Genomic DNA, 44,039 nt, shown 5'->3' with positions numbered 1-44,039 from the left:
ATTGGTGATCCGGGGGCGTTGGGAGTACGGAGCTCGTCCGGTTGCCTGGAAACACCGCCAGACCAACCCGGCGTGGCCATCGATGGGACGGCGGCACAAAGCTCGACCGTTTGTTCCCATCGGTTTCGAGACGGGGCCGGTAACGGCCCTGACCAAATCTCCGTGTGCGAGGTGCCCCCGGCGCCACCCACAAAACTTACATAGCAAGGCACCGGCAAGGCACCTCGCACCCCTCAACGACCCAAACCGCCAGGCGTTCGCGCCGTGGCGATGTCGGTGCGTGCCGGGAAGGCTCAATCGAGCTGGAAGGCCATAAGCAGCGTCCGCTGGGACCGGTTGTAATTATCGTCGGACATCACGAGTAGGACAGTCTGGCCGCCGCGCTCGGTGATGGCGAGGCCCTCGAAATTATCGACTGTCTTTCCGGCCTCCAGCGTGCCGAGCAATTCCGCCTCTATGCGCTCGCCCGTGCCCAGCGCGGCGGCCGGAAAACGCAGGATGCGGATCCGGTTTCCGATCCCCGATTGCCAGAAGCGTTCGAGCGCATAGACATGGCCGTCATGATAGTCCAGCGAGGTCAGGCCATAATCCGGCTCGGCGGCCAGCTCGGACCGGGTCCAGCTTCCATCGCGATGCAGCCAGAGCGGATGGACCCCGTCACGGCCATCCTCGATACCCGCAAGCAGGGCGCCATCCGGCAGGGCGGTTAGTCCTTCCATGCCGCCATTATCGGTGAATTCGGCTGCGTCCGGAGGCGCCGGAAAGGCTTCGCCGGCACTGTCCAGCCGGCTCCAGTCCTCACCCAGCGCATAGGTATTGATCCGGTGCTCGCGTTCGAAACTGACGGCGTAGGCGCCGCCACCGAGATCGGCGATGGCCTCGCTGTCGGCGGCCCGTCCGCCCAGCGGCGCGCCGGTGCGGGAGAGGATGGGGGCGATTGAGAACGCGCCGACATGGAGGCTCCCATCGGTCTCGCTCCAGCCGATATTGGCCGTCATCCAATAGGCGCTGTCGGACACGGCGAGGAGGCGGGAGCCATCGGCCGAGAGGGTAAGGGCAGAGAAGCCGCCGAACCGGTCATCCGGGTCGGTCAGCGCGACCCCGCCCAGATAGCTCAGCCGGTCCAGATCCGTGCGGTCGGGCGATTGCTCATAGAGCGGCACGGCCTGGCTGCCGGCTTGGGTCAGCTCGGTATCGACCGAGCAGGCCGCCAGGCACAGCGGGAGGAGGGGAAGAAGCAAAGAGCGCATCGGGCAGACCCTGTTCGCAGCCGCGGGGAGACGATCTGTCTAGACCGGTGGGGCGGGAGGGGCCAGCCCCGTTTCGGCGGGCATAGAGCGATCTCGGCAGCGGCCGGTGTGCGACCCTAAACACGCCCCGCAATCGACGAGAAATCGGTCCGGTTCATCGCTTGCGGGCCGCTGGAGAAGCCGGCACCCTTGCCGCCATCTTCCTCGAACAAGGCCGCAAGCTGGTCGGTCATGGCGCCGCCGAGTTGTTCGACATCATTGATGGTCACGGCGCGGCGATACCAGCGGGTGACGTCGTGGCCGATGCCGATGGCCAGGAGTTCGACTTCCGAACGGGTCTCGATCATGGCGATGGTCTCGCGCAGATGGCGTTCCAGATAGCCGGCAGAATTGGCCGACTGGGTGCCGTCATCGACCGGGGCGCCGTCGGAAATCACCATCATGATGCGGCGCTGTTCGGGACGGGCGGCCATGCGCTTCCAGGCCCACATCAGGGCCTCGCCATCAATATTTTCCTTCAACAGGCCTTCGCGCATCATCAGGCCGAGATTGACGCGGGCCCGCCGCCAGGGCGTGTCGGCGGCCTTGTAGATGATGTGACGCAGATCATTGAGACGGCCGGGATGCGGCGGCTTGCCGTCGGCCAGCCATTTCTCCTTCGAGCGCCCGCCCTTCCACGCCTTGGTGGTGAAGCCCAGTATCTCGGTCTTTACGCCGCAGCGCTCCAGCGTGCGGGCCAGGATGTCGGCACAGGCGGCCGCGACCATGATCGGCCGGCCGCGCATCGAGCCGGAATTGTCCAGCACCAGGGTGACGATGGTGTCGCGAAACTCGGTATCGCTTTCCTGCTTGTAGGACAGCGGCAGGGTCGGGTCGGCGATGACGCGGGCGAGGCGGGAGCCGTCCAGCACGCCTTCTTCAAGGTCGAACTTCCAGGCCCGTTCCTGCTGCGCCATCAAGCGGCGTTGCAGCCGGTTGGCGAGACGGCCAACGACCTGGTCGAGGCCTTTGAGCGTATTGTCGAGATATTTGCGCAAGCGCTCCAGCTCTTCCGCGTCGCACAGGTCGGAGGCCTGGATGATCTCGTCAAATTCGCGGGTGAAGACCTTGTAGGACTTGGCGTCGGGATCATTGGCCGGCTGCCAGTTCGGGCGCATGGCGGTCTGGGCGGCGCCTTCATCATCCATGGCGTCGACGCGGGTGTCGGCGTCGTCTGTGTCGGCATTGATTTCTTCTTCGTCACCCGCCGTGCCGGCGGCATCGGGGGTGTCGGGCTGGTCGCCCTGCTGGTCGTCGCCCTCGGCGTCATCGCCGGTGCGTTCCTCGCGATCGACGCCTTCATCCTCGTCTTCGGGATTTTCCGATTGTTCCGGATCGCCGCCGAGCTCGTCCGACAGGTCGAGATCCTGGATCACCGTGCGCAGCAGGTCGGCGAAGGCTTTCTGGTCGTCGGCATTTTCCGCGAGGGCGTCGAGTGACAGGCTGGCGACGCTTTCCATCTGGTCGCGCCAGAGCGACATCAGCCCGGCGGCCTCGGCGGGGGCCGGACGCCCGCTGATACGTTCGCGGACCAGAAGGGCGAGCGCCTCTTCCATCGGTGCGGCCTGACGGTCCTCGACCCGCATCCAGCCCTTCTGCTTGCAGCGCATGGCGAGGGCGGCATCAAGATTGCCGGCCATGCCGTGCATGTCGCGAGCGCCGAGGCCCTCGACCCGCGCCTGTTCGGCGGCGTGGAAAATCGCCCGCGCCGTGGCGCCGGGTGGCAGGGTGCGGACATGGGCCGCCTCGTCATGATGGGCCAGTCGCAGAGCCAGGGCATCGGCCCGGCCGCGCACCGCTGCCGCCGCTTCCGGCGAGGGCTCACTGCCGGGATTGGGCAGGACCATGCGTCCACCCGACAGGCCGGCAATCTCGCCGCCGAAACGCACGTCGAGATCCCGGTCGCCGGCAATGGCGCGGGTGGTGATGGACAGGGCGCGCTTGAAGGCGTCGGGATCGGCAGGCGGCTGACTCATGGCGGCAAGGGTAATTCATTCGCGCCGAATTGCGAGCACCCCCGGCCGCAAAAACCACAGCTCGGAACGGCTGGCCCGCTCGGGCGTTTCATATCAATTACAGGCGAGGCAGTGCCAGCCTGGTGAAGGATGCCGACCCGTTGTCGGCTGGCAGATGACAGGAGTAAGGCTGATGCTGAAAACCGACTATCAAAACGCATTGCTCGACCCGGCTGATGCCTTCGCGACGCCTGACGGTGTCCTGGCGTGCCGCGATCTGAGCCGCGCCCAGAAAATCGAGATCCTGCGCCGTTGGGAACATGACGCAAATGAAGAGGCGGTTGCGGTCGAGGAAGGGATGCCTGGCGGCACGCCGGCCATTGTCCGCCAGGTCTCACTGGCCCTTGAAACACTGGAGCGTGACGGGGAGGCCGCTCCGGCTTCGCCGACCAAGCATGGCGGCTGATGCCCGGACGGGTCGGCCCGTTGAAAGACGGCCTTGATCGGGGCGTGGCCGTCAACTTCTCGCTAACCCAATCGTGGAAAACTGGTCGACGGACCCGTATAGGCAAAAATGCCAAGGCGGGTCGGCAAGATGGTGGCGAGTGTCGGCAGGATGACCTTTTCGGTCCATTCCATGGCCGCCGTGAACTCCGCGCTGCAGCATATGAGCATGCTGCAATCGGAAAGTGCCAAAGTGCACGACCGGATCGCGACGGGGCTCAAGGTAGGCAGTGCCAGTGATAATGGCACGGTCTGGGCGATGGCCCAGGTCATGCGCACGGACAATGAGTCCCGTGGCAGCGCCCTCACATCCATCGATCTGGGAACCGGCGTGGTCGAGACCGCGCTGGCAGCCGCTGAGGGCATTTCCGATCTGATGGTGGAAATGCAGTCCAAGCTCGTCGCGGCCACCGACACGACGCTGGACGAGCAGAGCTGGCGCAGTCTGATGACTGACTTTATCGAACTGGGCAATCAGGCGACGCGCTTGGCCGACAATGCCAGTTTCAACGATCTCAACCTGCTGGGCAGCGGCGGCGAGGACCTGTCCGTCCTGATCGGTGCCAATCCCGGCGACACGCTGACAATCGCGGCGGAAGATCTGACCGATGGCGGCGGGATTTTTGACGCCGGCCTGGCGGCCAACCTGCCGCAAAGCGACAACTCGATTGTCGCGACCCAGCCAACCAGTGCTGATGTGGCGGCGTTCGAAACCTCAATGTCCGATGTCACGTCTGCCGTGTCGCGACTGGGTGTCGGGCTGCGCTCGCTGGAAATCCAGAAGACCCTGCTGGTCAAGCAGATCGATGTGACCAGCGCCGGTATCGGCAATCTCATCGACGCCGATCTCGGTCGCGAAAGTGCCAAGCTGCAGGCACTTCAGGTGCGCGAACAACTCGGCATCCAGGCGCTTGAGATCGCCAACCGCTCGCCGCGGGTGATTTTGAGCTTCTTCCAATAGGCGACCATCGAGGCCGCGATGCCGGATTATAACCGGTAATGCTTGGCCAGAAGGCCGATCAGCTCGTCCAGCTTGGCTTTCTGGTCGCCGGCATCGCCGCTTTCGATCGCGTAGGCGACGCAGTGGCTGGCATGGTCCTTGAGGATTTCACCCTCCACCGCCGCCAATGCCGACTTCACCGCTGACAATTGTGTGAGCACGTCAATGCAATAGCGGTCGTCCTCGATCATCCGCGCGATCCCGCGCACCTGTCCTTCCACGCGTTTGAGGCGGTTGAGGCTTTTCTCCCGTGCCGGGGTGAGGGGTGTCTGGACATCTGTCATCCCGCTTGTATACCCCTAGGGGGTATGTTACCGCAAGCGGCATGATGCTTCCACGCCTGCAAATCCTTCCCCTGCTCGCCTCCATCCTCGCTGTGACGGCTTGTGTGAGTGTCGATCCGGCCCGTGAACAGGCGGGTGTCATGGACGAGGTCGCGGCGCGCCTCGGAGTGCTGCCGGCGGCCGTCCGTCCGGAGGCCGGTGAAGTCCTCGACGAGGCCGCCGCAGTCGGTCTGGCCCTGGGCAATAATCACACATTGATGGCCCGGCTCGCCGAGGCGGGGATTGCGCGGGCCGATTGGGCCGAGCGTTCGCGTCCGCTCAATCCGGTGGTCGAGGCTGTCAGCTTGCCCGGACACGGTGACGGCCGGGTCTGGGACGTTGATTTGCGGACCTCGCTTCTGGGCCTGGCGGCAACACCCTGGCGGGCCGAGGCTGCGCGGCAGCGCTATGAGGGGCAGCGGGCTGACACCGTCCTGGCGACAATCGACTTCATCGCCGATACCCGCCGGGCCTGGGTCGCCGCCATTGCAGCACGCCAACGTCTCGACCTGCAGGAACGCATTCGGGATGCCGCCACGGCCAGCCTGGTCGTTGCCGAGGAGATGCGGGCGGCCGGCAATACGCCGGTGATTGAGCTGGAACGCGAGCGGGTCTTTGCGCGACAGGCAGAGCTGGACCTTCTTGATTCTCGCCACGCCGCCGTCCAGGCCCGTCTGGCCCTCGTCCGGCAATTGGGCGTCGACCTGCCCGAGGACAGCCTGCCTACGCGCTTGCCGACTTTCGATCCGGCCCGCGATTTGGCGCTCGACGCGGCCGAGGCGATGGTCGCCAGCCTGCCCTTGCAGGCGGCCGCTTCGCGCGTGGAGGCCAGTGCCGGCGAGGCAGGTCTGGAGAATTGGGCCAGCCTGCTTGAGCACGCTGAAATCGGCGCGGTCTGGGAACGTGAGGAGGCCGAGTGGTCGCGCGGCTGGACAGTGGAATTCGCGCTGCCGGTGTTTGACACGGGCGATGCCCGCCGCACGGCCGCGCGTCTGCGGGCCGGTCAGGCGGTCGACCGGCATGCAGCCCTGGTGCACGAGATCCGCACCGCGATCCGTGCCGCACAGGCGGCCACCGATCTCGCGGCAAGCCGGATCGACCAGCTCGAAACCGACGCCCTTCCGGCGACCGAACGTTTGATGGATGCGACAATGCGCCAGTACAATGCGATGCAGGTCTCGGTGTTTGATCTGATGGCTGCGGTACAGATGCGCACACGCACCGGCCAAGCCTATGTCGATGCCCTGAAGGACTTGCACGAGGCTCGCATATCCCTGCAGCAAATCCGCGCCGGCGGCTCGCCGGTCATGATCGATGCGGCCGATCCGGGCGGTGCAGCAACAGGCCGGACCGGGGGAGGTCACTGATGCCGATTTCCAGACGCGACGCCCTGCTGGTCGGCAGTGCCGGGGTTGCCGCGGCCGGCCTGGCTGGCGGGTCCGCAACGGCGCAACCCGTCCGTGCCGCCGCCCACAGCGCGTCGGTGGCGCATGACCGCGATTATGCACCGGGGCGGCCGGACCGGGATTATACGCCGGTTGTCACACCGGATGGCGCCACTCTGCCCTACCGGATTGTCGACGGGGTCAAGGTCTTCCACCTCATCTCCGAAGAGGTCGAGCACAGTTTTGCGCCGGGCCTCAACGCGAAAACCTGGGGCTATAATGGCCGCACCCACGGGCCGACCATCGAGGCCGTCGAGGGCGACCGGGTGCGGGTCTATGTCACCAATCGCCTGCCGGCACCGACGACCGTGCACTGGCATGGCGTCATCCTGCCCTCGGGCATGGACGGGGTGGGCGGTCTCAACCAGCGCGCCATCCATCCCGGCGAGACCTTCGTCTATGAGTGGACCTTCCGCCAGCACGGTACCTTCATGTACCACTCGCATCATGACGAGATGACCCAGATGGCGCTGGGCATGATGGGCATGATCGTGGTCCATCCGCGCCAACGCTCCGGTCCGCGCCCGGATCGGGATTACGCCATCATGCTGTCGGAATGGGTGCTGCACCCGGGGGCTGAACGGCCCGATCCCAATGCGATGGGCGATTTCAACATCCTGACCATGAATGCGCGCTGCTATCCCGGCACCTCACCCCTGGTCGCCCAGCGCGGCGAGCGGGTTCGGATCCGCTTCGGCAATCTTTCGGCCATGGATCATCACCCGATCCATCTGCACGGCTATGCCTTCACCATCACGGAGACCGATGGCGGCGTGATCCCGGTCTCGGCGCGCCATCCCGACACCACCGTGCTGGTGCCGACCGGGTCGACACGCACGGTCGAATTCATCGCCGACAATCCCGGCGACTGGGCCATGCATTGCCACATGACCCATCACGTCATGAACCAGATGGGCCATGGCATTCCCAATCTCACGGGCGTCAATGCCCGCCGCATCGACCGCGCCGTCGGCGCCCTCCTGCCCACCTATATGACGATGGGTCAGGACGGGATGGGCGAGATGGGCCAGCACATCGAGATGGGCCATATGCCGGTGCCGGACAATTCCCTGCCCATGGTCGGCGCCCGAGGCCCGCGCGACTACATCACCATGGGCGGCATGTTCACCATATTGAAGGTTCGCGACCGCCTGACCGGCGATGGCGATCCGGGCTGGTATGACAATCCCGAGGGCGAGGCCCGCCCGGCCAGCGCCGATGAACTCAGCCGCGATGGCATCGACACGACTGCTTCGAACGCTCCGGCCTCCGCCAACCCGCATCAAGGACATCAGCCATGATCACACTTCTCGCCACCAGCCTCCTGCTTGCCACCGGCAGCGCCGATCACCACGGCCATCATGGCGGTCACGCCATGGCCGATGCCGAAACGACGGCACAATCGGTGGTCTCTGCCGATGTGCGCACGGTCGACACCGACGCCCGCACCACGCTCCTGCGCCATGAAGCCATGCCGGAACTGGGCATGGGCGCCATGGTCATGCCGTTTGCGGTTGATGAGGGCGTCGATATCGAGCTGTTCCAGCCCGGCGCAGCGCTGATGGTCACGGTGACGCGCCGTGACGGCGAATTGTTGGTGATCGCGGCTGAGGTGGATGAGAGCGCGGGTTAGGCCGCGCTCACACTTTTCACCGGCGCTTCCGGCAGGTTCACATCGAACACGCGCTGATACATCTCGGCAATCACCGGGCGTTCCAGTTCGTCGCACTTGTTCAGGAAGGTGAGGCGGAAAGCGGCGCCGAGATCGCCGAAAATCTGGTGGTTTTCGGCCCAGGTGAGAACGGTGCGCGGGCTCATCACGGTTGAGATATCGCCATTGATGAAGGCTTCGCGGGTGAGATCGGCGACCTTGACCATGTCGGCGACCTGTTTGCGGCCCTCTTCGGATCCGGCCAGCGATTTCATCTTGGCCAGCACGATGGCGTTTTCGGTTTCGCGCGGCAGATAGTTCAGCGTGGCGACGATGGACCAGCGGTCCATCTGGCCCTGATTGATCTGCTGGGTGCCGTGATAAAGGCCCGTCGTATCGCCCAGACCGATCGTGTTGGTGGTCGAGAACAGGCGGAAATAGGGGTGCGGCCGGATCACCTTGGTCTGGTCCAGCAGGGTCAGCGAGCCGGCGGCTTCCAGCACGCGCTGGATCACGAACATCACGTCCGGGCGGCCGGCGTCGTATTCATCAAACAGGAGGGCGACCGGGCGTTGCAGGGCCCAGGGCAGGATGCCTTCCTGGAATTCGGTGATCTGCTTGCCGTCCTTCAACACGATGGCGTCCTTGCCGACCATGTCGATACGGCTGACATGACTGTCCAGATTGACCCGGACCATCGGCCAGTTGAGGCGGGCCGCGACCTGCTCGACATGGGTCGACTTGCCGGTGCCGTGATAGCCCTGGATCATCACCCGGCGGTTATAGGCGAAGCCGGCGAGGATGGCGCGTGTGGTGGCCGGGTCGAACACATAGTCCGGATCGAGAATCGGGGTGTGCTCGTCCGGCGTCGAGAACATGGCGACGTCAAAGCCCGGATCGAAGCCGAACAGCTCCTTGCAATCGGCTTTGGCATCAGGCGCGGAAAGGGGGAAACTATCGCTCATCGAACCGGTCTTTATGGCTGGGCGCACGCGTCATTTGTTGCGGTGCGTATAAACGGACGCTACCGGGGTATCGCACGCCTGCCGACGCTTCAAGTCAATGGCGGTGACTGCATGTCACTCAGATCAGGCGACGACCGCGTGTGGTGAAGTGGGCCAGGGTGATGGCGAGCATTTCGATGAGGATCACAATCAGGCCGAACTGTCCGGAATAATACTGGCCGTCCGTGATTTTCAGCCAGACCACGAGGTGGATGAGGCAGGCAAGGCCGAGTGCCAGGATTGCGGCACGGCGATTGAGCACCAGACACACCAGGCCCGCCAGCCAGCAAACGCTCATTGAGGCAAAGCCGATGATTTCGATCGGGTCCGAACGCAGGATTGCGGTGCCGATATCGAGATCGCCGAGCCTGGGGTGCCAGAGGCCGGAAAAACTGCCGATGATCATCGCCGACCACAGGCCCATATACAGCATGGGAAGACATGCCAGCCCGAGCGTTGCAATCCTGACCGGAAGTGGAATGCCCGGATTGTCCGACATGAAATGCCCCAAAATTATTTGCCCGGCCACAGGATCGACCCGGAAGGCAAACAAAGCGTTAGCTCAGCCGCGTCATGCCATGCCGGCGCTTTTGAGGATCTGGTAGGAGGCGATGACGCGGCCCAGCTGTTCCTCGCTCGAGCGATCACCGCCATTGGCGTCCGGGTGGAATTGTTTGACCAGCTCGGCATAGCGCTTGCGCACGGTCGCCGGATCGACATCCGGATCGAGCGACATGGTCTCCAGCGCCTTGGTCTGCAGCCGGCCCATGGATTTTTCGCGCGGCGCTTCCTTGTGCGGGTCCTTGCGGTCGCCGAACATGCCATAGGGATCGTTGAAACCGTCGGCAAAATCGCGGCTGGCCTTGGCGGCCTTGGCCGAGGCGGAATGGGTGTTCTTCCATCCCCAGGTCGGACGGTGGCCATAGGCGGCACTTTCGCGGAAGGACTGGGCGGCATTCTCGCTCATGCCCTCGAAGAAATTCCACGACTTGTTGTATTCCGAGGCGTGGCTCTGGCAGAACCAGTAGAAGTCATTGAGCCGGTCATTCGCTTTCGGTGCGCGGCTGTCGCCATGCTTCTTGCAGCCCGGCCATTCGCAGACACGCTCTTCCGGCGCCGGCTGGTCCTTGGGCGGCTTGATGCGGATATCTTTGAACCGCGGTTTGTAATTGTAGGCTTCGGACATGATCCCCGATTATGGTCATGCGTCTGTAAAGCGGCAATGAAGCCGATGAACAAAGAGGTGTGAAAATGGAAAATCTTGCCGCCAGGATAGAGGCCAAGCTGCAAAAAGTCTTCACGCCGAGCGCATTGACGGTGACCGATGACAGTCATCTCCATGCCGGTCATGCCGGCGCCCGTCCGGGTGGCGAGAGTCATTTTACCGTCGACATCACCGCCAGCCGCTTTGACGGCCTGACACGCGTGGCCAGGCACCGACTGGTCAATGAGGCATTGGCTGACGAACTGGCCGGTCCGGTGCATGCCCTGGTGATCCGCGCGAAGGCGGCGATCGAATAAGTCGCAGGTATCGTGCCTCGCGCTTCACATGCAAGGTACGTCGCGGCCATCGGGGACAGCATCATGCTCAGATTCAACACAATCATGCGGCGCCTGCTGCCGCTGACGCTCGCGGCTGGTACCGCGGCCTGCTCGACAAGTTTCGAAACCCCCACGACTCTGTCGTCGAGCGCGCATCTTGTGGCCGGCGAACGGCGCCTGCTGGCTGTCGAGGAGTTTGCCGATCCGGCGGCCCTGGCGCAATTGGCCACGCTATATCTGCCGCCTGTCGTCATGGCGCCGGCGGCCGATATCGACCGGGATATTTCTCCGGCCCGGCTCGACGATGTCCGCCTGCAACTCTCCCGTGATCTCTGTCAACGCTTGGCCCGGGCCGGTTTTTCCGTCGAGCCGGTCCGGCACCAACCGGGGACCACACCGGTTCAGCGTGGTGATGTCATCGCCGCGGTCACCGGCATCCGCCGCAATAATGTCGCCACCACCGGCATGTCGCGACTGATCGGCGTTGCCGTTCCCGGGCCCTTCAACCCGCGTGTCCCGCTCGGGATTGGTGCGCTGGGTGTGGAGGCGGAGATACTCGATGCGGACGGACGCCAGATCGCCGCCATCCGCTGGGCATCGCAAAACCATCTCGCATCCGGCGGGGGTGTGACCACAATTCTCGACGGGGCGGATGCCTTCACCGATCTGGCGGATGTCATGGACTTGTCGAGCGTGTTCGCAGATGCGCTGGGCGATCTGGTGGAAGAGGCGCGGGCCGAAGAGGACACCGCGGAGCGGGGCGAAACGCCACGCGGAACCTGCAATGCTTATGAGACGCTGATCGCTGACGCCGTGTCGCCTGAACGCTAGGTCACGGAAGCCTAGCTGCTCGCCACCACATCGTCGGGACTGACCGAGACCCGCAATTTGGTGATCTGGTTGCGGCGACGCTCGACGACTTCGAAACGGGCGCCATGGAAGCCGAAGACCTGGCCGCGTTCGGGGATGGTCTGGGCTTCATGGATGACGAGACCGGCAATCGTGACGGCTTCCTCGTCGGGCAATTCCCAGTCCAGCGCCCGGTTGAGATCGCGGATCGGCAGGGTGCCGTCGACCAGCCAGATGCCGTCGCCATCGGGCTGGATGCCTTCCACGGTGACATCGTGCTCGTCCTCGATGGCGCCGACGATTTCTTCGAGAATGTCTTCCAGCGTTACCAGGCCCATCAGGGCGCCATACTCGTCGACGACGAGGGCGAAATGCTCACGCTTTTCGCGGAAGGCGTTGAGCTGATCGAGGACTTCGGTGGTCTCAGGCACGAACCAGGGTTCGCGGCGCAGCGCGTCGATATCGATAACAGAGGCATTGCCGTCGGCCTCGTGCAGGGCGCGGGCAATGTCGCGGACATGCAGGATGCCGACGATGTTCTCGGTGTCGCCCTTGTAGATCGGCAGGCGGGTGTGCGGTGAGTGCAGGGCCTCGGTGACGATGGCCTCGGACGGTTTGTCGGCATCAATCATCAGGATGGACTTGCGGTGCACCATGATGTCGTCGACCGTGAGATCGCGCAGGTCGAGCACGCCACCCAGCATGTCGCGGTCGTCCTTGACGACGCCGCCTTCTTCATGGTGCAGGGCGATCGCGCCGCGCAGTTCGTCATGCGAAGACAGGACCGGCCCGTCGACATTGGCGCCGAACATCCGCAGCACATTGCGCACCACGAATTGCACCGCGCCGACCACCGGGGCAAAGACGCGGACCACGATCAGGATCGGCCGGGAAACGACCAGCGCGAAGCGTTCCGGGTTCGACAGGGCATAGGTCTTCGGCATGACCTCGGCAAAGACGAGGACGAGAATGGTCATGACCAGCGTCGCCCAGACGACGCTGTTGCCGCCGAGCATGGTCTCGAACAACTGGCCAGCGATCATTGATGCCAGGATATTGACCAGATTGTTGCCGAGCAGGATGGCGCCCAGCAGGCTCTCACCGTCGGAGATCAGGATGTTGACGCGCGCGGCGGCCGGATTTTTCTCGCGCTCGAGCTGCAGCATTCGGGCCCGCGACGTCGCGGTGAGCGAGGTCTCCGATCCGGAGAAAAAGGCAGACAGCAACAAAAGACCCAAAATCGTCAGGGCCGGTCCGATTATTGTCCAGTCGAGGCTCATGAGAGCTGGGTCTCCATAAAGGCGAGAAGGTCGGCTTCATCGGCGGCGGCGTCAATGAAGGCGGCGCCGATGCCGCGCGTGAGAATGAGCGTGATCCGGCCATCCCTGTTCTTCTTGTCGTCCCGCATGCGGGCAACAAGGCTGGCGGCGTTCCAGTCGGTATGGGCCAGTTCATTGGGCGTCGCGGGCAGGCCGATGGCGCGCAGATGGGCCGCGACGCGGGCAGCGTCTATTGCGCTGCAATCGCCGCGATGGGCGGAATAGGCAAAGGCCAGGGCGATCCCGGCGGCAACGGCTTCGCCGTGGCGGATGACATCCTTTGGGGCATCCCCTTCGAAGGCATGGCCGAATGTGTGGCCAAGATTGAGCAGGGCCCGCACCCCGCCCTCGCGCTCATCCTCGGCGACGATGCGGGCCTTGAAGGCGATGGCCGCGGCCACGGCGGTGTCCAGTTCCCGACCATCGAGCACATCGGCGCCGGCGGCTTCGAGGCGATCAAACATCGCGGCGTCACCGATCAGGGCTGCTTTGACGATTTCGGCATAGCCGGCGCGGCGCTCACGATCGGGCAGGGTGGCGAGCAAGTCGCGGTCCGCGATCACCAGTCGTGGCTGATGGAAGGCGCCGGCGAAATTCTTGCCGTGGGTGGTGTTGATCCCGGTCTTGCCGCCGACCGAGCTGTCGACCTGGGCCAGCAAGGTGGTCGGGATCTGGATGAAGTCGACGCCGCGCTTGGTCACGGCGGCGGCAAAGCCTGTCAGATCGCCGATCACACCGCCACCCAAGGCAATGACCGCCTCGGAGCGCTCGACATTGCGATCCAGCAGCGCATCGACGACACCGGCCAGACCGGTCCAGCTTTTCGAGGTTTCGCCCGGCTCGACAATGACCGGGTCAACGCGCAGCCCCTGCGCGGCAAGGGTATCGCTGACGGCTTCCAGATGCAGGGCCGCGACATGCCGGTCGGTAACAAGAATGGCGCGGCCACGCGGGAAGTGCGGGACCAGCTCCGGACCCGCCGCTGCCAGCGCGCCGGCGCCGACCAGCACGTCATAGGCGCGCTCGCCGAGCCCGACATTGACCCGCAAAACCTCACTCAAGCCTCGGCCTCCCGCAGGTCCAATGCCCGCAAAATCGCGTCGAGCGTGATCTGGTGCGAGCCACCGGACGCATCGACATGGATATCAGCCTCTGCATACGCGGCCTCGCGCTTGTTGAGCAAGGCACGCAGCACGCTTTCCGGGTCTTCATCGCGCAGCAGCGGGCGGGTGTCGCGGCGAGTGACGCGTTTGACCAGGGTCTCGACATCGGCCTTCAACCAGATCGAGGTTGCCTTCGCCTTGACCCGGGCCCGGGTCTCCTCATCGACAAAGGCGCCGCCGCCCAGCGCCAGCACCATCGGCGGCTCATCAAGCAGGCGGGCGATAACCTTGCGCTCGCCTTCGCGAAAGGCGGCCTCGCCGAAATCCTCGAATATCTCAGCCACGCTGCGACCGGCGGCCTGTTCGACCGCCTCGTCGGCATCGTGGAAATCCAGTTTCAGCGCATGCGCGAGGCGACGGCCGACCGTAGTCTTGCCGACGCCCATCAGGCCGATCAGGACGAGTGTTTTGGGCGGTTTGTGAACGCGCGACATGCTAGCGGTATAAACGGTCTGGAAATCGCCGCAATCAGGGTTAGGCTCGTCACCTGTACGGCCCGCAGTGCGACGGCGGGTTTTCAAGGGGTCTGAGGAGTCGGTTTCATGCGTGGTTTTCTGGTGGGTGTGGTGGTTATCGCCGGTCTTGTCGCGATCGGATTTGGCACGCTGGTCCTGATTGCCAATGGCCTGGAGCCGACCCGGGAGAATGTGCGTGTCGAGCTGGAAGATGATTTCCCGCGCTAGCCTGCTGGCAGCGCTTCTGGGCGGTACAGCCGCAGCCCAAAATCCGATCGAGGTCGAGCGTCTTGATGCGCTCGATCCGCTTGAGGTGTCGCTGACCAATCGCGGTTTGGGCGATCGTTTGTGGGCCGGGACCAGCCGCGACATGGCCGAGGCCGTGCTGTCGCGCCTGCCGGCCTCGGACGGGCCTGGTTATGCGAGCGAGGCGTTGGCCGATACGGCGCGCCTGATCCTGCTCACCGGTGGACAGCCGCCGGCGGGTGGCCGCGGCGATGCCCGCCTGGCCGAGTTGCGGGTTGACCGCTTGCTGGCTGCCGGTGGCGTCCATGACGCGTTTGACCTGCTGGAACGTACCCCGACCGTCAATCGGCGTCCGGAGCTTGCCCGCTGGCATGCCGAGCTTGGTTTCGCCGTTGGCGAACCCGAGCGCGCCTGCCAGACCGCCAACGCCCTGATCGAAAACCGCGATGTGCCGGAATGGCTGCGTCGCCGCGCCTTCTGCCTGGCCATGGACGGGCAGGGCGCTGCAGCCGAGCTGACCGCCGAACTCGCGCGCTCGGGCTCGGACGATGATGATTTCGATGCGCGCCTGTTTTCAATCACGCTGGATACGCCGGTCGCTGACAGTGTTGCGCCGGCCGATAGCGGCCTGGACTTCGCGATGGCGCGCTATCTGGTAGACCCGGAAGCCGACACGCCGGCCATCGCCGCGACGGCGCCGGGCTGGCTGCGCTCGCTCGGCCACACGCCGGATTTTGAACCGGTGCCGGTCAGCGATGTCAAGGCAGCTCTTGAGGCCGCTTTGGCGCTGACCGGGCGCGAACGTCACCACGCGCTGGAAGAAATCCTGGCACAGGGGGGTGATCGCGAGGTCGCCGGTCTGGCGCTCGGACACATGCTGGCCGATACGTCCGATGCCGCGCGTTTCATCCATGTCGCCCGTCATCACGGCCGTGAAGTTGACACCCTGCCGCTGACCGAGGCGGCGCTTGCCCATGGCTATGACATCGCCCTGGCGGCGGTGATCGTCGGCGACCTGCGCGCGGCGGCGCGCTGGCGCGATGGTCTGGTCGACGGTCCGCCGCACCGGCCCAGCCCGGCCGCACTCGCCGGTCAGCCGATTGTCGAAACCGCAGACGGGCAGCTGATTTACGCCGACGGCACGCCGGTCGATGCCGAGATGCCGGACTGGGTGCCGCCGTCACCGCGCCGCATGGTGACTCTCGATCTCGCCCTGGCCGTGGCGCGCGACGCCCTGTCCGGCGGTAATATTGATGCCGTCCTGGCGGCCTGGATCGAGAGCCAGGGTGACAATACCTTGGGCGTGCAGCTGGCTCTCGCCGAGCTGGGTGCCCGCCTGCCCGGGGATATGCGCCTGACAGTGCTCGGCCAGGCCGGCATCGCGACGGTGACGGAATGGTCGTCCATGGAGATGGCGATGCGGGCCGGCGCCAAAGCCGAGACCGCCATGCTCGCCATCACCTTGCTCAACCGGCCCGAAACCGCCACCGACCCGGTCGTGTTCAGTCGTGCCATCGCGGCGCTTGATGCAGCAGGCCTGCGCCGACAGGCCCTGGCGCTGGTGCTGGAACGCATTGTCGCGAGGGTGCGGTGAGCCCAGCCGATCCGGGTGGCCGCAATGGCAATGGCGCCCTGATCGCGCTGTTTCTCGACATGATGGCCGCTGAGCGCGGGGCTTCGGTCAACACGCTCGACGCCTATCGCCGTGATCTGCTGGACGTCGCCAGCCGCCTCGGCACTGGTGGTCGCCGTCTGGAAAATGCCGCGACGCCGGATCTCGAATCCGTTCTGGCCGGTTTCGCCGCCGATGGTCTGGCCGCGTCGACCGCGGCGCGGCGCCTGTCCGCGATCAAGCGCTTCTACCGCTTCCTGCTGTCGGACGGGGTTCGCGACGACAATCCGGCAACGCCCTTGCGGGCGCCCAAACAGGGACGGTCCCTGCCGAAAATCCTGTCGGAAGCCGATGTCGACGCCCTGTTTGATGCCGCCGCTGGCCAGCCCGGTGCCAACGGGGTCCGCACGCGCGCGCTCATGGAGCTGCTCTATGCCGGCGGACTGCGCGTCACCGAACTTGTCTCCCTGCCGCTGGGGGCGTTTGTGCGTGCCGAGCGCTGTATCCAGATTACCGGCAAGGGCGGGCGCGAACGCCTGGTGCCCCTGACCGAGGCCGCGCTCGACGCGGTGGCCGCCTACAAAGCCGTCCGAGAGACCCACCTGCCGTCCGAGAAGGGTAAGGCCGGCAAGGCCTCTCGCTTCCTGTTTCCGTCGCGGACCGCCAAAGGCGGGCACCTGACACGGGAACGTTTCGCGCAGGTGCTCGGCGAGCTGACCCTGGCGGCGGGTCTGGATCCGGACAAGGTCTCGCCGCACGTCCTGCGGCACGCTTTTGCCACTCATCTTCTGGCGCGGGGCGCCGATCTGCGTAGCGTGCAGATGCTGCTGGGGCATGCCGATGTCTCGACCACGCAGATCTATACGCATGTACTTGACGAAAGACTGAAATCCCTCGTCCAGTCGGCGCACCCGCTGGCGCGGCGTGCCGATGACGGCGACGCCGGTTGACGTATGCGTAAGCACGGCTTTTGAGGCTTGTAGCGCCGGGACCGGGTGGTTAGGTTGCCCCCCACTTTGTGATCACAGGCGTTGGCAGGGCATGTCCGACCCCACACGTACCTATCTCGATTTCGAACGGCCGCTGGCCGAATTGGAAGCCAAGATCGAAGAGCTCGAATCCCTCGCGGGTGAAGACTCTCCGGACATGGCGGAAGAGACCGCGCGTCTGCGCCAGAAGGCGGCTGAACAGCTCGCTGCGCTCTATTCCAAGCTCGACCCCTGGCGCAAGACGCTGGTCGCCCGTCATCCGGAACGGCCGCATTTCCGCGATTACCGCAAGGCGTTGATCGAGGATTTCGAGGAATTGTGCGGCGATCGCCGTTTCTCCGAAGACGCGGCCATTGTGGGTGGTCTCGGCCGTTTCCGCGGGCGCTCCGTGGTCGTGATCGGCCATGAGAAGGGCCACGACACCGAAACCCGCATCAAGCATAATTTCGGCATGGCGCGTCCGGAAGGCTATCGCAAGGCGATCCGCCTGATGGACATGGCCGAGAAATTCGACCTGCCGGTTCTCACTTTCGTCGATACCGCCGGCGCCTATCCCGGCCTCGGCGCGGAAGAACGTGGCCAATCCGAAGCCATTGCCCGCTCGACCGAGCGCTGCCTGACCCTGGGCACCCCGCTGATTTCCACCATCACCGGTGAAGGCGGTTCCGGCGGCGCCGTGGCCCTGGCCAGCGCCAATGTCGTGATGATGCTGGAGCACTCGATCTATTCGGTGATCTCGCCGGAAGGCTGCGCCTCGATCCTGTGGAAGGATTCGGCGCGCGCCAAGGATGCGGCCGTCGCCATGAAAGTGACCGCGCCGGACCTGCTGGCGATGAAGATTGTTGACCAGGTCATCCCCGAGCCGATCGGCGGTGCGCACCGTCACGCGGCCGCGACCATGACGTCGGTCGGCAATGCGATCGAAAAACATCTCGGTCAGCTCGAACAGATGGACGCCAAAGCCCTGCGCCAGCAACGCCGTGAACGCTTCCTCGCCATTGGCCGGACCCTCCCGGGGGCTTAGGCCCGCCATCCCGTCCGTCGTGATGCTACAGCTCCGTCTCGGCGCTGCTAACCCGCGTGCCCGGCGGCGGGGATGTCTGACTCAGCCAGAGACTGGCCAGCACGACCAGCATGCCGCCAATCTGTGTGGCTGACAGGCTTTGGCCCAGCACCGCCCAGCCAAGACATGCCGCGGTCATCGGGCTGAGGAAGCCGAGCAGGGTGGCCCGGGCCGGGCCGATCAGGGCGAGGCCGCGAAACCAGACCCAATAGGTCAGGGCGGCGCCGGGAAGGGCGAGCCAGGCCAGTCCGCCCAGCGTCAGCGCATTGATCGGTGGAAGCCCGCCTTCGGCCAGCAGAGCAAGCGGAACCAGCAGGACACCACCCGCCGTCAACTGCCAGGCCGTCAGCGTCAGCGGCGAGACCGGGAATTGCCACCGCCGCGTGAGCACGCTGCCGGCCGCCATGGCCGCCGCGCCGCCCAGTCCGGCGAGCACGCCGACCGCGTCGATCCGGGCCTGACTGGTGAGGACCAGAAGGGCAACACCGGTGAGGCCCATCAGGCCGGCAATGACCTGGCGAGAGCGGATACGGTCGGATAATGCGAGGCGTGCAAGGGCGATGACGAACAGCGGCTGGATGGCGCCGACCGTCGCGGCGATGCCGCCGGGCAAGCGATAGGCCGCGATGTTGAGCAGGCTCCAGAAGACCGTGAAGTTGAGGGCGCCGAGAATGACGAGCTTGATCACCCATTCGGCACGCGGAAGCCGGCGCACGAACAGCAGGAGCAGCAGGCCGGCCGGCAGCGCGCGCAGCGCCGCAATGCCCAGCGCATGATCCGGCGGCAGGCTCAGCGTGATGGCCAGGTAGGAACATCCCCAGATCGCCGGGGCGAGCGCGGTCAGGGCGATATCCGGTAGACGCGGCATGACCATCACTCCACCGGCAGGGCGATCGGCCGCATGGGCGCCGCGTCGGCGCCCCGCAGGCGCAGCGAGGCCGCAATGAAGGCGAATTCATGCACGCCATCGCGGGCCAGGCCTTCAAGATTGACCACTTCCAGGATCGGGATGCCCGACTGGGCCAGCAGGAAGGTGTGGACGGGCACGTAATTGCCCTCGACCTCGGACGGGAAGGCCTCGAAGCTGAGATTGTCGGCGCCGACCACCATCGCGCCGGCATCGGCGAGGTAGCGAGCGGCGTCCATGCCGAGGCCGGGCGCGTTGGTCATGTAGGTCTCTGCATCCTCGAAATCCTGCATCCAGCCGGTGCGGATCAGGACGACATCGCCTGTGCGAATGGTCAAACCTGTGTCGTCCAGGGCCGCTGCGATATCAGTGGCGGTCACGCGATAGCCCGGTTCCAGCCTGTCGATGTCGAACAGGGCCGGGAGGTCGACCAGCAGGCCGCGCGCAATGATCGGCGGCAAGGCGCCGGCGTCGGCCCGTTGCCAGCCGCGATCGCCAAGATGCTCGTCGGCGGTGAAACCGTTCCAGATCCGACCATCAATTCCGAAATGGCTGAGTGCATCGATATGGGTGCCTGTATGCGTGTAGAGGCTGACCGCCGAGCCGGAATAGCTGACATGCGCGTTGACGCCGTCCCCGACGCCGAGCGGATCGTCGATCGCGGTGCCGCGCGGTGTGTGGGTCATCCAGAGCCGGTAATGCGGGTCGCCCGCCGCCTGCCAGCTGGGCATGCCGATGAAATATTCGACGGCCAGGTCATAGCTTGTGCCGCCCTTGATCCGGCCAAGGATGGCCGCACGGCTGGCATCGGTCATGTCATTGAGGCGGCCGATCTCGTCATCGGCGCCCCAGGGACTGTGGCCAACCTGCTGGGCTTGCCCGACAGATGTTGCCACAAGAGCAAGCAAGGCGGGGATGGCGACGCGATCGAGGTGCAGGAAGCGGGGCATGTCTCTCTCCAATGCGGGGCGGCAGGGCCGCGATAGGTGGAGAGGTACGGGTTTCGCTGGAATTCGATAATTGCCATAGTCTTCACCTCAATGTTTCGCTTGGGTGAATTATGGATCGCTTTCTCCTGCTCAATACCTTCCGCCGCGTCGTCGAGCTGGACGGGTTCGCAGCGGCTGCCCGCGACCTTGGCCTGTCCAATGCGTCGGTCTCGAAACATGTCGCGCAGCTGGAATCGCATCTCGGCGTCGCCCTGTTGGTCCGGACGACCCGGCGGTTGAGCCTGACCGATGCCGGCCGCGACTATTACCGCAATGCCGTCCACATACTCGACACGCTGACCGAAGCCGACGATCAGGCAGGTCTTGCGGGCGTGGCGCCGCGGGGACGAATCCGGATGACGGCGCCCATGTCGCTGGGACTGGCGGACCTGACCGACCGGCTGGTCGACTTCCGCGAGCAATATCCGGAGATCACGCTGGATGTCCTGCTTGATGATCGTCAGGTCGACCTTGTCGAGCACGGACTCGACCTGGCCATCCGCGGTGCCGGACCGTTGGCCGATTCCTCGCTGCGCGGACGCCGGCTGACGCCCATGGATCGCTGGCTTGTGGCATCACCGCGCTATCTGGAGAGCCGCGGGACGCCGACCTCGCCCGATCAGCTCACCGACCATGCCTGCCTCGCCTACAGCCATGCCGCCGTGCCTGATGTCTGGCGTTTTAGCCGGGACGGGGCCGAGGTCGAAGTGGGGTTTAACGGCCCGATGCGGATCAGCAATTCAATCGCCATCGTGACGGCTCTGGTCCGCGGCCAGGGGATTGCGCTCGTCCCGGCATTCCTGGCGGAACGGGAATTGGCGGCCGGGCAATTGGTGCGCGTGCTGGACAGGTGGGAGAGCGAGCCGCGATCACTGCACGTGCTCTATCCGGGGCATCGGGAGCATTCGGCCCGTGTCCGGGCCCTGATCGATTTTCTGGTCGCGACCTATCGTGAACGCCCGCTGGGACGCGACTAAAGCACCACTTCCAGCCAGGGCAGCTCGCGGCCCTTGAAGACATCGCTGGGGCGCATGGCGACGCGGCGGGCGCCCATGTGGATGTAGGCGGCTTCGGCATTGGGGTCGGCGAGGATGGTCATGACCGTTTCGCCGCGGGCCTTGAGCTTGGCCTTGGCGTCCTCGAACAGGTCGCGGCCAACGCCCTTGCCGATGGCAGCAGGGGTAATGAACAAGAGGTCGAGCGTGCCATGATGGCCGCCGGGATCGATCTGGCAGACACCCAGCGGGGTGCCGTCATCAAGCTCGGCGACGGTGGTGTGGCCGGCTTCGATGTCCTCGGCCGTCACTTTCAGATAGGGCGCGACCTCGGCCATGAAGACCTCGTCATAACCCCAATGCGCCTTTGATTGCAGGCACAGCTCGGAGAGCGCGTCTTCCTCACCGGGGCGAGCGGGGCGGAGGCGGACAGGGCTCACCGACCGCTCCGGTCACGCCGATGGCGGGTTGTCGATGGCACCGTGGCATTGCTTGTATTTCTTGCCGGAACCGCACGGGCAGGGCGCATTGCGGGCGACCCGGCCCCAGGTTTCCGGCTTGTTGGCGTTGACCGGCGTCGAGACCCGGCGCTGGGTCGGCGCAATACGCGGCGCGACCGGTCCATCGCCCGGATCCGCCATCTCATTGCGGCCGGTGCGCGGATCGATATGGGTGGCGGTCAGGCCTTCCGGTTCCTTTGGCGGCGCCGGTGCGCGTTCGAAGCGGATCAGCATCAGCTGCCGGGTCACTTCGCCGCGCAGATTGTCCATCATGCGCTCGAACAGGTTGAAGGCCTCGGTCTTGAACTCGTTGAGCGGATTGCGCTGGGCGTAGGAACGCAGGCCGATCATCGAGCGCATGGCGTCGAGATTTTGCAGGTGTTCGCGCCAATTGATGTCGATGGCCTGCAGCAGGATGGATTTCTCGATCCGGCGCATCAGGTCCGGACCGGCATTGGCGGCCTTCTCGGCATAGGCCTTGTCGGCGGCGGCGGAGACGCGTTCGAGGATTTCCTCGTCGGCAATGCCCTCTTCCTCGGCCCAGGCTTCGACCGGCAGGTCGAGCCCGAATTCGCTCTGCAGCTGCTCCTTGAGGCCGGCAATATCCCACTGGTCGGCATAGGCCTTGGGCGGGATATGGGCGGTCACCAGGTCTTCCGCCGTGGACTGGCGCATGTCCTTGATGACTTCGGCCACATCGTCGGAGAGCATGAAGTCGATGCGCTGTTCGAACACCGCCTTGCGCTGGTCATTCATCACGTCATCGTATTTGAGGACGTTCTTGCGGATGTCGAAATTGCGCTGCTCGACCTTGCGCTGCGAGGTCTCCAGCGCCTTGGACATCCAAGGATGCTGAATCGCCTCGCCTTCCTTCATGCCCAGCGTGCGCATGATGGTGTCGAGACGCTCCGGCGCGAAGATGCGCAGCAAATCGTCCTGCACCGAGATGAAGAATTTCGAGCGGCCCGGATCGCCCTGGCGACCGGTCCGGCCGCGCAGCTGGTTGTCGATGCGGCGGCTTTCATGGCGTTCGGTGGCGAGGACATACAGTCCGCCGGCATCGAGTGCGTGGCGCTTCTTCTCGGCGATGTCGGCCTTGATGGCGTCCATCTCGCGATCAATCTCGGTCTGGGTCGGGGTTTTGCCGGCGGCTTCCTGTTCGGCTTTCCAGGCATCCAGACGCATGTCGGGATTGCCGCCAAGCTGAATGTCGGTACCGCGACCGGCCATGTTGGTGGCGATTGTCACCGCACCCGGCACACCGGCCTGGGCGACGATGAAGGCTTCCTGCTCGTGATAGCGCGCATTGAGCACCTGGTGCTCGAGCGGGATCAGTTTGAGCATTTCCGGCAGCGTGCGCTCGACCGGGCGGGCTGATTTTTCGAACTCGGCCTTGGCCGCCTCGTCCTTGGGATAAAGATGGCCCAGCATCTTCTTGAACAGGGCCTTGTCACTCATCAGCCGGTCGATGACTTCCGACTTTTCGATCGAGGCCGTGCCGACCAGGACCGGCTGGCCGCGCTCCTGGCAATCGACGATCTCGTCGATGATGGCGGCGTATTTCTCTTCCAGCGTGCGGTAGACTTCGTCTTCCTCGTCGATCCGGGCGATCGGCTTGTTGGTCGGAATCTCGACCACGGCCAGCTTGTAGATGTCGAAGAATTCGTCGGCCTCGGTGAGCGCCGTACCGGTCATGCCGGCGAGCTTGTCGTAGAGGCGGAAATAATTCTGGAAAGTGACCGAGGCGAGGGTCTGGTTTTCCGGCTGGATCTCGGTGCCTTCCTTGGCCTCGATCGCCTGGTGCAGGCCATCGGACAGGCGGCGGCCCGGCATCATGCGGCCAGTGAATTCGTCGATCAGGACAACCGCATTGTCCTTGATGATGTAATCCTTGTCGCGCACGAAGATTTTGTGCGCCTTGAGGGCCTGGTTGACGTGGTGGACAACCTGGATGTTCTCGACGTCATAGAGGTCGCCTTCCGCGAGGAGTTCGCGCTCGTGCAGCAGGCGCTCGATTTCCTCGTTGCCTTCTTCAGTCAGAAGGATGGTGCGGGCCTTCTCGTCGATCTCGTAGCACTCCTCGCCCATCAGCGGGATCAGCTCGTTGATCGTCTTGTAGAATTCGGTGCGATCCTCGGTCCGGCCGGAGATGATCAGCGGGGTGCGCGCCTCATCGATCAGGATCGAGTCGACCTCATCGACGATGGCAAAGCCGTGACCGCGTTGCACCATCTCCTCGGTCGAGTATTTCATGTTGTCGCGCAGATAATCGAAGCCGAGTTCGTTATTGGTCGCGTAGGTGATGTCGCAGGCATAGGCCTCGCGGCGTTCCGGATCGGTCATGCCGTGGGCGATGACGCCGGTGGTCATGCCCAGCTGGGCAAAGACCCGGCCCATCCATTCGCTGTCGCGGGTGGCGAGGTAGTCATTGACCGTGACCACGTGCACGCCCTTGCCGGGCAGCGCGTTGAGATAGCAGGGCAGGGTGGCGACGAGGGTCTTGCCCTCACCGGTCTTCATCTCGGCGATCGAGCCTTCGTGCAGCACCATGCCGCCCATCAGCTGGACGTCATAAGGGCGCAGACCGAGCGCGCGCTTGGCCGCTTCACGGACAGCGGCGAAGGCCTCGGGCAGGAGATTGTCGAGTTTCTCGCCGTTTTCCAGACGGGCCCGGAATTCGACCGTCTTCCCTTTCAGCGCGTCGTCGGAGAGCGCTTCGAACTCCGGCTCCAGTGCGGTGATTTTTTCGACCGCGGGCCGCAGACGGCGGACTTTGCGATCATTTTCGGTTCCGAAGAGCTTGCGGGCAATGGAGAGCATGTGGATCAGGCTTTGCGAACTACTGGGCAGCTGGCGTCCGGCGCCCAGGTTTCGTTCCGTTCGCCGGGGACGACAGCATTGCTTTGAAACGTCAGGGTGACTTAAGGATGAGGGGTGTAACTGTCAATCAAGCCGCGCGGCAACTCTGCCCCGCGCCTTTTACAGATGAGGCGCTACAGGTGTCTGTTTTCAGGCTCTTTTGCATTTTTGTGCTGACTGCAACTTGCGCCGCCTGCGGCCCGGAACCGCGGCGCACGGTGGAGGATTTCGACTCAGGCGCTGCGGTCCTTGCGCTGGATGAGGCTGATCCCGTCGTGGCGCGGGTCGAGGGCACGATGATCCGGCGCTCGGATGTCGAACGCGAAGCGCTGGCCCAGCAGGGTGATTCGACCGCTGTTCCGCCAGCCATGGGGTCGGAGGAATTTGACCGGGTGCTCGAGGAATTGATCGATCAGCGCCTGCTGGCCCTCGAAGCCCGCCGCCGCGACCTGCACCAGTCCGAGGAGGCCCGTCGCCGGCTTGCCCTGGCCGAGGAACGCATTCTTGGCAATGTCCTGGTCGAGACCGCGCTGGCCGACGCCGTGACCGATGAAACCATCCAGCGCATTTATGAGGAGCAGATCCGCCTCATCCCGCTCGGCGAAGAGGTGCGTGCCCGCCACATCCTGGTGCAGACGCGAGACGAGGCGGTGGCGATCAAGGCCCTGCTTGACGAAGGCCGGGATTTTGCCGAGCTCGCTGTCGCCATGAGCGAGGACCAGGCGACCCGGCTTGAGGGCGGGGATCTGGGATATTTCTCGCGTGAGGGTATTTTGCCCGCTTTCGGTGCCGTCGCTTTTGCGACGCAGGAAGGTGTGGTGTCCGAGCCCTTCCAGTCCGAGTTCGGCTGGCACATCCTGACCGTGGTCGACCGCCGCCGTCAGCCGCCGCCTTCGCTGGAGGCGCTGCGACCCAACATTATCCGCTTTTACACGTTCGACCAGTTGGAGGCCCTGATCGAAGGGCTGCGGTCAGAGGCCGAAATCGAACGGGCCGACCTGTCGCTCGCGCTTGCGCCGCCGGACGAGGCTGGTGAAGAGGGGGTGGTGTCGCCGGAGCCTGAAGAAAACCTCAATTCCGACGAACCCGGATAGGCTGGAATTAACCGCCTTTCTGCACAGGTCCTTAAGGGAGATGTGGAAGTATGACGGCTCGTAGCCCCAAACCGGTGCTCTATGTTGCCGCATGTGCCTTGCTGGATGCCGATGGTCGCATCCTCATCGCCAAGCGGCCCGAGGGCAAATCAATGGCGGGGCTTTGGGAATTCCCGGGCGGCAAGATCGAGCCGGGAGAGACGCCGGAGCAGGCTGTGGTTCGCGAATTGCGGGAAGAGCTGAGCGTTGAACCGTGTGAGCGGTGCCTGCACCCGTTTGCCTTCGTTTCGCACCCCTATGACGACTTCCATATCGTCATGCCCTTCTTCCTCTGCCGCACCTGGGACGGGTTCCCGCAGCCCAATGAGGGCCAGGAACTGGCCTGGGTCCGCAAGGAAAGACTGCGCGACTACCCGATGCCCGCCGCCGATTTGCCCTTGGCGGCCGAATTGAGGGATCGTCTCTAGATGCGCGCGCTTGTGTCCCGATATTGTCGCGATGAGCGTGGTGGCACGGCGATCGAATACGCCTTCATTGCGGTCGTGGTGTCGACGATGCTGATCGGCGCCTTCTCGCTTCTCGCTCCCGCCTTGATCGGCGTGTGGGACACGATCTCCGCGGTTTTCTAGCCGCGCGCCGGTGGCGGTCAGCGACCGGCTTTTTCACCCAGTGATCTTTCGCGTGTCCCGAGGGCGTCGGCGAGCCTGTGTGTGGCCGAGCCGGGCCGTTTCGGTTTGGGCTGGTCGGGATGGGGAGCCCATCCGGCGGCGTGGATAATCTCAAAGCTCGCCCGGATGCGTCCGTCCGGGTCGGCAAAACGGTCCGCATAGATCTGGCCGGCCCGGGCAAACAGGGCGCGGCTCGCCGGGTTGCGCGGCCGATCCGCCAACACCGAGGTTTCTCCCATGCCACGTAAATCCGCCATCAGTGCGAAGATGTGGTCATACCGCACGGTCACCCGGTCAATATCCGCAACCGGCATGGCAAAGCCGGCGCGTTGCAGCAGGGCCGCCATATCGAAGGTTCCCGCGAGTGGCGAGACGCGCGCTGAAACACCGCCGGTGAGCTCGCCCTCGGCGGCCATCAGGCTTTGCCGCAATTCGGTCAGGGTCGCGCCGCCGGGCAGGGCGCAGGCAAAGAAACCATCCGGCTTGAGGGCATGATTGATCTGGACCAGGGCGCCGGGCAGATCATTGGTCCAGTGCAGCCCCCAGGGCGCCAGAACCAGATCGAGACTTTCCGGGGCAAAGGGCAGGCATTCCTCGTCGAGGGCGAGAGCCGGGGCGTCGAGGCGGGTCGTGATGCGTGGCGACAGGTCGGCGCGGCACAGCCATTTCACCTTGGTCCGCAGCACGGCGGCAGTATCGGCAGCAAGCAGGCCCGGGCCGCCGCCCAGAATTGCAGCGCGGTCGAAATCACGGGTCACGCTGGCGACCCGGTCGACCATGTCGTCAAATGATCGTTGCGCGAGAAAGTTGTAATCTGTCATTGTGCGCGCCGACCGGTCGCGGCGGCGTCGCAGCAGGTCGCGGTCAAACAGGGCGGGCGGCGTGTTGGCTGTCATCCCGCGGATATGCCCCCTGGCCGGCGGTCGGAAAAGGGGCAGCATGCAGGAAAAGCAGGTTGAACCATCGCGGTGGCGCGGATGGAGCGGACGGAGGGGAGGGCAGGCGTGCGGGAAACAGGATGGCAGGCAATCGGGCGACGACTGGCTGACCTGGCCTGGCCGCCGGTCTGCCCTATGACCGGCCGGACGGTCGACCGGGTCGGCCATCTGGCACCGGATCTGTGGCGACGGTTGAATTTTCTCGACGCGCCCTGGTGTGACACCTGCGGCTGGCCGTTCCCGTACCCGGGTGGCGGCGGTGCGGCGTCGCTGTCAGTCTGTGCCGGCTGTGTTGCCAATCCGCCGCGTTATGACCGGGCCCGTGCGCCCCTGGCCTATGACGGTGTGGCCAGCCCGTTGGTGGTCGGTTTCAAGCATGGCAGCCGGCGTGAGATGGTCGACCAGTTCGCGCGCTGGATGGCGCGGGCCGGGGCGGATTGCCTTGAGGGCGCCGATGCGCTGGTGCCGGTGCCCCTGCACTGGCGCCGACTGATCGCCCGCCGCTACAACCAGTCGGCGCTGTTGTGCCGGGCCTTGTCACCGCTGACTGGATTGCCGATATGGACCGACCTCCTGGTCCGGCAACGTCCGACCCCCAGTCAGGCGGGGCGCACCGCCCGCATGCGTCGCCGCAACATGGCCGCCGCTTTCGCGGTCACCGACCCGTCGCGGCTTGCCGGGCGGCATCTGGTCCTGGTCGATGATGTGGTTACCACGGGCGCGACTGTGACAGCGTGTACCCGGCAGCTGAAACGCGCCGGTGCCGCCTCGGTGCGGGTTGTGGCATTGTGCCGAGTTGTACGCGAAACCGATCCCACTATCTAAGACGGATCATCCGGAGTGAATTCATGGCCGACATAACCATCTACACCCGCCCGATGTGCGGCTATTGCGCGCGTGCGGTGTCCTTGCTCAAGCAGAAGGGCGTCAAGTTTGACGAGATTGATGCCGGTTTCGACCAGTCCAAGCGACAGGAAATGATCCAGCGGTCGAATGGCGGTCGCACCTTCCCGCAGATTTTCATCGGCGACATGCATGTCGGCGGTTGTGACGAGCTGATGGCGCTTGAGCGCGGCAACAAGCTCGACGCCCTGCTGCAGGCCTGATCCGGCATGGAGGTCGCCCTCATCCAGATGCGCTCGGGCATCGACCCGGCGGAGAACCTGGCCACGGCCTGTGCGCTGATCCGTGCGGCGGCGGCTGACGGTGCCGGCTTCATCGCGACGCCCGAAACCACGCATCTGGTGCAAAAAGACGCCGACGCGGCCTTCGCCGTGATGTGTACGCCCGACGATGATCCGGCGATACCGGCCTTCGCGGCGCTGGCGAAGGAGCTGGGTGTCTGGCTCCTGATTGGATCCTTGGCTGTCCGCATCGCCGAGCGCCGGGCTGCCAATCGCAGCTTCCTCTTCGCTCCGACCGGCGCGATCGCAGCGACCTATGACAAGGCCCACATGTTCAATGTCGGACTCGGCCAGGGCGAGACCTATCGCGAGAGCGATAATTATGAAGCCGGGGACCGGCTTGTCGTGCATGACATTGACGGCGCGAAGCTCGGCCTGTCGATCTGCTATGATGTCCGTTTCGCCTATCTCTATCGCCGCCTCGCGCAGGCCGGTGCCGAGGTGCTGACCGTGCCGGCTGCCTTCACCAAGCCGACCGGCCGCGCCCATTGGGACGTGCTGCTGCGGGCGCGCGCCATCGAGACCGGCAGCTATGTGCTCGCCCCGGCCCAGGGCGGGCAGCATGCCGATGGCCGCAAGACCTGGGGGCATTCGATCATCATCGGTCCCTGGGGCGAGACGGTTGCCGAACTCGATCATGACAATCCCGGCCTGTTGCGCGCCCGGCTCGACCTGCGCAAGGTCGCCGAAGCCCGCCAGCGCATTCCGGCGCTGCAGCATGACCGCACCCTGAGCGGTCCGCTCTGACAGGCCGCCCATGATCCGCTACGCCCTTCTTTGTGACGACGACCATTCGTTCGAGGCCTGGTTCTCGGACTCCGCCGGTTTCGACGATCAGTGCGCCCGTGGTCTTGTCGAGTGTCCGCATTGTGGTTCGACGCAGGTGAGAAAGGCGCTCGCGGCGCCGGCGGTTGCCACCTCGCGCAAGCGGGAGGCGACGAGTGAACATCGCATGGCCGAGATGGCGTCGAAGGTGAAAGCCCATATCCGCAAGAATTACGACTATGTCGGCACGGATTTCGCCAGTGAGGCGCGGGCCATGCATGACGGCGAAAAGCCGGCGCGGCTGATCTATGGCGAGGCCTCGTTGTCGGACACAAAAGCGTTGAGCGAAGACGGGGTGCCCGTCACCCCGCTCCCGGACGCGCTGGCGCCGACCCCGCCCAAAAAGGCGAATTAATCCGGATCGCCGGACCAGCCGTTTTCGATGGCAGCGGCTTCGGCCTCGGCATCGAGGGTTTCGCCGGCAATGCGGGCATCGACCGCCTCCAGCAGGATGGTCGGCAGCGCCGTTGACGCGGTACGGATCGGACCGTTTGACCCGGCCGGGACGGGCGCGGTCAGTTCAACCACCCAGCGACCGTCTTCGCGGCAGGCCAGCCCCGCCGTTCCACCTTGCTGGAAGGCCCGGCAATACCCGCCCGCGTCCGTCGCGAAGCTGAGCTGGACATGGGTGTCGCCTTCGCCGACAGCGCCGGAGGCCTGGCGGTCGAGCGCGGTCGCGAGCACCCCGCCGGCCATCAGCCGGTCGCCTTCAAAATGCAGCGGGGCCGGCTCCGTCAGCCCAAAGCGGCTGCCGATCAACACCCCGATGACGAGGCTGGCAGCGATCGCGCCATAGGCCTGCCAGGCGGGGCGCGAGGGGCGGTCACCGGTCGGGCGTTGGAAGGGCAGGACGGTCTCGCTGTCCGGCGCCGTGTCGCGATCTGCCTGCCGCACGGCGGCGATCAGGTGATCGGGCACGGCCTCTTCGGCAATCGGCTGATAGGTCTCTCGGACGGCCTGGTCACTCAGCTGCAGCCGCTCCAGGCGGTCGGTCAGCGCCGGGTCGGCGTCGATCGCGACGGCGATGCGCTCCATCTCCGCCTCGTCCAACTCCCCGTCGAGGAAGGCGATCAGGGTTTCATCATCAATCATCATGTCCTGCCTCCACACTGTCGGGATTGAGTTGGGCTTCCAGCGCCTTGCGGCCACGCGCGAGCCGGCTGGTCAGCGTCCCCATCGGCACGTCGAGCACATTGGACGCTTCCTTGTAGGACAGGCCCTCAACGAGGACGAGCCCAACCGCGATGCGCTGGTCGTCGGGCAGGGTGGCCATGGCACGCTCGACCGACATGGCGCGTATCCGCTTGTCGAAATCGGGGTCCTCGGCGCCGACGCTCTCGCCGGCCTCCGGCGGGGCGAGGTGTCGACCCTGACGCTGACGGCGGCGGGTTTCATCGATCCAGGCGTTTTTCATGATGCGATACATCCAGCTGTCCAGGCGCGTTCCGTCCTGCCATTGATCCAGGCGGGTCAGGGCGCGCTCCACGGTTAGCTGGACGAGGTCATCGGCATCGGCGGCATCGCGTGACAGCGAGCGCGCAAACCGCCGCATGCGCGGCAGATATTCGATCATCTCGTTTTCGAGCCGGGCGGATCGCTTACCCATTCCCACTCCATCAACGTCTGGAAGAAAGTGTTTCTTCCATGCGTTATACTCCGGAGCAAGCAGGAGGGGGCAATCAGGAGGATTGTGATGTCGATGCGCGCAACAGGACTGATCATGCTGCTCGTCAGCCTGACCGTGTCAGGGATGGCACGGGCACAATTGCCGGTCGGCCTGCCCGACCTGCCGGTCACCGACCGTTTGCGTGACCGCCTGCCCGACACGCTCGATCGGGCCGTCGAGGATCTCGAAGATGTCAGACAGGACACGCTCGATCGCTTGCTGCGCCGAAACCGCGATGTGCTCGAACGCGGTCCGGACCGCTCGGTGATCCTGCGCGACCAGATCACCACGCTGGTCTCGGATGAGGCCGCGCTGGCGAGTCTGCTGGATGCCGGCTTCGGCATCATCCGGCAACGACAGCTCGGGGGGCTGCCGATGCGGGTCTATGTCTTGCGTGTGCCCGTCGGTCTCTCGACCGTGCGCGCCCTGGCGCTGGCCCGGCAGATTGATCCGGCGGGCGTGCATGATTTCAACCATCTTTATTCCCGGTCCGGCATTGCGGCGCAGCCACCGGGCATGACGCGCCGCCCGCCCGGCGGCCTCCGGGTCGGTCTGGTCGATACCGGGGTAGCGGCCGGACATCCGGCACTGGCGGCCGTCCGCGTCGAAGCCCGCGCCTTTCACGACGGGGTCTATGAGGCCGCGCCGCATGGCACGGCGGTGGCGTCTCTGATGGTCGGCCGTGCCGACGACACGCTGTATGCGGCTGACATTTACGGCAGCGGTCCGACCGGCGGTTCGCTGGAGGCGCTGCTGGAAGCCCTGGGCTGGATGGCCGAGGTCGAGGTCGGGGTGATCAATGTCTCGCTGGTCGGCCCGGACAATGCCCTGCTGCGTTCTGTCATCGCGATGCTGGTCGAGCGCGGGCATGTGGTGGTCGCGGCGGTCGGCAATGACGGGCCGCGGGCCGATCCGCTGTTTCCGGCTGCCTATCCCGGAGTGATCGGGGTGACGGGGGTCGATCAACGCGGCCGTGTCCTGCCCGAGGCTTGCCGCGGTGAGCATGTGGATTTCGCTGTTCAGGGGCGTGACCTGCCGGTGGCAGCCTTGCCGGACGGGGTGGACGAGGTTCGCGGAACCTCCTTTGCAGCCCCGCAAATCGCGGCCTTGATCGCGGCCGGGCATGACCGGCCACAGGCCGGTGCCATGAACGCAGCGATGACGATGCTCACGGCCCGGGCCGAAGATGCAGGCCGACCCGGCAGGGACACAGTCTATGGCGTTGGAGTGATCCGCCGGACCCCCGCTCTGACCGCTGTCCGCACCGAATAAGTCCGGCGTTGGAATAAATCCGGGGCCGCGGTCGTTCTCTCCCTGACAGCCTGCTTTCGGGCGGGCCAATCAAGGGAGACTGATGATGAAAACCCTCACTGTTTCAACCCTCGTTCTGATCGTTGCCACAGCCGGCGCCCAGGCGCAGCTGGGCGGTGTGACGGAAACCGCCGGGTCGGTCCGCCAGAGCACTGAGCTTGGTCTCGACCCGACGCTCGATTCGGCCGATGTTCGGGGTGTTGGCAATGGTCTGTCGCGGATCGACCAGATGCGCGCCGACCGGGCCCGCCGGGCGGCCCGTCGTGCCAGCCAAGCCGCCGAAGATGCGGCACCGCAGGCGTCGGCTTCAGCACAGGCCGGGGCCGAAGCCTCCGCCGCCGCCGTGGCCGATACGTCTGCCGAACGGGTTGTTGGTGCCAGCGCGGCAGCCGATGCGCACGCAGCCGCCGACGCTGCGGTTCAACCGGGTACGACGCCGAGCCTGCCGCAACGGGTCGAGCCGGCTGTTCGCGACCGCGTTGGTGAAGCGCGTGCCCGCATCGAGACGACCTCGTTGCCGGCACCGCAATCGGGCGCCGTGGTTCGGGCTGATATTCCGGAAACCCCGGACGTGTCGGTCGAAACACCGGCGCCGCGTGTTGCGGTCTCAACACCGGCGCCCGCCGTGCGCCAGAGCCGCACGGTCTATGTTGCACCAGCGCCGGCGCCCCTGCCGTCGCGCTCGACCCGGGTCGAGACGCGTACCGAAATCGTTCGCGAGACGACCGGCGCCCGGTCGGTTGATCCGGCACCGGCAAACCGTCCGGACGCGCCTGGTCCCGTGCGCCGTGTCGCCGGTGCGGCGGTTGAGCACGGTCTGCCGCTGTGTATCGCGGCCCTGCTGATCCTTGGCCTGATCCTCGCCGCCCGTGAGCTGACCCGCCCGCGCGGCCGGTCCGCATGAGGAAATTTGCAGCGGCATGGAAGAAAGTCCGGTGCCGCTGCGTTGTCCAGATATCCACCGCGTTCTTGAAGGAGGATCCAATGTTGAACCTGAAACAAATTGCCGTCCTGACGGCCCTTGGCACGGCAGCCGCTTCGGCGCCTGCCGCGCTGGCCCAGTCGAGCTGGAGCTTCGGCTACAGCCAGGGCCAATCGGCCAGCCGGGATTATCACGCGAGCTATTACGAGCATGGCTATGACCGGCACGAGTTTCGCTATTATCGCGAGGCTTGCCAGCCGCAGCGTCGCGGTGGTCTGGGCCTGGGTTTGAGCCTTGGCGGAGCGCCCGTCCTGTCGGCTTCCGTCGGCAGCCGCTGGACCGAGTGTGATCGCGGTCAGTTCAGCTATGCGCAATACGAGGCCTTCGACCAGCGCCGGGCCGCCTATTGGCACAATCCGGACAGTGGTCGCCGCGGTGTCGTCCGGCCGGAGCGTCATTATCGTCGCCACGGCCAGGAATGCGCCTCGGGTCATGCGGAAGTCTATGAACGTGATGGTGACTACCAGCGTTTCGATTTCGAAAGCTGCCGTGACGGCTCCGGCCACTGGCGCTTCGAAGGCCGCAGCGGGCGCTAGTCCCCTGTCCGCTGCGGGGCCCCGGGCGGCGCCAGCGTCAACGCTGGCGCCGCTTTTTTTTGCGTCAGCCTGCCGGCTTTTCCGCCACCATCATGTAGTTCACCGCGGTGTCGTCACCGAGTGAAAACTGGTCGGTAAGCGGATTGTAGCTGACCCCGACAGGTGCCTGCAGGTTCATCCCGCCTTCCCGGAGGGCGGCGCGGATCTGGGCCGGTTTGACCAGCTTGTGGAAACGGTGCGTGCCGCGCGGCAGCCAGCCCATCACCCATTCGGCGCCGACAATGGCCAGGGCGAAGGCTTTCGAGGTGCGGTTGATCGTGGCGCAGACCATCAGTCCGCCGGGCTTTACCAAACGGGCGCAATCAACCAGGAAAGTGTGCGGGTTGGCGACATGCTCCATGACTTCCAGGTTCAACACCACGTCGAACTGGGGTTCATCCTGTTCGATCAGCTGTTCGGCCACGCCGTGGCGATAGTCGATGGTAAGGCCTTGTTCGGCGGCGTGGACGCTGGCGGTCTTGATATTGGCTTCGGCGGCATCAACGCCGGTGACCGATGCGCCGAGACGGGCCATGGGCTCGCAGACCAGGCCGCCGCCGCAGCCGATATCGAGAATGCGCAGACCGGTCAGGGGCTTGTCACCGGACAGGCCGAAATGCTCGCAGATCGTGTCCCGGATGAAGCCGAGCCGGATCGGGTTGAACTTGTGCAACGGTTTGAACTTGCTGTCCGGATCCCACCACTCGGCGGCGATGCGCGAGAATTTCTCGACCTCTTCCGGGTCGATCGAGGGACGGTTCAGCGTCTGCGGAGCGGCAGCGGTGGTCATGCTTTTCTCCTCGCGGGGGAAACCGCGTCTGATTGCGTTCAGGCGTTGCGTGCGGACGGCTTCGCGCTTACCTAACCGCCAGCGTGGCGCCCCGCTTCAGCCCTAATATGGCCCCAACGGTGCGCCTAATCGAGACCGGTGCGACGTTATGCTCGCCACCGGCTCACAGGGGAAGCGCAAGGGACAGGCAGCATGACGCGAGTCGTGGCGAAATTTGGCGGCACCTCGGTCGGAACGGTCGAGCGCATCCGGCACGCGGCCGGACTGGTCGCTGATGCGGCGTCACGCGGTGAAACCATGACCGTCGTGGTCTCTGCCATGGCCGGTGAAACCGACCGTATCCTGGGCCTCGCCGACGCTTTCGGCAGCGGGCTGGGCGATCGCGAGACCGATGTGGCCCTGGCAGCCGGTGAGCAGGTCTCGTCGGCGCTGATGGCACTGGCCCTGCGTGAACGCGGCCTGAAAGCGCAATCCTTCCTGGGCTGGCAATTGCCGGTGATCACCGACGGTCCGCCCGGCGCCTCGCGCATCGCCGGCCTGGACGCGGCGGTGCTGGAGGCTGCCATCGCGGCCGGCATCATTCCCGTTGTGGCTGGTTTTCAAGGCATCACCGAGACCGGCGACGTGCGCACGCTGGGGCGGGGCGGGACGGATCTTTCAGCGGCGGCGCTGGCGGCGGCACTCAATGCTCGCTGCGATATCTACACCGATGTCGACGGCGTCTACACCACCGATCCGCGCATCGAACCGGGTGCCAAACGGCTCGACGCCATCAGTCATGACGAGATGCTGGAGTTGGCAGCCCAGGGCGCCAAGGTCCTGCAGACCCGCTCGGTCGAATTCGCCAAGGCGCGGTCTGTGCCGATGCGTGTGTTATCTTCCTTCCTCGAAGCTGGAAAAAGCCAGGGCACCGACGTGGTGGCCGAGAAGGATATCGCGGAACGCCGCCTGGTGTCCGGCGTTGCCTATGCCAGGGATCAGGCCCGGATCGCCTTGCATGGCGCCTCCAACCGGTCCGACATGGCAGCCCGCTGCTTCGCGCGGCTGGCGGAGGCCGAGGTCGGGGTCGACATGATCGTACAGGCCCATGCCCGCCAGCCCGGCATGGTGGCCCTGGAATTTTCTGTCGCTCACCGTGATCTCGATCGCGCGCAGGCGGCGTTGGAAGAGGCGATGACGGGCGTGCGGATCTCGACCGAGACCGGATTGGCAAAAGTATCGGTGGTGGGCGCCGGCCTGCGTCAACGCGCCGATGTCGCCCGCTCGCTGTTTGCGGTGCTGGGCGATCACGATATCACGGTGAAGGTCCTCGCCACGTCCGAGATCAAGATTTCGGCGCTGATCGAGAATGATGCGGTCGAGCGCGCTGTGCGGGCCTTGCATGCGGCCTATGGTTTGGATCAGGTGTAGGCATGGAAGACATGACGACAAAACCGGCCCGGGATCCCCGCAATCTCCTCAAGCGCATGCGTCTGCTCATGGCGGTGCAGGAGAATGCGCAGGCGCGTCTCGATCACCTCACCGCGCTGATCGCGGAAGAGGCCGGCTGGGATGTCTGCTCGATCTATCTGTCGCGCCAGTCCAACGCGCTGGAATTGTGTGCGACCTACGGCCTGAAGCGCGCGGCCGTGCATTCGGTCCGCCTGCAGCCGGGCGAAGGTCTTGTCGGCCTGGTGGCGCGCCGGGCGCGGCCGCTGGCGACCTCCAATGCACGGGCTCACCCGTCCTTCTCCTACAAGCCGGAAACCGGTGAGGAACCGTTCGACACCTTTGTCGGCGTGCCGATCCTGCGCGGCGGTCGCATGGTCGGTGTGCTGACGGCCCAGACCTCGGTCGAGCGCCAGGTTGCCGGTGACGAGATCGAGACCTTGCAGACGGTCGCCATGGTGCTGGCCGAAATTGTTGCCTCCGGCGACATTCTCGATTCCGAGGAAATGGCCGGCCTTGATGTCCGTCAGTCACGCCCCGAACGTTTCCAGGGCGGTGCCTATTCCGGCGGTGTGGCGCAGGGCGTGGCCGTCCTGTTCGAGCCGCATGTCGAATCGACGCGCCTGATTGCTGACGATCCGGCGAGCGAGGAAAAACGTCTTGATGCGGCGATCAGCTCCCTGCGCAGCTCGATCGACGAGATGCTGGAAGGTGGCCGCATTCCCTTTGGCGGGCCGACGCGTGATGTGCTGCAGGCCTATCGCATGTTTGCCCATGATCGTGGCTGGCTGGAACGCTTGCTGGAAGCCGTGCGCCGCGGCCTGACGGCTGAAGCCGCCGTTGAACGGGTCCGGAATGAGAACCGGGCCCGCCTGATGAAGGCGTCCGATCCGCTCTTTCGTGAGCGGCTGCACGATCTGGAAGATCTCGCCAACCGGCTCCTGCGTCATCTCGACGGCGCCGGCGCGGCGCTGGAACTGCCGGACAACGCCATCATCATCGCCCGCAATATAGGCCCGGCCGAACTGCTGGATTTTGATCGTGCCAAGCTCAAGGGCATCGCCCTGGAGGAGGGGTCGGCGTCCTCGCATGCCGCCATCGTCGCCAAGGCGCTGGGCATTCCGCTGGTCGGCCGCCTGGAGGGCGCACTCGATCGGGCCGAGAATGGCGATCCGGTCATCCTGGACGGTGAGTTCGGCATCCTGCACATCCGTCCGCAGCCCGACGTCGTCGAGACTTACGAGGCCCGGGTCGTGGCGCTGTCGGAGCGTCGCCTGTCCTATGCCGAACTGCGCGGCCCGTCGGTCACCGCAGATGGTCAGCGGATCGGATTGCACATGAATGCCGGCCTGCTGATCGAGCTGACCGCCCTGGAAGAAACCGGCGCCGACGGGGTCGGTCTGTTCCGCACCGAGTTCCAGTTCATGGTTGCCGAGACCCTGCCGCGTCTGTCGGCCCAGGCGGCGGTCTACAAATCGGTGCTCGATGCGTCGGGCGACAAGCCGGTCATTTTCCGCACGCTCGATCTGGGCGGTGACAAGGTGGCGCCCTTTGCCCCCTCGACCATCGAACCCAATCCGGCGCTGGGCTGGCGGGCCATCCGGATGGGCCTCGATCGTCCCGGCCTGCTGCGTTATCAGCTGCGTGCCTTGATCCTGGCGGCGGCCGGTCGACCGTTGAATGTCATGTTCCCGATGATCGCGGCGCCGTGGGAGGCGCGGGCGGCGCGGGAGATGCTCAACAAGGAATTGCGGCACGCGACGCAATCGGGCCATGACCTGCCGTCCGAGGTTCGCTGCGGCATCATGCTGGAAACCCCGGGCATGGCTTGGGCGCTGCAGTATGCGCTCGACGATGTTGACTTCGTTTCGGTCGGTGCCAACGATTTGATGCAATATTTTTATGCGGCGGATCGACAGAATACGCGTGTCTCGGAACGGTACGATGTGCTCGCTCCGGCTGCCCTGAACCTGCTCAAACATGTCCGGGACCTGTGCGCAAAACACGACACACCGGTCTCGGTTTGCGGTGAAATTGCCGCCAAGCCGCTTGAGGCTGCAGTCCTGATCGGGCTTGGTTATCAAAGTCTTTCCATGGCATCAGGCAATATCGGACCGATCAAGAAACTCGTCTCCGGACTCGATGCCGGAAAACTTGGCACCTGGCTTGCGAAGCATCTCGACAAGCCCGTGGACAGCCTGCGTCCCCTCCTCATCGAGGCGGGAGAAAAGGCCGGACTGCCTCGCGAGGCCATTGAAAATGGACGTGGGATTTGATCTTATGGCGCCGCGTTAAGGATTTTTCCTTTTCAGACGCGTTGTGAGTGACGATCGCTCCGGCAAGGATGAGCGGCGGTATGGTGATGGTGAGTCAGACGCCCAGTGCGGACTTTGTTCCCGTTGACGCGGTCTATTCCGATGACGGCGTCGGATACGTCCACTTGTCTGCCGGTGAACGCTTGCGCGACGCCCGCCAGAAACTTCATCTCACCCTGTCACAGGCAGCCGAGCGTACCCGCGTCCGTGCCGACTATCTCGAAGCGCTGGAAACCATGGATCCGCGCGGACTTCCGGCGCGTGCCTATGCGATCGGCTATCTGCGCACCTATGCCAATTTCCTGCATCTTGATGCCAGCGGTATGGTCGACCAGTTCAAGCGCGAGGTCGATACCGAGACCGGCCGTGCCCAGCCAACAGCCGCGACCAAGACGCGCGAGCCGATCAAGCTGCCGCGCGGCGCCTTTGGTGCCCTGTTGATCCTGGCCGCTGTGGCCGGCGCAGCCTGGTGGTATTCCGAGGAATTTGCCGGTGGCGGCACCCTGACCAATATGCCTTCGCCGCCGGATGCGGCGCCGGACTGGGCGCGGGCCGATTTTGAAACCGGCCGCGTTGCGGTCAATGTCGACGATATCTGGTCCGGCCTGCCGCTGGGTGACGCTGCGGCGGCCTCCGGGCAGGTCGTGATGCGGGCCGTCCTGCCGACCTGGCTGGAAGTGCGTGATGCATCCGGTCGCATCCTGTTCTCGCGGGAGCTTGCGGTCGGCGAGGTTTATCGGGCACTGGAACCCGGCCTGACGGTGTCGGCGGCCAATGCCGGTGCCATTGAGATCGAACGCGATGGCGAGAGGGTCGGCCTGCTGGGGGATGCCGGCATGCCGGTGGAAAATCTGCCGGTGATGGCGCAGGCTGATGTGGACGACGTCCAGCCGCAGTAATTTGCCGCACCCCGGTCGCACAGCGGCCACAGACTCGCTATATCCACTCCATATTCCCGGCGTGCCGTTACAGGGCGATGCCGTGACGGGAGAGTGTCGATGTCGCAAACCAGCTCCGATCCGCGCAGCGTCCGCCCCTGGCGGATGATCGAGCGCTGCAAGAGCCGCAAGATCATGGTCGGTCCGCTCGAGGTTGGCGGCGATGCCCCGATCAGCGTCCAGACCATGACCAATACACCGACTTCTGATGCCGGTGCCACGATAGACCAGATCCGGCGCTGTGAAGAGGCGGGTGTCGATCTGGTGCGGGTCTCCTGTCCGGATGAGGACTCGACGGCGGCTTTCAAGACGATCGCCAAGGCCGCCAATGTGCCGCTGATTGCCGACATACATTTCCACTATAAACGCGGCATCGAGGCGGCCGAGGCCGGCGCCGCCTGCCTGCGTATCAATCCGGGCAATATCGGTTCGATGGACCGGGTGCGCGATGTCGTCCAGGCCGCTCGCGACCATGGCTGCGCCATCCGCATCGGCGTCAATGCCGGCTCGCTGGAACGCCACCTGCTGGAAAAATACGGCGAACCCTGTCCCGAGGCGATGGTCGAGAGCGCGCTGGACCATGCCCGCATCCTCGATGATCTCGACTTCCGCGACTACAAGATCTCGGTCAAAGCCTCTGACCCATTCCTCACCGTGGCAGCCTACCAGGCCCTGTCGGAAGCCACCGATGCGCCGCTTCATCTGGGCGTGACCGAGGCCGGCGGCACGCGGATCGGCACGGTGAAATCCTCGATCGGCATCGGTTCGATGTTGTGGGCCGGGATCGGCGACACGATCCGGGTCTCGCTGTCGGCGGAACCGGAGGAAGAGGTCAAGGTCGGTTTCGACATCCTCAAATCGCTCGGCCTGCGGACCCGCGGCGTCAATATCATTGCCTGCCCGTCCTGCGCCCGTCAGGGCTTCGACGTGATCCGCACCGTGGAGACTCTGGAAGCCCGTCTGGCCCATATTTCGGAACCGATCTCCCTGTCGATCATCGGCTGTGTTGTGAACGGACCCGGGGAGGCCCTGATGACCGATCTCGGCTTTACCGGCGGTGGTGCCGGACGTGGCAAGATGTATGTGTCCGGCCGCCCCGACCACAATGTCTCCAATGAGGAGATGGTCGAGCATATTGTTGACATGGTTGAAACGCGTGCCGCGGAATTGCGGGCGGAACGTGACAGTGTGGAAGCCGCCGAGTAATCAGTGGCGGTGACAGTTGGGGGAGTGGAATGTGACGGGATTGGCGGTTTACGGACTGAAGAATTGCGACAGCTGCAAGAAGGCCGTCCAGGCCTTGGACGAAGCCGGTCTGGGGCATCAGTTCAATGATATTCGCGAGGATGTCGACCTCGTCGTGAAAGTGCCGGACTGGCTTGATGCCGTTGGTGCCAAGGCGCTGATGAACACGCGTTCCACAACCTGGCGCAACATGTCCGAGGAGGACAGAGAGCTCGCGACCGCGGATCCCGCCGGTGTGCTGATCGCCCATCCGACCCTGATCAAGCGTCCGGTGATCGAAGCGGGCACGCTTGTGACAGTCGGCTGGTCTGCTGACAGCTTGAATGGTTTGCTGGCCGGCGCCGCGGAATGAATGTGGCGCTAAAAGCGCGCTGCGACCTCGATCTCGGCTTCCCCTTTCATCATGATGGCGATCCGGCCGACCGCCTGGAAGCGGTCGCCCGCTGGATGCGCCGCGAAGGTCTGGGGCCGGAAGCCTATCTGACTGGCGACAGCGTGGCGCGCCTGGAAGCACGCATGGCCGAGCTCTTGGGCAAGCCGGCGGCGGCTTGGTTCCCGACCGGCACGATGGCGCAGGGCGTCGCGGCACGGCTGCATTGCGCGGCCAGTGACGACGCCCGACTCGCCCTGCACCCAACCTCACACCTGGCCCTGCACGAGGAAGAGGGTCACATCCATTTGCATGGCCTGACTCCGCTTGAAATCGGCGATTGGTCGCGGCCCTTGCGGGCTGATGATCTGCCGGCGGTGGCGGGTTGCGCCTTTGTTGAACTGCCGCAGCGTCATAATGGCGGTGCCCTGCCGGACTGGGACGGGCTGGTCGCGCTCAAGGCGCGCGCCGCCTCTGCGGGTATTCCGCTGCACATGGATGGGGCCCGGATCTGGGGTCTGCCTTCGGCTTGGCCGGGGCGTGACTGGCCGGAAATCTGCGATGGTTTCGCCTCGGTCTATGTCTCCTTCTACAAGGATCTCGGCGCTTCCGGCGGGGCGGTGCTTGCTGGCGACAGCGACTTCATCGACGCCGCGAAAACCTGGCTGGCGCGGATGGGCGGCCGCCTGGTTTCGGCTTGGCCGATGGTGCCCGACGCCCTGCGGGCGCTGGATCTCCGCCTCGGCAAGCTGCCGGCCTTTGTTGAGCGCGCCCGGGAAATCGCCGCCGGCGTTGGCGAGGTGGATGGGCTGAGCCTCACGCCGAACCCGCCGCAGGTGAACATGATGCATGTCCGCCTCGATTGTGATGTCACAACCGCCGAAGCGGCGCGTGATGCGGCCGCCGAGGCGACCGGTGTCTGGCTCGGAAACCGTTTCTGGCATTTCGAGAGGGATCCTGTCCCGGCGCTTGAAATCACCATTGGTGAGCGCGCCCATGACGCCGATCCGGCCCGCATCATCGCCGCGATCCGGGCGATGGCGGCGCATGTTTGCCAGGCTCAGTCGACCAGCGCGTAGAGGGTCAGCCGCAGCGCCATTGCTTCGCCGTCGCGGATCAGGTCGAGGTCGAGCGTGGCCGGTGGCTCGCCGCCGAGATCGCAGTTGCGTGTGCGCATCTCGCTGCCGTTGAAATGGGTGATGAAATCGCCGGTTTCGACCCCGGCATCCGATGCCGGTGAATTGGCGATCACGGTGGCGACCCGCATGCCGTCACCCTCGGGCACCAGGACCAGGCCGTGTGTGATCAAGGGGGCAAACCTGATCGGCACGGACGGGTCGTTGCGCAGCACCTGCACCCGTTCGCGGCGCTGGTCGAAGGTCCAGCTGAAATGCCGCATCACCGCGCCGCCGATCAATTCGCTCTCGGGCGTCGACTGGATAACCGGTTGTTCCAGCTCATGATCACCGATCCGCAAATCTCCGCTCATCCGCGCTGAAGACCGGGGTTCGACGACTGAAAAGCGGACCGAGGCCCCGGTCGCGCGCGGCGGTTCAACCGTGTCATAGCGCGCGATATTGCGCAGGACGACCGAACTCAGCGCGGCGCCGCTGTCGATCAGCAGCCGCCGTCGCTCGCCGCCGGGAAAACCGACCGGGATCCAGGGGCGCATATCGGGGCCGTCCGCCTCAAAAATGGTGACATTGTCCGGCCGCGGCAATTCGCCGGACACCACCCGCATCTCGCGGGCGGCATAGTCGAGCGTCAGCAAGACGTCCTCGAAGGCGTCGAATTCCAGGATGCCGTCAATCTCCCGGCCCAGCGCGATCGACAGGTGGTCGAGATCGCGGACCCGTGCCCGCAAGCCGTTCAGGCGGAGGGTGCCGGTCGTGACCTCGCCGAAACTGGCGCGGACACCGCTGGCCAGCCGCTGTCCCGACACGCGCTCGAGACTGTCGGGGTCGACATAACTGGCCGAGGCGCCGGTGTCGTAGAGGAACCAGAGCGTCCGCGCCTCGGCCGTCTCGCCATCGCGCACCGCCAACGTCACCGGCACGAAGAAATAGCCGCAGCACATCTGCGATGGCAGCACGACCGGCGTCGCAATCTGGGCCTGTGCCTTGCCGATCACCAGCAGCGCGACTATCAGGGCTGCGACCTGTTTCATGCTTGCCTCCAGACGATGGGCCGGCAGGATAAGGCCTGCTCGTTCGTTTCCAAACCATTGGGTTCGCCATGAAATCGATTTGCGTCTATTGCGGCTCCAATGCCGGCCAGGACCCGGCCTTTCTCGCGGCCGCCGACCGTCTCGGCGAGGTCATGGCCCTGCGCGGGATCGAACTGGTCTATGGCGGCGGCCGGGTTGGGCTGATGGGCCGGATCGCCGACGCCACACTCGCCGCCGGCGGCCGGGTGGTCGGCGTGATACCGGAATTCCTTGCCCTCAAGGAAATCGCCCATATGGAGCTGACCGCGCTGCACGTCGTCAAATCCATGCATGCCCGCAAGGCCAAGATGGTGCGCTTGTCCGAAGGCTTTATCGCCATGCCCGGCGGCATCGGCACGATGGAGGAATTGTTCGAGATCTGGACCTGGGCCCAGCTCGGCCAGCACCGTCATCCGGTCGGCCTGCTGAACGTCAACGGTTATTATGACGAGCTCGTCGCCTTCCTCGACAAGATGACGAGCCAGGGCTTTCTGTCTCCGGAACACCGCGGCGCCCTGTTCGTCTCGGACCGGGTCACGACCCTGCTCGACGCCTTCGAGCGCTATCAGGCCCCGCCCGCTGATGTCCGGATCAAGGCCGGCCAGACCTGAGCCAAGCGCCTCCCTGACCGGCCGGCGGCGCGTGAGCGCCGATGCGGAATTCCCGGATATGCGGTCAGGGAGACGACCTTGCATGGCGGCTCCTCTGTCATGAGTTGAAGGATGGGTGACAAGCCTGCCCACGCCACGGCGCTTACGCCTGGCGGTTTGGGCAGTTGAGGGGTGCGAGGTGCCTTGCCGGTGCCTTGCTATGTAAGTTTTGTGGGTGGCGCCGGGGGCACCTCG

The 44,039-nt window shown here is 65.1% G+C and carries 47 protein-coding genes; 29 read left to right on the top strand and 18 right to left on the bottom strand.

Annotated features, from left to right (window positions below; all coding sequences use genetic code 11):
- Positions 1-293: 293 nt before the first annotated feature.
- Entirely contained in the window at positions 294-1,250 is a 957-nt protein-coding gene (locus tag AWH62_RS05100) for an esterase-like activity of phytase family protein (protein ID WP_075189415.1), read from the bottom strand.
- Between the two features lie 116 nt (positions 1,251-1,366).
- Positions 1,367-3,265, bottom strand: coding sequence for a cobaltochelatase subunit CobT (gene cobT, locus AWH62_RS05095; RefSeq protein ID WP_075189414.1), 1,899 nt, complete (start codon positions 3,263-3,265; stop codon positions 1,367-1,369).
- A 172-nt stretch (positions 3,266-3,437) separates the two neighbouring features.
- On the opposite strand from cobT, the gene AWH62_RS05090 reads away from it, so the two are divergent.
- Positions 3,438-3,710: a hypothetical protein gene (locus tag AWH62_RS05090; protein ID WP_075189413.1), complete on the top strand. Its 273-nt coding sequence runs from the start codon at positions 3,438-3,440 to the stop codon at positions 3,708-3,710.
- Positions 3,711-3,881: 171 nt separating this feature from the next.
- Positions 3,882-4,709: a flagellin gene (locus AWH62_RS05085; RefSeq protein ID WP_158025567.1), complete on the top strand. Its 828-nt coding sequence runs from the start codon at positions 3,882-3,884 to the stop codon at positions 4,707-4,709.
- Between the two features lie 26 nt (positions 4,710-4,735).
- Here AWH62_RS05085 and AWH62_RS05080 read toward each other — a convergent pair whose 3' ends face one another.
- Positions 4,736-5,032: a metal-sensitive transcriptional regulator gene (locus tag AWH62_RS05080; protein WP_075189411.1), complete on the bottom strand. Its 297-nt coding sequence runs from the start codon at positions 5,030-5,032 to the stop codon at positions 4,736-4,738.
- Between the two features lie 41 nt (positions 5,033-5,073).
- On the opposite strand from AWH62_RS05080, the gene AWH62_RS05075 reads away from it, so the two are divergent.
- The 3 genes from AWH62_RS05075 to AWH62_RS05065 are packed head-to-tail and all read left to right on the top strand — an operon-like array spanning position 5,074 to position 8,149.
- A complete protein-coding gene (locus AWH62_RS05075; protein WP_075189410.1) occupies positions 5,074-6,438 on the top strand; it encodes a TolC family protein in 1,365 nt (454 codons plus the stop codon).
- On the top strand, positions 6,438-7,817 hold the full coding sequence (locus tag AWH62_RS05070) for a multicopper oxidase family protein (RefSeq protein ID WP_075189409.1): 1,380 nt from the start codon (positions 6,438-6,440) through the stop codon (positions 7,815-7,817). Before AWH62_RS05075 ends, AWH62_RS05070 begins: the two co-directional genes overlap by 1 nt.
- Complete coding sequence (locus AWH62_RS05065) at positions 7,814-8,149, top strand: copper-binding protein (RefSeq protein WP_075189408.1); 336 nt, start codon at positions 7,814-7,816, stop codon at positions 8,147-8,149. The genes AWH62_RS05070 and AWH62_RS05065 overlap by 4 nt, the downstream gene beginning before the upstream one ends.
- On the opposite strand, the gene cobS is transcribed toward AWH62_RS05065, so the two are convergent.
- From cobS to AWH62_RS05050, 3 genes are all read right to left on the bottom strand, one after another.
- Complete coding sequence (cobS, locus tag AWH62_RS05060; RefSeq protein ID WP_075189407.1) at positions 8,146-9,132, bottom strand: cobaltochelatase subunit CobS; 987 nt, start codon at positions 9,130-9,132, stop codon at positions 8,146-8,148. The two genes, AWH62_RS05065 and cobS, sit on opposite strands and share 4 nt — an antisense overlap.
- 118 nt (positions 9,133-9,250) lie before the next feature.
- The gene (locus AWH62_RS05055) at positions 9,251-9,670 is read right to left on the bottom strand and encodes a hypothetical protein (protein WP_143742931.1); all 420 of its coding nucleotides are present in this window, start codon (positions 9,668-9,670) and stop codon (positions 9,251-9,253) included.
- A 72-nt stretch (positions 9,671-9,742) separates the two neighbouring features.
- Positions 9,743-10,357 (bottom strand): J domain-containing protein, encoded by a 615-nt coding sequence (locus AWH62_RS05050; RefSeq protein ID WP_075189405.1) that lies wholly within the window; start codon positions 10,355-10,357, stop codon positions 9,743-9,745.
- A gap of 65 nt (positions 10,358-10,422) precedes the next feature.
- On the opposite strand from AWH62_RS05050, the gene AWH62_RS05045 reads away from it, so the two are divergent.
- Positions 10,423-10,692 (top strand): BolA family transcriptional regulator, encoded by a 270-nt coding sequence (locus AWH62_RS05045; protein ID WP_075189404.1) that lies wholly within the window; start codon positions 10,423-10,425, stop codon positions 10,690-10,692.
- 63 nt (positions 10,693-10,755) lie between these two features.
- Positions 10,756-11,544 carry a DUF3313 family protein gene (locus AWH62_RS05040; protein ID WP_075189403.1) on the top strand — a complete coding sequence of 263 codons (789 nt, stop codon included), beginning with the start codon at positions 10,756-10,758 and terminating at the stop codon, positions 11,542-11,544.
- Positions 11,545-11,555: 11 nt separating this feature from the next.
- On the opposite strand, the gene AWH62_RS05035 is transcribed toward AWH62_RS05040, so the two are convergent.
- The 3 genes from AWH62_RS05035 to AWH62_RS05025 are packed head-to-tail and all read right to left on the bottom strand — an operon-like array spanning position 11,556 to position 14,478.
- Positions 11,556-12,842, bottom strand: a complete 1,287-nt coding sequence (locus tag AWH62_RS05035; RefSeq protein WP_075189402.1) for an HlyC/CorC family transporter — start codon at positions 12,840-12,842, stop codon at positions 11,556-11,558.
- Entirely contained in the window at positions 12,839-13,942 is a 1,104-nt protein-coding gene (gene aroB, locus AWH62_RS05030) for a 3-dehydroquinate synthase (protein ID WP_075189401.1), read from the bottom strand. Before aroB ends, AWH62_RS05035 begins: the two co-directional genes overlap by 4 nt.
- Positions 13,939-14,478, bottom strand: a complete 540-nt coding sequence (locus AWH62_RS05025) for a shikimate kinase (protein ID WP_075189400.1) — start codon at positions 14,476-14,478, stop codon at positions 13,939-13,941. The genes aroB and AWH62_RS05025 overlap by 4 nt, the downstream gene beginning before the upstream one ends.
- Before the next feature lie 108 nt (positions 14,479-14,586).
- Between AWH62_RS05025 and AWH62_RS16965 the strand changes: the two genes are divergently transcribed.
- From AWH62_RS16965 to AWH62_RS05010, 4 genes are all read left to right on the top strand, one after another.
- On the top strand, positions 14,587-14,727 hold the full coding sequence (locus AWH62_RS16965) for a hypothetical protein (RefSeq protein ID WP_158025566.1): 141 nt from the start codon (positions 14,587-14,589) through the stop codon (positions 14,725-14,727).
- Positions 14,696-16,339 (top strand): hypothetical protein, encoded by a 1,644-nt coding sequence (locus AWH62_RS05020; RefSeq protein ID WP_158025565.1) that lies wholly within the window; start codon positions 14,696-14,698, stop codon positions 16,337-16,339. Before AWH62_RS16965 ends, AWH62_RS05020 begins: the two co-directional genes overlap by 32 nt.
- Entirely contained in the window at positions 16,336-17,307 is a 972-nt protein-coding gene (locus tag AWH62_RS05015; RefSeq protein ID WP_075189398.1) for a site-specific tyrosine recombinase XerD, read from the top strand. Before AWH62_RS05020 ends, AWH62_RS05015 begins: the two co-directional genes overlap by 4 nt.
- A 91-nt stretch (positions 17,308-17,398) precedes the next feature.
- Positions 17,399-18,370 (top strand): acetyl-CoA carboxylase carboxyltransferase subunit alpha, encoded by a 972-nt coding sequence (locus tag AWH62_RS05010; RefSeq protein WP_075189397.1) that lies wholly within the window; start codon positions 17,399-17,401, stop codon positions 18,368-18,370.
- A 25-nt stretch (positions 18,371-18,395) separates the two neighbouring features.
- Here AWH62_RS05010 and AWH62_RS05005 read toward each other — a convergent pair whose 3' ends face one another.
- Together AWH62_RS05005 and AWH62_RS05000 are read right to left on the bottom strand one after the other, a co-directional pair.
- Positions 18,396-19,277 (bottom strand): EamA family transporter, encoded by an 882-nt coding sequence (locus AWH62_RS05005; protein ID WP_075189418.1) that lies wholly within the window; start codon positions 19,275-19,277, stop codon positions 18,396-18,398.
- A gap of 5 nt (positions 19,278-19,282) precedes the next feature.
- On the bottom strand, positions 19,283-20,266 hold the full coding sequence (locus AWH62_RS05000; protein WP_075189396.1) for a cyclase family protein: 984 nt from the start codon (positions 20,264-20,266) through the stop codon (positions 19,283-19,285).
- Positions 20,267-20,376: 110 nt separating this feature from the next.
- On the opposite strand from AWH62_RS05000, the gene AWH62_RS04995 reads away from it, so the two are divergent.
- Complete coding sequence (locus tag AWH62_RS04995) at positions 20,377-21,282, top strand: LysR family transcriptional regulator (protein ID WP_075189395.1); 906 nt, start codon at positions 20,377-20,379, stop codon at positions 21,280-21,282.
- Here AWH62_RS04995 and AWH62_RS04990 read toward each other — a convergent pair.
- Entirely contained in the window at positions 21,279-21,740 is a 462-nt protein-coding gene (locus AWH62_RS04990; RefSeq protein ID WP_075189394.1) for a GNAT family N-acetyltransferase, read from the bottom strand. The two genes, AWH62_RS04995 and AWH62_RS04990, sit on opposite strands and share 4 nt — an antisense overlap.
- Positions 21,741-21,752: 12 nt before the next feature.
- Entirely contained in the window at positions 21,753-24,620 is a 2,868-nt protein-coding gene (gene secA, locus AWH62_RS04985) for a preprotein translocase subunit SecA (protein WP_075189393.1), read from the bottom strand.
- Between the two features lie 257 nt (positions 24,621-24,877).
- Here secA and AWH62_RS04980 point away from each other — a divergent pair, with 257 nt between their 5' ends.
- The 3 genes from AWH62_RS04980 to AWH62_RS16615 are packed head-to-tail and all read left to right on the top strand — an operon-like array spanning position 24,878 to position 26,382.
- Positions 24,878-25,753 carry a peptidylprolyl isomerase gene (locus AWH62_RS04980; RefSeq protein WP_158025564.1) on the top strand — a complete coding sequence of 292 codons (876 nt, stop codon included), beginning with the start codon at positions 24,878-24,880 and terminating at the stop codon, positions 25,751-25,753.
- 50 nt (positions 25,754-25,803) lie between these two features.
- Positions 25,804-26,220, top strand: a complete 417-nt coding sequence (gene mutT, locus AWH62_RS04975) for an 8-oxo-dGTP diphosphatase MutT (RefSeq protein ID WP_075189391.1) — start codon at positions 25,804-25,806, stop codon at positions 26,218-26,220.
- Positions 26,221-26,382 carry a Flp family type IVb pilin gene (locus AWH62_RS16615; protein ID WP_083635017.1) on the top strand — a complete coding sequence of 54 codons (162 nt, stop codon included), beginning with the start codon at positions 26,221-26,223 and terminating at the stop codon, positions 26,380-26,382. It abuts the gene before it with no gap.
- Positions 26,383-26,399: 17 nt separating this feature from the next.
- Here AWH62_RS16615 and AWH62_RS04965 read toward each other — a convergent pair whose 3' ends face one another.
- Positions 26,400-27,317: a methyltransferase domain-containing protein gene (locus AWH62_RS04965; RefSeq protein WP_075189390.1), complete on the bottom strand. Its 918-nt coding sequence runs from the start codon at positions 27,315-27,317 to the stop codon at positions 26,400-26,402.
- A gap of 108 nt (positions 27,318-27,425) precedes the next feature.
- Between AWH62_RS04965 and AWH62_RS04960 the strand changes: the two genes are divergently transcribed.
- Genes AWH62_RS04960 through AWH62_RS04945 form a run of 4 tightly spaced genes read left to right on the top strand, consistent with a single transcriptional unit; the run spans position 27,426 to position 29,723 of the window.
- Positions 27,426-28,184, top strand: a complete 759-nt coding sequence (locus AWH62_RS04960) for a ComF family protein (protein WP_158025563.1) — start codon at positions 27,426-27,428, stop codon at positions 28,182-28,184.
- Positions 28,185-28,207: 23 nt separating this feature from the next.
- A complete protein-coding gene (grxC, locus tag AWH62_RS04955; RefSeq protein ID WP_075189388.1) occupies positions 28,208-28,465 on the top strand; it encodes a glutaredoxin 3 in 258 nt (85 codons plus the stop codon).
- A 6-nt stretch (positions 28,466-28,471) separates the two neighbouring features.
- Positions 28,472-29,290, top strand: a complete 819-nt coding sequence (locus AWH62_RS04950) for a carbon-nitrogen hydrolase family protein (protein ID WP_075189387.1) — start codon at positions 28,472-28,474, stop codon at positions 29,288-29,290.
- A gap of 10 nt (positions 29,291-29,300) precedes the next feature.
- Positions 29,301-29,723 (top strand): DUF1178 family protein, encoded by a 423-nt coding sequence (locus tag AWH62_RS04945; protein ID WP_075189386.1) that lies wholly within the window; start codon positions 29,301-29,303, stop codon positions 29,721-29,723.
- Here the strand turns inward: AWH62_RS04945 and AWH62_RS04940 are convergent.
- Positions 29,720-30,463, bottom strand: a complete 744-nt coding sequence (locus tag AWH62_RS04940) for an anti-sigma factor (RefSeq protein ID WP_143742930.1) — start codon at positions 30,461-30,463, stop codon at positions 29,720-29,722. The genes AWH62_RS04945 and AWH62_RS04940 overlap by 4 nt on opposite strands.
- Positions 30,453-30,974: an RNA polymerase sigma factor gene (locus AWH62_RS04935; protein ID WP_075189384.1), complete on the bottom strand. Its 522-nt coding sequence runs from the start codon at positions 30,972-30,974 to the stop codon at positions 30,453-30,455. The genes AWH62_RS04940 and AWH62_RS04935 overlap by 11 nt, the downstream gene beginning before the upstream one ends.
- A gap of 87 nt (positions 30,975-31,061) precedes the next feature.
- On the opposite strand from AWH62_RS04935, the gene AWH62_RS04930 reads away from it, so the two are divergent.
- The 3 genes from AWH62_RS04930 to AWH62_RS04920 all read left to right on the top strand — a co-directional run bounded on the left by AWH62_RS04930 (position 31,062) and on the right by AWH62_RS04920 (position 33,863).
- Complete coding sequence (locus tag AWH62_RS04930; protein ID WP_083635016.1) at positions 31,062-32,306, top strand: S8 family serine peptidase; 1,245 nt, start codon at positions 31,062-31,064, stop codon at positions 32,304-32,306.
- A gap of 85 nt (positions 32,307-32,391) precedes the next feature.
- Positions 32,392-33,249, top strand: a complete 858-nt coding sequence (locus tag AWH62_RS04925; RefSeq protein ID WP_143742929.1) for a hypothetical protein — start codon at positions 32,392-32,394, stop codon at positions 33,247-33,249.
- 80 nt (positions 33,250-33,329) lie between these two features.
- Positions 33,330-33,863 carry a hypothetical protein gene (locus tag AWH62_RS04920; RefSeq protein ID WP_075189382.1) on the top strand — a complete coding sequence of 178 codons (534 nt, stop codon included), beginning with the start codon at positions 33,330-33,332 and terminating at the stop codon, positions 33,861-33,863.
- A gap of 64 nt (positions 33,864-33,927) precedes the next feature.
- On the opposite strand, the gene ubiG is transcribed toward AWH62_RS04920, so the two are convergent.
- A complete protein-coding gene (gene ubiG / locus AWH62_RS04915) occupies positions 33,928-34,692 on the bottom strand; it encodes a bifunctional 2-polyprenyl-6-hydroxyphenol methylase/3-demethylubiquinol 3-O-methyltransferase UbiG (protein ID WP_075189381.1) in 765 nt (254 codons plus the stop codon).
- 192 nt (positions 34,693-34,884) lie between these two features.
- Between ubiG and AWH62_RS04910 the strand changes: the two genes are divergently transcribed.
- The 6 genes from AWH62_RS04910 to AWH62_RS04885 all read left to right on the top strand — a co-directional run bounded on the left by AWH62_RS04910 (position 34,885) and on the right by AWH62_RS04885 (position 42,067).
- Positions 34,885-36,102 (top strand): aspartate kinase, encoded by a 1,218-nt coding sequence (locus AWH62_RS04910; protein ID WP_075189380.1) that lies wholly within the window; start codon positions 34,885-34,887, stop codon positions 36,100-36,102.
- Positions 36,103-36,104: 2 nt separating this feature from the next.
- On the top strand, positions 36,105-38,396 hold the full coding sequence (ptsP, locus tag AWH62_RS04905; RefSeq protein ID WP_075189379.1) for a phosphoenolpyruvate--protein phosphotransferase: 2,292 nt from the start codon (positions 36,105-36,107) through the stop codon (positions 38,394-38,396).
- An 80-nt stretch (positions 38,397-38,476) separates the two neighbouring features.
- Entirely contained in the window at positions 38,477-39,334 is an 858-nt protein-coding gene (locus AWH62_RS04900) for a helix-turn-helix domain-containing protein (RefSeq protein WP_233128257.1), read from the top strand.
- 99 nt (positions 39,335-39,433) lie between these two features.
- Positions 39,434-40,579, top strand: coding sequence for a flavodoxin-dependent (E)-4-hydroxy-3-methylbut-2-enyl-diphosphate synthase (gene ispG / locus AWH62_RS04895; RefSeq protein WP_075189378.1), 1,146 nt, complete (start codon positions 39,434-39,436; stop codon positions 40,577-40,579).
- 31 nt (positions 40,580-40,610) lie between these two features.
- A complete protein-coding gene (locus AWH62_RS04890) occupies positions 40,611-40,970 on the top strand; it encodes an ArsC/Spx/MgsR family protein (protein ID WP_075189377.1) in 360 nt (119 codons plus the stop codon).
- Positions 40,967-42,067, top strand: a complete 1,101-nt coding sequence (locus AWH62_RS04885) for a low specificity L-threonine aldolase (protein ID WP_075189376.1) — start codon at positions 40,967-40,969, stop codon at positions 42,065-42,067. The genes AWH62_RS04890 and AWH62_RS04885 overlap by 4 nt, the downstream gene beginning before the upstream one ends.
- Here AWH62_RS04885 and AWH62_RS04880 read toward each other — a convergent pair.
- Positions 42,049-43,155: a PDZ domain-containing protein gene (locus AWH62_RS04880; protein WP_075189375.1), complete on the bottom strand. Its 1,107-nt coding sequence runs from the start codon at positions 43,153-43,155 to the stop codon at positions 42,049-42,051. The two genes, AWH62_RS04885 and AWH62_RS04880, sit on opposite strands and share 19 nt — an antisense overlap.
- Positions 43,156-43,223: 68 nt before the next feature.
- Here AWH62_RS04880 and AWH62_RS04875 point away from each other — a divergent pair, with 68 nt between their 5' ends.
- Positions 43,224-43,805, top strand: a complete 582-nt coding sequence (locus AWH62_RS04875) for a TIGR00730 family Rossman fold protein (RefSeq protein ID WP_075189374.1) — start codon at positions 43,224-43,226, stop codon at positions 43,803-43,805.
- Positions 43,806-44,039 lie beyond the last annotated feature (234 nt).

It is taken from the genome of Maricaulis sp. W15 (assembly GCF_001924955.1).
Taxonomy (GTDB): Bacteria; Pseudomonadota; Alphaproteobacteria; order Caulobacterales; family Maricaulaceae; genus Maricaulis; species Maricaulis maris.
Note: the sequence above shows the minus strand (reverse complement) of the source record. Positions and strands in the feature narration are given on the sequence as shown.

Excerpts from the sequence above, each read along its gene's own strand:
- AWH62_RS04920 (WP_075189382.1), top strand. The coding sequence starts at position 33,330 with ATGTTGAACCTGAAACAAATTGCCGTCCTGACGGCCCTTGGCACGGCA.
- AWH62_RS05065 (WP_075189408.1), top strand. The coding sequence starts at position 7,814 with ATGATCACACTTCTCGCCACCAGCCTCCTGCTTGCCACCGGCAGCGCC.
- mutT (WP_075189391.1), top strand. The coding sequence starts at position 25,804 with ATGACGGCTCGTAGCCCCAAACCGGTGCTCTATGTTGCCGCATGTGCC.
- AWH62_RS05040 (WP_075189403.1), top strand. The coding sequence starts at position 10,756 with ATGCTCAGATTCAACACAATCATGCGGCGCCTGCTGCCGCTGACGCTC.
- AWH62_RS05100 (WP_075189415.1), bottom strand. The coding sequence starts at position 1,250 with ATGCGCTCTTTGCTTCTTCCCCTCCTCCCGCTGTGCCTGGCGGCCTGC.
- AWH62_RS05035 (WP_075189402.1), bottom strand. The coding sequence starts at position 12,842 with ATGAGCCTCGACTGGACAATAATCGGACCGGCCCTGACGATTTTGGGT.
- ptsP (WP_075189379.1), top strand. The coding sequence starts at position 36,105 with ATGGAAGACATGACGACAAAACCGGCCCGGGATCCCCGCAATCTCCTC.
- AWH62_RS04935 (WP_075189384.1), bottom strand. The coding sequence starts at position 30,974 with ATGGGTAAGCGATCCGCCCGGCTCGAAAACGAGATGATCGAATATCTG.
- AWH62_RS04910 (WP_075189380.1), top strand. The coding sequence starts at position 34,885 with ATGACGCGAGTCGTGGCGAAATTTGGCGGCACCTCGGTCGGAACGGTC.
- AWH62_RS04940 (WP_143742930.1), bottom strand. The coding sequence starts at position 30,463 with ATGATGATTGATGATGAAACCCTGATCGCCTTCCTCGACGGGGAGTTG.
- AWH62_RS05085 (WP_158025567.1), top strand. The coding sequence starts at position 3,882 with ATGGCCGCCGTGAACTCCGCGCTGCAGCATATGAGCATGCTGCAATCG.
- AWH62_RS04900 (WP_233128257.1), top strand. The coding sequence starts at position 38,477 with ATGGTGATGGTGAGTCAGACGCCCAGTGCGGACTTTGTTCCCGTTGAC.
- AWH62_RS05005 (WP_075189418.1), bottom strand. The coding sequence starts at position 19,277 with ATGCCGCGTCTACCGGATATCGCCCTGACCGCGCTCGCCCCGGCGATC.
- AWH62_RS05080 (WP_075189411.1), bottom strand. The coding sequence starts at position 5,032 with ATGACAGATGTCCAGACACCCCTCACCCCGGCACGGGAGAAAAGCCTC.
- AWH62_RS04880 (WP_075189375.1), bottom strand. The coding sequence starts at position 43,155 with ATGAAACAGGTCGCAGCCCTGATAGTCGCGCTGCTGGTGATCGGCAAG.
- AWH62_RS04885 (WP_075189376.1), top strand. The coding sequence starts at position 40,967 with ATGAATGTGGCGCTAAAAGCGCGCTGCGACCTCGATCTCGGCTTCCCC.
- AWH62_RS04875 (WP_075189374.1), top strand. The coding sequence starts at position 43,224 with ATGAAATCGATTTGCGTCTATTGCGGCTCCAATGCCGGCCAGGACCCG.
- AWH62_RS04930 (WP_083635016.1), top strand. The coding sequence starts at position 31,062 with ATGTCGATGCGCGCAACAGGACTGATCATGCTGCTCGTCAGCCTGACC.
- AWH62_RS04945 (WP_075189386.1), top strand. The coding sequence starts at position 29,301 with ATGATCCGCTACGCCCTTCTTTGTGACGACGACCATTCGTTCGAGGCC.
- AWH62_RS05045 (WP_075189404.1), top strand. The coding sequence starts at position 10,423 with ATGGAAAATCTTGCCGCCAGGATAGAGGCCAAGCTGCAAAAAGTCTTC.
- AWH62_RS04995 (WP_075189395.1), top strand. The coding sequence starts at position 20,377 with ATGGATCGCTTTCTCCTGCTCAATACCTTCCGCCGCGTCGTCGAGCTG.
- AWH62_RS04925 (WP_143742929.1), top strand. The coding sequence starts at position 32,392 with ATGAAAACCCTCACTGTTTCAACCCTCGTTCTGATCGTTGCCACAGCC.
- AWH62_RS05000 (WP_075189396.1), bottom strand. The coding sequence starts at position 20,266 with ATGCCCCGCTTCCTGCACCTCGATCGCGTCGCCATCCCCGCCTTGCTT.
- grxC (WP_075189388.1), top strand. The coding sequence starts at position 28,208 with ATGGCCGACATAACCATCTACACCCGCCCGATGTGCGGCTATTGCGCG.
- AWH62_RS05055 (WP_143742931.1), bottom strand. The coding sequence starts at position 9,670 with ATGTCGGACAATCCGGGCATTCCACTTCCGGTCAGGATTGCAACGCTC.
- AWH62_RS16965 (WP_158025566.1), top strand. The coding sequence starts at position 14,587 with ATGCGTGGTTTTCTGGTGGGTGTGGTGGTTATCGCCGGTCTTGTCGCG.
- cobT (WP_075189414.1), bottom strand. The coding sequence starts at position 3,265 with ATGAGTCAGCCGCCTGCCGATCCCGACGCCTTCAAGCGCGCCCTGTCC.
- AWH62_RS05070 (WP_075189409.1), top strand. The coding sequence starts at position 6,438 with ATGCCGATTTCCAGACGCGACGCCCTGCTGGTCGGCAGTGCCGGGGTT.
- ubiG (WP_075189381.1), bottom strand. The coding sequence starts at position 34,692 with ATGACCACCGCTGCCGCTCCGCAGACGCTGAACCGTCCCTCGATCGAC.
- AWH62_RS05025 (WP_075189400.1), bottom strand. The coding sequence starts at position 14,478 with ATGTCGCGCGTTCACAAACCGCCCAAAACACTCGTCCTGATCGGCCTG.
- ispG (WP_075189378.1), top strand. The coding sequence starts at position 39,434 with ATGTCGCAAACCAGCTCCGATCCGCGCAGCGTCCGCCCCTGGCGGATG.
- AWH62_RS05010 (WP_075189397.1), top strand. The coding sequence starts at position 17,399 with ATGTCCGACCCCACACGTACCTATCTCGATTTCGAACGGCCGCTGGCC.
- secA (WP_075189393.1), bottom strand. The coding sequence starts at position 24,620 with ATGCTCTCCATTGCCCGCAAGCTCTTCGGAACCGAAAATGATCGCAAA.
- AWH62_RS05075 (WP_075189410.1), top strand. The coding sequence starts at position 5,074 with ATGATGCTTCCACGCCTGCAAATCCTTCCCCTGCTCGCCTCCATCCTC.
- AWH62_RS04965 (WP_075189390.1), bottom strand. The coding sequence starts at position 27,317 with ATGACAGCCAACACGCCGCCCGCCCTGTTTGACCGCGACCTGCTGCGA.
- AWH62_RS04950 (WP_075189387.1), top strand. The coding sequence starts at position 28,472 with ATGGAGGTCGCCCTCATCCAGATGCGCTCGGGCATCGACCCGGCGGAG.
- AWH62_RS05090 (WP_075189413.1), top strand. The coding sequence starts at position 3,438 with ATGCTGAAAACCGACTATCAAAACGCATTGCTCGACCCGGCTGATGCC.
- cobS (WP_075189407.1), bottom strand. The coding sequence starts at position 9,132 with ATGAGCGATAGTTTCCCCCTTTCCGCGCCTGATGCCAAAGCCGATTGC.
- AWH62_RS05050 (WP_075189405.1), bottom strand. The coding sequence starts at position 10,357 with ATGTCCGAAGCCTACAATTACAAACCGCGGTTCAAAGATATCCGCATC.
- AWH62_RS16615 (WP_083635017.1), top strand. The coding sequence starts at position 26,221 with ATGCGCGCGCTTGTGTCCCGATATTGTCGCGATGAGCGTGGTGGCACG.